A 57,671-nucleotide genomic window follows, 5' to 3' on the forward strand; every position below is an offset into this window, starting at 1 on the left:
GCAGGGACTGTGCTGTCCAGCGCCTTTGCGCCGGGAGAGGCGTGGGGGTTGTTTGTTTCGCACGCGAAACAGTTTTCTGTAATTGATTGAAGTTAATAAGTTTATTAGCATTTGATGCGGAATTTTACGCGCCTGCCGAGAACCGCCAGGCCGCCGCCCATCCGCCCAGACTCTTGCGGTGGCGCAGCGCATAGGCCAGCCGCACAAGCGGGGCCGCCGCGCCAAAACAGCGGGCAATCACCGCACGGCGCGCGGCCAACAGATGCTTGTCCTGCCAGTTGCCGCCTGTCGATTGGCCCTGATGCGTGCCGGGGGCGATGGGAAAGGCATCGCCGCGCAGCCCCGCGTCCAGCATGTCACAGACAAAGATGTAATCCTCACCCACCGGATGTTTCGCACCGATGCCAAAACCTGTGTCAAACGTCACCCCCGCGCGGCGTACTGCATCTGCCCGCACCATCAACTCGGGCGCACAGACACGCCCGGCGGTAAGCTTGCGCAGGGCATAGCGGCCCGCCCGGCGGCCTGACGCGGGCTTGCGTCCGGTCCGCCAACCTGCGGCAAACCCCAAATCCGGCGCGCGTGCGATTTCGGCGGCCAGCGCCAGCAAGCCGCCGGTGTCCAGATCCATGTCATCATCTGCAAACACCAGCAGGGGGGTGCCGCATCGCGCCAGCGCGCTGTTACGGCTGTCGGACAGCCCCGCCGTGGCAAGGGGGATATAGCACAGATCGGGCCGCGTACTCTGTGGCATCGGAGAGGGGGGGCATTTGGATCAGCACCTCATAGCGCAGCCCTTGCGCAGGGGGCGGCAGCCTGATGCGGTTCACGCGCGCGCCGATTGTTGCGATGGCAACGGTAACGTCAAGCGGGGGCGGGGGGGCTGTGGTCATATGCGGCAGGACCCAGGAAGCGATGATCCGGCAAAGGGCACCGGCGGGCGGCAAGATGTAAGGGCAAGGCGGGATTGCGACTTTTCCTTAGGTTGAGCAATAAGCATACTTGCACGGCATGGCGGTGCAACCTAAATGCCCGCGCTGAAACAGCTTGGGGGCAGGAGCGATCAAGATCATGGAAAAATCGGTGAGTTTTCCCATATCAGTCTCTGTTTTGACGGCGGCATATAACGCGGCCGCCGTGCTTGAGCGGGCGGTGCAAAGCGTGCAGGCGCAAACGCTCGGGGATTGGGAGATGAGCATCGTCGATGACCATTCCTCCGATGGCACTGCGGCACTGGTCGAAAACCTTGCCCGACACGATCCGCGTCTGCGTGTGATCCGCCATGCGCTGCGGCAGGGGGCCGGGCTGTGCTATGTCCGGATTTTTGCGGGTGTCCGGCCGCAGCGAACGCCATGTGCGGGTGCCAAAGCGTGTCACGCGGGCGCAATTGCTGCTGGAGAATTGTATCTGCTGCTCCTCTGCTATCTATGATCGTGCCTTGTTAGGGTCTTTTTTCATGCCATCTTTGCCGCTGCGGCAGGATTATGCGCTATGGCTCGCCCTGCTGGAGGTCCTGCTCTGTGCGGTGGGCATAGAAGCGCCATTGGTCCGCCTGCATGTGACGCGCGGATCGCTGTCGTCGAATGAGTGGCGTGCAATGCGCGCGACATGGGCGATGCATCACTGACATCTTGGAACGGGGGCGCTGCGGTTGGGGGGTATGTGTTGCCCCATACCCTGCGCCGGGTGTTGCGCGGGTTAGGGTCTTTCAATGCCTGCGGGGCCTCAAAAGAGGCGAATGTGTTGCGCTGCGGACTCGCATGCGGGGAAAATCATCGCGCATGCGCAATCGTGTAACGGTTTCATGACATAATTTTGCCCCAATCGTGCTTAGCTTTGGTCTTAAATCAGTAATATGTTTACAGGGGCGAGTTGAAGTCATACCGTCAACTTAAGGTTGAATACTCAGGGAGGAGCGTCACATGATCGTTGGACTTATCCTTGTCGGCGGTGTCATTGGCACCCTGTCTGCCTTGACGGTTCTGATTCTGGGACATTCAATCTGGATGGCTTTTCTGATCTATTGCGCCGTGGGCGCTCTGAGCATGCTGGCGGGGGGCGCAATCCTGGCCCTGCGCGCAGGGCAGCAAGACTGGGCCGCAGATGCCACGCCTCGCCCGCAGGGCAGCTAACAGGCATTATCGCCTGTAAAATCGAATCATCCGCAAGCTGACACCAACCGCTAGCTATGCCAAAAATGGCAGCTATTGTTTCGCTCGGCGCAACAAACTCAGCGTTTGCGTGCATTAAGGTTAACCCACCCCCCTGAAACTCTTGCTAGAGTTGCGCCCGCTTTGAATCACTTTGACAAAAAGGGGAAATAAGGCGAGAATATGGCAATTCTGGGAGGGTTGTCCGGATGCGGCGGCGTACATGATGTCGACCCGCATTCTCTGAACGGTTTAGCCTTTCACGTAATTATAGCGAGGTACCAAGAATGTTTGGACTGAAAAGAATTATGATGGTCACCGGTGCTGCGGCCTTGATGGCCGTGGGCAGTGGTTTCGCGGATGATGCCCGGGCTGCAACTGTGTCGTTCCAAAACGGCGCGGATGGGGGCGGCGATACCCGTTTCGAGGTCGAGTGTAGCGTTGCCTGTGAAGGGTGGCTGTTCGATGCTGAAACGCTCGGCGGTGATGTTGGTGGTCTGATCGATTTCCTCGACAACGCTTACGCGGATGGGACTGGGGCGACCTGGGAAGAAAACCTCTTGGCATCAATTGCAGGTGTGACTGGACTGACCTTCTCCAAAGATGAGAGTCCAGATACAAACTATGTCTCCAATGCGTTCTACCAGCTGTTCAAGATCGGGACCACGCCGAATGTGGGCGTGCTCGTGAACACGGCTGGCGTTGCCCAGGAGTATTGGTTCGAGCAACTCGCAGATGGTTCGGGGCTGAGCCATATCTCTGATTATGGCGAAGTGGCGCCGATCCCTGTCCCTGCTGCCGGTATCTTGCTGATCACGGCCCTCGGCGGGCTTGGGGTTGCAGCACGGCGCCGTCGCAAGGCCAGCTAAAGCTGCGAAAAAGCTAAACAATTTCTGAAACAGCCCCGATAGGGGCTGTTTTGCATTTTGAGCCCTTCCATCGACGTTTACGCGAAAATCAGCCCAAGATCGACGTGACGCCATAAATTCGCCACGCTCCCATGGGAAACCTGTAAACAATCATGACACAAATGCAGGATTGTAACCTGCAGAGATACGAAGCCGGCAGGCAAAACAGGCAATTGCGGGGCAGTATGCGAAAGACGAAGGCTGAGGCTGAGGCCAGGAATTCCTATCTCGGGGCCCTGCGGGGGCTGCGTGGCACCTTTGTGATGGTGGGGCTGTTCAGCGCGATTATCAACCTGCTGATGCTGACCGGGCCGGTCTATATGCTGCAGGTCTATGACCGGGTGCTCTCGTCCGGGTCGGTCTCGACGCTTCTGGGGCTCTTTGGCATCGTGATCCTGCTCTACGGGTTTCTCGGCCTCTATGATTTCCTGCGCGCGCGGCTCTTGTCGCGGGCGGCCCTGCGGCTTGATGCGCAAGTCGGCGAAGAGGCCTTCCGCTTTGTCTTGCGTGCAGGCGCGATCGGGGCGAAATCCCGTATCGATCCGAGGGCACAGCCGGTGCGCGATCTTGAACTGGTGCGCGGTTTCATGAGCAGCCCGGCCATCACCGGGCTTTTCGATCTGCCCTGGATGCCGCTCTTTCTTGGGCTGGTGTTTTTTGTCCATCCCTGGTTGGGATTCTTGACGCTGGCCGGGGCAGGGGTGGTGACGGTTGCGGCTCTGCTCAATCAATTCCTGGCGCAAAAATCCATCAGCCAGGCAATGTCGATGGAAGGCGCCGAGCGCAACCTCGCAGGGCTGGCGCGCAGCGATGCCGAGACCATCAGCGCGCTTGGCATGCGCGAACGGCTGGTCACGCGCTGGCGGGCGCAGCATGATGCGTCCCTGGCGGCGGGGCAGGTGGGCAGCGATCGCTCCGAGGGGTTTGCCTCTTTCTCGAAATCCTTCCGGCTTTTGCTGCAATCGGCGCTTTTGACCATGGGGGCCTTTCTTACCCTGCAGCAGGAGATCACGCCGGGCATGATCATCGCCACCTCGATCATCGCGGGGCGGGCGCTGGCGCCGGTCGATCAGGTGATTGGCCAGTGGCGTGCGATCGGCCGTGCGCGGGAAGCGCATAAACGCCTGCGTGACATTTTTGGCCAACTGCCGGCCGGCAAGCCACGGATTGACCTGCCCGCTCCCGTGGGTGAGCTTCGTGTCACGTCCCTGACCAAGCTGGCCCCGGTGGATCCCGAGATGGGCGCCGATCGCCCCCGCATCCTTGACCGGGTCAGTTTCGCTCTTTCGGCGGGGGACGGTCTGGGCGTGGTCGGCAACAGTGCTGCGGGCAAATCGACGCTGGCGCGGCTTCTGGTCGGGGCCTGGGTGCCCGAGGCCGGCGAGGTCCGGCTTGACGGCGCCACGCTTGATCAATGGACGCCAGAGTCGCTTGGGCGTCATATCGGCTATCTGCCGCAAACCCTTCAGATGCTGCCGGGCAGCGTTGGTCAGAACATAGCGCGCTTCGATCCCGAGGCGAAGGATGCCGATGTGATCGATGCCGCGCGTATCGCCGGTGTGCATGAGATGATCCTGAGGCTGCCCGACGGCTATGCCACCCATATGGACCAGATGACCCGCCCCTTGTCAGGCGGGCAGATTCAGCGTTTGGGGCTGGCGCGTGCCATCTTCGGGGCCCCCCGCCTGATCGTGCTGGACGAACCCAATTCCAATCTTGACGCCGATGGCGATGATGCCCTGTCCCAGGCGATCCACACCATGCGTCAGCGCGGCAGCGTCGTGGTGGTCATGGCGCATCGGCCAAGTGCCATTGCTGCGGTCAACAAGGTCCTGTTGCTGCATCAGGGGCGCGCGGCAAAGTTCGGCGACAAGGATGAGGTGCTGCGCGGCGCAGCCCGTCCGGTCTCGGTCGTGGCGCAGTGAAGGGGCCCGGAATGTCAGCAGAAGCCTTTTCCACCCCCGTCCTGAAAACCGACATCTCCCGGGCGGGCCGTATCGGCATGCTGGCGGGGCTGGTCCTGATGGTGGCGGTCTTTGCCTGGGCCTATCTTACGCCGATCAGCGGGGCGGTTATCGCCTCGGGCGCTGCGGTGGTGCGGGGAAAACCCAAGATCGTCCAGAGTCTCGATGGCGGCATCATCGACGAAATCCGGGTGTCGGATGGGGATCGGGTCAATGCGGGCGACATGCTCTTGCGTCTGGATCCGACGCTGTTGCGGATCAATCTGGAAATGTATCGCAACCGCCTGGCAGAGACCCGTGCCAAGATCAGCCGCCTGCGGGCAGAGCAGCTTAACAGCAAGGCCCTGGTTTTTGACTATGACACCAGGTTCCTGGAGGATCTGCCGCTGGGAATTATCAATGTCGGACAACGGGAGATATTCGAGGCCCGTCTCGAGGTGATGAAAGGGCGCAAGGAGCAACTGCGCGAAAAGATCGAGCAGTTCTACAACCAGATTTCGGGCGTGGAGGGCCTTATCCAGGCCAAGCGCGATCAGCTGGCCTTTGTGGAACAGGAACTGGTCGATGTCAGCGCGCTGCACGCGGAAGGGCTGGCCCGTGAGGGTCAGGTGCTCGAATTGCAGCGGTCCCGATCCGGGCTTCTGGGCGAGATTTCCGAGCATCAGTCCGAAATGGCGCGAATCCGCAATTCAGTTCGCGACACCGAGCTCGAAATTCTCCAGTCCGACCGCCAGTTCAAGGAACAGGTCGTCACCGATCTGGGAGAGGCGGTCACGCAGGGCGAAGAGCTGCTGTTGCAGATCGTGACGGCCCGCAAACAGCTGGAACGGATCGACATCCTGTCGCCGGTGGATGGCATCGTGCATGAAATGCAGGTTTTCAACGCAGGCGGCGTGGTGCCGCCGGGCGAAACGATCCTGCAGGTCATCCCGGTCTCGGAAGGGGTGGATTTCGAAGTCAGGGTCGCCCCCGATGCGATTGACCAGGTGATCCAGGGACAGCGCGCAAAGGTGGTCTTTTCCGCCTTCAGCACGCGCACCGCGCCCGAAATCTTCGGCAGGGTCTCGGGGATATCCCCCAGCAGTGTCACCGATCCGTCGACGGGGCAGAGTTTCTACCGGGTGACTCTGGCAATCCCGCCCGAACAGCTGGCGCTTCTTGAAGGGCATGAGATATTGCCGGGGATGCCGATCGAGGCCTTTTTGCAAACCGGCGAGCGGACGGTCCTGAGCTATCTTGTCAGGCCGCTGACCGATCAGTTGCGTCGCGCTTTCCGCGACGATTAGGGCGGGGGCGTGTGATGCAGTGATGGCACAGCGGGCCATCATTATGAAGGATGTCTTGTTTTAAAACGATTTTCAGGCGATGCTGTGGCAGAGCAGCCGCATGACGACAACCGGATATCAAAAACCGGGCGCATGGGGCGATGAGGCAGGATGTTTTTATGATCGGAAAGAGCTGGTGCCACGCGCCACGCGCATTCGTTGTTCTGGCTGGGCTGTCGGCTCTGGCGGGCTGTTCGGATGATCCGTACAAGCCCCCGGTCTTTTCCTTTCTGTCGTCCTACAAGGCCAGCGCGGACAGCGCGCCGGTTCTGCTGAGCAACACCGACTGGTGGAAGACATTCAACGATCCCACCCTGAACGCTCTGGTCGAGATCGGGCTTGCCGACAATCTCAATCTGGAACTGGCCAAGGAACGGGTGATCGAGGCGCAGGCGATCCAGCGCAGCGTGCCGCAATCGGCGTTCCTGTCACCCCGGGCCGGCGTGCGACGTGAGCGCACGGACAGCGGCAGAAATCAGACCCGCGCCGAGGCCGGGCTCGGGTTCGACTGGATCCTGGACATCTATGGCGGCCGCCGGGCGCAGATCGACGCTGCCGGGGGGCGCATCGAGGTGGCCGATGCAGAGGTGGATGCGGCCCAATTGCTATTGCTGCTCAATATAGCCAATGCCTATATCGACCTGCGCTATCAGCAGACAGCCCTTCAACTGCGGCACTCGGAATTGCGATCACGCCGCCAGACGCTGGATCTGATCGAGCGCCTGCAACAAGGCAATGCCGCCACCCAGGTCGATGTGGTCAAGGCGCGCGCGCTTGTATCCGAGACCCGCGCGGATATCCCCGAAATCAAGGCTGCGATCGACACGGCCAAGAACGAACTCGCAGTGCTTCTGGGCAAGGTGCCCGGCACATTGCAGATTGATCTTGACGGCTCCGCGCGCCAGCCGCGCGTGTCGCTTTCGCCCGAGGTGGGCATACCGGCCGATCTTTTGCGCAACCGCCCTGATATCCGGGTGGCCGAGCGCAGCTATTACGCCGCCTTCCGCGATGTCGCGGGCGCGCGCGCCGACCTCTATCCACAGCTTTCCCTGAGCGGGACGATTACGCGCACCTCGCTTTCAGGATCCCGTGGCACCGAGTATTTCTTCGGGCCTTCGCTGCAGTTTCCGATCCTGCCCAACAGTGCCCGCCGCGCCACGGTCGAACAGCGCCAGTCGCTGGTCCGCCAGGGCCATACCCAATGGAAGCTGACGGTGCTCGAGGCGATCCGGGATGTCGAAAGTTCTCTGGTCGATTACTCTGCGAGCCTCTCGGCACAGCGCGCCGCCGAAGAAACCGTGCGGCTCTATAAAGAGGTCGTGACGCTGACCCGTCAGATCGTCACCGGCGACGGCGCCACAATCCGCGACCTCATCGAGGCCGAACAGAACGTCGCCACCGCCAACACCACCCTTGCCGCCACCCTCAACCGCGTCGGCCGCAGCTTTGTGGCCCTGAACGTGAACCTCGGGTCGGGTCATGCGGTTGGAAGGGATCGCACAGCCTCGGAGTGAGCGGGGGCTACACAGAGATGTGATTTTTGGACCGCTTGGGAGCGTAGCTTTTCCACGAGTCAGCCACAATCCGCCATGCTTTGGTCTTAGCTAGGCCATTTCTTGCTGCTTTTTATACGTGGAGAAAAAGTACTCCAATAGCGTCGAAACCTGATTTATCGGCGCTGAAAAAAAGGTGGGACTCATGGCAGCTATTTATTCCGTTTCGACAGCAGAAGAACTTATGAATGCCCTGGCCTCAGCCTCGGGCAGCGACACGATTGAATTGGCTGGCGGAGATTATGGGGATTTAACGCTCATTGATGGCAAGACGGGCTTTGATGTCACCTTCGATACAGAAGTGACAATCCGCTCTGCAGATGCCACCCAGCCCGCAAGCTTTTCCGGGTTGGATTTGCGCGGGGTTTCGAACCTGACGTTTGATGGTCTGGTCTTTGATTATGTATTCAGCGCCGACGATCCAAGTCATATCAGCCCGTTCCAAGTCGGATATGGGAGCAGCTATGTCACCATCAAGAATTCGGTTTTTGATGGTGATGTTGCGAGCGGCATATCGGAAATAGATGATGGATATGGGTATGGTGTCGGTCTGAACGTAAGAGGCGCTTCGAATATCTCTGTGGAAAACAATGAGTTTTTCAATTGGACCCGCGGCGCCGTTTACGCGCAGACCGAGAATCTTTTGGTAACTGGTAACGAAGTATATGCGATCCGGTCAGATGGGTTCGATTTCGTAGAGGTGAATTCTGTCCTGATCGAGGGCAACTATATCCATGATTTTGCCGCTTCGCCAAATTCGGCCGATCATCGCGATATGATCCAGTTCTGGACAAGTGGCACGACGTCACCAACAACCGATGTCATTATCAGGGATAACATTCTCGATATAGGTGAAGGGTCATACACGCAATCGATCTTCATGGGGAATGAAGAGGTTGTTTCGGGTCGCGCCGGGCCTGAGATGTATTATCAGAATATTCTCATAGAGAATAACACGATTTACAATGCTCATACACATGGCATCACGGTTGGCGAAACCAATGGCTTGATTATCCGGAACAACTCGATCCTTCAAGTCGAAGGTGAGATGCATGGCCTCTCCGGGAGCGTCACGATCCCCAAGATCAATGTGAAATCGGATTCAGTTTCGGTCATCATCGAAGGCAACATTACAAGTGGGATCAACGGATTTGATCAACAAACCGACTGGACCATTTTAGACAATGCGTTCATCCAGCCTTCTGAGTATCTGGAGCATTTTGTAACGTCGACAATCGATACCGAGAACGGAGCAAATCAGTATATTATTCTTCCCGATAGTGCGATCGAACAGCTTGGTGCCGGATCGAGTCATATTCAGTTTCCCTATACGTCGGAAACACTTGCCCCTCAGTTCCAGGTTCACTCGGATGCGTCTTCCGGGCAGATTCTGGTCTTTGACGCCTCGCTGAGTGTGGGGGCTCTGGGGTTGTTGTCGGAAAATGATGCAACTTTCACCTGGACCTTTGGGGATGGCAGCACTGCTACAGGTCAGATCGTGAAGCATGAATTTGCATCTGCTGGTTATCATGATGTGACACTCACGGTCACGACCCAGGATGGCACATCCGCCGAGACACATTTCACCACGGGCATTGCAGGTGACGATCTTGTTCAGTTTGACGCTCAGTCAGGACTGTTCGAAGCCTTGGCCTTTGGCGAGGAAACGGCGCTGGACAGCGGAGCCATGCCCTTGCTGACAACCGCAGATGGCTTTGCCCTGCGCTTGGGCGGAGAAGGCACTCAAGCCAGTGTTGCGGCATCAGAACTGTCTCGCTTCTTCGGGACGGATGAATTTGAAATGTCCATGACCCTGAAGGCTGGCAGTGCGGCTGGCTGGGGAGAAATTGCCCGCATTCATACGAGCTTTACCGCCAGTGTCGATCAAGACGGGAATTTTTCCCTGGATCTGTTTTTCGATGACGGGTCCCGCATGAACATGAAAAGCCAAGGCATTTCGCTGCTTGATGGTGCCCTTCATGACGTGACCGTGCGCTTTGATGGCGAAGCCGGTTTTGCCGAAATCCTGATCGACGGTCAGGTGGTTGCGTCGGAAAATGTGTCCGGATCTCTTGGGGGCGGGCCTCGGTCTCTCGATTTTGGCAATCCCTGGGGGTCGCAGAATTTCGAAGGAGAATTGTCAGCGTTTGCACTTAGTGCGGAATCTCTTGATTTTCCGATCTATGATGGTGCGGCAGACTTGCCTTCCGACACGCCAACCGAGGGCACAACCACCGACACGCCGCCCGCGGATACAACCACCGACGCACCAACCGAGGATACAACTACGGATACGCCGACTGAGGATACAACCACGGATACAACTGTGCCCACAGACCCTGAGCCTCTGCCTGAAGAGGATTCCGGAGCACTCGAACCTTTGCTACATGGGGGCTACGAGCTGGATTTTGCTTCGGCGGTAACCTCTGGCAGTATCACGTTGTATGATGATGCCCATATAATCGAGACACTGAGCGGAGCTGCTCTAAGTTTCGACGGCAAGAAGGATTCTGCATCGCTAGGCCGTCTTACGGAATTCGAAGAATCCCAGAAAATCGCGTTCTCGATCGACTTCACCAGCACTTCCACCCGTGGTGGTGCTGAAAAGCTGGTTTGGAACGATCAGAAAATAGGCCTGACGCTGGAAGGAGATGGGGTTCGTGTGCACGTCGGGAATACCGACTATCAGTTCAGCACAGGCTTTCTGGTGGACGGTCTGGGTCTGAATGATGGTAATACGCACACGGCAACTGTGATGGTCGATGCCGAGACAGACCGGTTACAGGTTGTGGTGGATGATGTTCTGGTTCTCGACGAGCAAGGCACCGATTTTGATTTAGCAGGGGCAGGCGGGCATGACCAGGGCTGGTATTTGGGTACCCCCAGGAATCAATGGTTCGAGGGTGAAGTCTCTGAGTTCCAGGTCAGTGATGATTTCACGTTTATCGATCCCGTCACAGAGGATGGGGCTATTTTGGTCTGATGTAATTGGGTGAGGCCATTTTCCGTCAAGCGGCATGCCCTTTCAGAAGGGGGATGCTACGACCTTTAGGAAATGTGAACTTGAGTTTCGACCCATGTTTGGATCATCTGGCTGGTTATATTAGACCTCTTTTTTCCAAATGAACTTGGAGCCTATGGAGACCAGCGCATGATTGCTGTGATTATTGTCACTTATAATTCCGAAGATATTATACGGAATTGCCTCGACAGCTTGGCGCGTTCGGAAGGTGAAGCACTTCGAGTTGTGATCTGCGATAATGCTTCGACCGACGCAACGGTCCAGGTTGTACGAGACTGGAGCGCAGAGCGCCGCGTTGACTTTGATGAAATCTACGCCCCGGCGACAGGTCAGCCGACTGCGGATTTCACGCTCCTCCGGTCGCCCAGGAACCTGGGCTTTGCGGGGGGCGTCAACCGGGGTCTCGAATTTTTGTTGCGGGACGCGCAATGCGATCTTTTCTGGTTGCTTAATCCCGACTGCGAGATTGAGACGACTACGGCGTCCGCGTTTCGACGCCGTGCCCACACATCCGGCGCGTTCTCCCTGATGGGATCACGCATCCTGTATTGCGATGCACCGGGTCTCATTCAATCCGATGGGGGCCGCGTCGGGCGTTGGACGGGGATCTGCCGGAATCTCAACCAAGGCGGTGACCCAAGGTTTGCCATTCGGCCGGACGCGCGGGATATCGATTTCATTTCCGGGGCGAGCGTGGTCGCCTCGCGGGATTTCATCGAAGCTGTGGGGCTGATGCGCGAGGATTACTTTCTCTACTATGAAGAGGTGGAGTGGGCCGCGCGGCGTGGTGATCTTCCCCTGCTTCTTTGTAACGAGGCGCTTGTTCACCATCAGGGCGGTACTGCTATTGGAAGCGGATCGATTACTCGTCGGGCGTCTCCCCTGGCGCTCTATTTCAACTACCGCAATCGGATGCGCTATCTCGCGCAGGTTAATCCCATAGCATTGCCAGTTTCTTGTCTGGCATCACTGGCTCGCATTCTGAAACTGGCAGTACATCGCGCCTGGCCGGAGGCCTGGGCCGCACTCCTCGGCATGTTTCAATTGCCACCGCCCAGCTGGGTGCGCGCGGTCCTCTCCGAGGATGCCGCTGAATATGCGTTTGGTCGCCGCCTGAGCTCTACGACTGCACCCCGTTAGAAATGGGGGGATGACCCCGGCCGATTTTGTTAAACCTTGTATATGGGACTGAACGGACAGCTTTCTGTTCAGTCTGATCCCCTGTGTCGTTTTCAGCTTGAGGCACTGCGGTGATAAACCACGCACCGGCGCCAAATAAGAAAAAGGTGAACGAGTACATCGTACCCCAAACATGCACAGTGGCCAGCGTGACGCTTAACCCAACAAAGGAAATCATCCAGGCCCGCCGGTATAGCCAAAGACGGCGATCATTATCAAAGCGGCGCCGTCCGACTTGAACGAGCGTGATCACATATCCGAGTGCGAGCAACGCGAAGCCGGGAATGCCATAGCGCATGGCGATCACGAGCCAGAAATTGTCTACAGTCGCAGACATCCACCAGATACGTGTCCAGTCGTTAAGCCCAAGGCCAAAAATTGGATTGGCCCAGACATTCATCATGCCTTGTTCGAATATTATGGCACGACCATAGGCCGTAGCGGGGTTGAACGCCAAATAGGATACAAGGACGATCAGCGGCGGCCGATTGGACAGGATGTCCACCGTCACGTAACCGGCAAGGAATAGCCCTGCAAGGATCACCCAACGTTTGGCAACACGGTCAAAGACCCATGCCCAGAAAACCAGGCCGAGTTGGAGAACCACTGCCACCAGAGCCCCGCTGGACAATGAAAAGAAAACGCAGGCTCCGACAAGGCCGATTGAAATATATCGGACTGTATTTCCGTATAGGTTCTTGAAGGCGATCCATGCGAGCGGGAAGGCGCTGGCGCAGAAAAAACCATAGAGAATAGGATGGGCCGCAAACACCTGTGTTCGGTAGAGACCGAAGCGTTTGCGATTGTACCAATCGTCCGTCATTGGATCTACACTTGTAAGACCCGGCAAACCTCGGATCGCATCAAGAATGACCGTTTTCCCGGTCAAGGCCTCATGAATGGCAAAGGGAAGGGTACAGCAGGCGATCAGAACCAATAACCGGCATAATCCCCCAAAGCTCTTAATGTCACGAATATAAGCGCGACCAAGCATGTAGCCGCCAATGAATTCAATTCCGATAGACCCGACTTGCTGTGTGAACTCGGCAGGATTGTTGATCGCAAGGGCCACACAAATCCAGAAAAAGTGAAGGAAGAACAAATAATCGACCCAGAGAATCCTGCCGTATTTGCCTTTGAGAAGATTGATGACCATCGGAATGATCAAGAGCAATAGCAGGACTCGGACTCCGGTTAATCTCAGTGAGCCCAGATAGAAATGTACGGGAACGGCTACTGCAATAAGATAAAGGAGGACAGGGATTGGTAGGTGTGTCCTGACGCCCATATCTGGCGCGCTACCACGTGCAGCCGGTAGAAGTTTGTTAGTCATTTGGAAGAGGCCATTATTCTAAATTTAGTCTCTTTTATGAGTGAGTACATTATTGGTGTGATCTAACATCCATCTGATCTGACTGCCGCTCCGAGATTTCACCGAGCCCGCTTTCGGAGTGAATAAGTACAAAAGTCCCTCATCATGAACAGGGTGAACACTAACAAGGAAAGCATAGCTGCTAAAGCGGCTGATGAGGCCTCTATTTTATTTGCGCAGATTGCAGCCACGCATAAAGCAAGACTTCCGAAAATTGATCCAACAAGCGGACGAATACTAACTTTAGATCGCCACCAAATAAGGAACAATGAAACGACAAACCCACTTAATTCCCCGAGAATGGCCAAAGCAATAATATAATCTATTCTACCTGTACGAACTGCTACGATGTACCCAATCGGCAATAGTAGAACGCGAATAGTGTTTGCAATCATGGGGCTTTCAGTCCGCCCATCTGCAAGGGCAACGGATGACGGCCCTCCCTTGAAAACTCGAAGGCATTGCAGAACGGCAAGTAGCGTGAAAATTGATAGAAGGTCGTCGAATTTAGGACCCAGAAGGATATTCACTATCAGCTGGCCAAAAATCACGATGAAACAGACAAAGCTCACTCCAAACAGCATATGTCCTTCGGTCGCTACCATGGCTATATGTTGAAATCGTGCCTCTTCCTTCTCTGTATTGCGATCAAGCTTGGAAAGCAGTGGTAGAAAAAAATTCTGCGCCGACTTTGCCACAACGAGCGTTGGCGCCAGGGTCAGTGTCATCCCCATGGCGAAGATGGCCAGGGCTTCCATCCCGAGCACGCGGCCGACGATAAACTTGTCGCCCTGAAAAACACAGAACATCAAAATTGAATTCACAAGGATCGGCCAACCGAACCGCAGCGAGTTTTTCATGATGCTACGATCAAAGACAAGCCGGTAGGGGCGCTCGGCTACGATATGGGAGGTCAGCGTCATGACGGCGATCTGCGCCAGGATTGCCCAGAGCATCACGCGCCAGTCCCCCAGCCAGACCGCCAGCGGCCAGATGATCAAGAGCGACATTAGCGCGGGCACGCCACCGGTCAGGATGAGCGGCCAGAACCGCATTTGCCGGTTGAGGCGGTGGATGTCGAAATGCTCGAACGCCTTGATGACGGGGACTATTGCAAGAACCTGATAGGCCCAGACGACCTCGGGAATACCGAGAAATCGGGCAATCGGATCGGCGATCAGGAACAGCATCACGCCGGACACAATCCCGCGCAGCACCTGAAACCCTTGCAGTGCGGACTGAAACCGGGGGTCGTCACCATCTTTCGACTGCACGATCTGCTGTTGCAGTCCGAAGGCGGATGTAAGTTCCACCATGCCCATCACCACCGCGAAGGTGGCGGCAATGCCATAGTCCTCGACCGGAATAAGCCGGGCAACGATCAGATTGCGCGCCAGCAGAAGCAGAGAGGCGGCGGCATTTCCGGACAGGATCAGGAGAGCGGTGCGAAACACGTTGAAATTCAAGACCTTTCCGACAATGCCGATCGATGCGAGAGGTATTTCCCGTTTGCTGGCATGGGGTCAAGCCGTTATTAGAGGCTCTGGAAATTCACGCGACGAACTGGGCTCCACATGCCACGTTAAAACCTGAAGATGATAGGTATTTCACTGAAAGGACAGGACGAATGCATGAGCCCCGACCGAGCAAGAACCTGGCCGATATAGCAAAGGGTGACCTATGCGCCGGGTGCGGCGCCTGTGCCGGGATGTTTCCCGACAAACTTGCGATGGAAATGTCCCCACCCGGTTTTCTGCGACCTAGGCAGATCGCCCCGCTGACCGGGGCCGAGGATGACTGTCTGGCCGGTTTCTGTCCTGCACTTGGGCAGGTGGTCGAGACGCAGGGGCGCACGGATGATACCCTCTGGGGGCCTTACCTGGAGATGCAGACTGGCTGGTCCACCGCGCCTGACCTGCGATTTGCCGGGGCGTCTGGCGGGGCCCTGTCTGGCCTGCTGCTCCATCTGCTGGAAAGCGGTGACGTGGATGCCGTGGTACAGATCGCCGCCTCTGCGGACACCCCCATTGCCAACCAGACCGTGATTAGCACGGACCGCGCCGGAATCCTGGCAGGCGCCGGATCTCGCTATGCCCCTTCGGCCCCCCTGGCCCAACTGGGGCAGCTTTTGGCCTCGGGGCAGCGTTATGCCTTTGTGGGCAAGCCCTGCGATATTGTCGCGCTGCGCACCCTGGCCAATAATAGGCCAGAGGTGGCGGCAGCCTTTCCGATCATGCTGTCCTTCTTCTGTGCCGGTGTGCCCTCCGAGACCGGTGGCCGTGAAGTTCTGGCGGCTATTGGGGTTGATCCGGAAATGGTGGCGCGTTTTCGCTATCGGGGGCAGGGATGGCCCGGACGCGCAACGGCAGTACTGAAAGACGGCAGCGAGCGCTCGATGAGCTATCATGACAGTTGGGGCAGTGTCCTCTCGAAACATGTCCAGCACCGCTGCAAGATCTGCGCGGACGGCACCGGAAAGGCGGCCGATATCGTCTGCGCCGATGCCTGGGAAAGCGATGCCGCCGGGTATCCGGTCTTTGACGAGGCCGAAGGCATCAGTCTGATCGTCAGCCGCACGGCATTGGGGGAGCGGCTTCTGAAAGAGGCGGCAGCCGCCGGCCGGATCGAAACCGCAGCCTTCGATGTCGCGCACCTGGCGGCGATTCAGCCAGGACAGAGAGAGCGGCGGCGCGCCCTGCTTGCGCGGCTGCTGGCACTGCGCCTCGCAGGGCAGCCCATACCGCGGTATCGTGGCCTCAATCTCTGGGGTGCGGCCCGGCAGAACCCGGCCCTGCGCAACCTGAAGAACTTTCTGGGCATGCTGCGCCGGGTTCTCCGGCATCGTCTTTCTGACAAGGGGTAAAGGTGGCAAATATCCCCATCTCTGCCTTATCAGTATCACAAGTTTATGCTAACGGCTTGTGAACTGTGTTTTTTCGGTCTTTTCAGGATATATTAATGCTCAAGATTGGCCTTATTTTCCATTCCGCCAGCAATGACAACATGGGGGTCGGGGCGCTGAGTGTATCCGAGGTGGCGATCATCCGGCGAATTGCCGAGCGGCGCAATCTTCCTGTCACGATCAAGGTCATCGACAGCATCGCAGAACGCCCGGCTTACGTAACTGGCGAGGATATCGAGATCCGGCCAACCCGGCCATTGCGCAAACCGCTGGATTTTTTCAGGGCTATCCGGGGCTGCGACATGGTCATCGACATCGGCGGGGGGGACAGCTTTGCCGATATCTACGGCCCTCGTCGCCTGACCCAGATGTTGATGATGAAGTACCTGACGCATCTGGCCCGCAAGCCTCTGGTCCTGGCCCCGCAGACATTCGGGCCGTTCCGGCATCGCCTCTCGACCTTCCTTGCACGCCAGAGCATCCGGCTCAGCGCAATCACCACGACGCGCGACAGCCTGTCTACCGCCTGCCTGCGTGAGATGGGGATCAGGGGGGATATCATCGAGGCCTCGGACGTGGCGCTGCGCTTGCCGTATGACCCCCCGGCAAAGCGCCCAGAGGGTGGGCCGGTCAGGATCGGGATCAATGTCTCGGGCCTGTTGATGGGCGGCGGCTATACCCGCGACAACATGTTCGGGCTGAAGATGGATTACCCCAAGTTGATGCGTGACATCCTTCAGGGTTTTGCCGATCATCCGGATGCGTGCGAGATCCACCTCGTGCCGCATGTGGTCTCATGGACCCGCAGTACGACCGAGGATAAATACCGCGAGGATGACTATACTGCCAGCGTCAAACTGAGTGAGGCCTTTCCTTTCGTGAAGGTCGCCCCGGCCTTTACCTCGCCGCCAGAGGCCAAGAGCTATATTGCGGGGATGGATTTTTTCATGGGCGCGCGCATGCATGCCTGTATCGCGGCCTTCTCGTCCGGGGTGCCGGTGGTGCCCATGGCCTATAGCCGCAAGTTTGCAGGCCTGTTCGGGTCGCTGGGGTATGAGGAGACGGTCGATTGCACCACCCAGAGCGCCGAGGATATCCTGGCACGGATTTTCGATGCCTATGGGCGCCGGGCCGAGCTGAAGCATGCGCAGGAAGCCGCCCTTGAAACCGGGCTGGATAAACTGGGGCTTTATGAAACAGCCCTTGGAGATATGATGGAACGGCTGGCGCGATGGCACTGACGTATCGAGTTTCTTGTAAGTTTCAGGCGGCTATGGGCTTTTGTACTGATTTCCATTTTCCATCCAGGGCGACGCGCCAATGAATTCCATACTGTTTCTGACAATTGCCGTTTTTGCTTTCTTTGGGCTCTGGCTCGGCATTCCGGCGGCCTTTCGCTGGAGGGCGACCAGGGATCTGGCAATGCGCGCCCGGGCTCAAAGGGCCATTGTCCTGACCTATGATGACGGTCCGAGCGATGTCCTGACACTTCGTCTTGCGGATATACTGAATAGACGGAAGGTCAGGGCGACATTTTTCGTGATTGGGCGCAATGCAACGCGGCATCCTGAAACCATACGCCGTATGCACGACGATGGGCACGAAATTGGCAACCATACATACAGCCATCTCAATGCCTGGAAAACGGGACCTTTCCGTTCAATCCGGGACATTCGCAAAGGACGGTGTCAGCTCAGGGATTTAAGTGTCGAGAGTGCGGTTTTCCGTCCACCGTTTGGAAAATCCACTCTTCTGACACTGATCTATAGTCTCGTCAGCAAGACAAGACTGGCCTTTTGGACCCATGACAGCCGTGACAGTTGGAATCGCCTGCCTGTCGAGCATATTATTGAAGAGTTGCATGCCGCAGGGGGTGGCGTCGTTCTGATGCATGATTTCGATCGTCCTCGACGCGGACCATCGCCAGAAGAGCATCAAGAGTACGTATTGAACCTGACAGAGAAGATAATCGATTTTGCGGAAACGAATAATTTTAGGATTATATCCTTTCGTGACCTTTTTGACAGGTCTAGCCTTAAGGTGATCGAGAGGGGGGCATGAAAAGAAAACAACATGTTATGGCGGTCGCTTCAGCGGGCGGACACTGGGTTCAGCTGATGAGGTTGCGCCCCGCATGGAAGGGGCTCCGGGTGACTTATGTCACAACGGACCCGGACTTTTACCAAACAGTATGCCAATATGCAGAGAACGACGGAGAGCCGCTTCCAGGCTTTCACACTGTGGTCGAGGCAAACCGCTGGCAAAAGTGGCGCCTGGTCAAACAGCTTTTCGGCATTATTTTCATCATGGCGCGAAAGCGTCCCGATGTCGTTCTGTCAACCGGTGCGGCACCGGGATATTTTGCCTTGAGAGTCGGACGCCTGTTTGGCGCCAAGACCGTCTGGATAGACAGCATGGCCAATGCTGAAGAACTTTCCATGTCCGGGCAACGCATCGGCAAGCATGCGGACCTTTGGCTCACACAATGGGAGCATCTTGCCAAGCCGGAAGGACCAAAATATCTGGGGTCGGTATTGTGATCTTCCTGACAATAGGCACACATGAGCCGTTTGACCGGCTTGTCAGGGCGTTGGATGTCTGGGCCGATCAGACAGCGCGGAAGCATGAGATATTTGCACAGATTGTCTCACCGGCCTCCGGTGCCTACCGGCCAAAAAACTTCGAAACGGTAACGCACCTGACGCCTGCGGACTATGAGGCGCGGATCCTTCAGGCGGATTTGATTGTCTCGCATGCCGGGATGGGATCAATCCTGACGGCCTTTACCCATGGAAAACCGATTGTCATTATGCCGCGGCGCGGTCATCTGCGTGAAACGCGAAATGACCATCAATATACAACTGTCAAAAACCTAGCGAAACGTCCGATGCTGTTTGTGGCAGAGGATGAAACCGAATTTTTCACCGTGATGGACCATGCGCTTGAAAATATCGCCAGCGGCACGCCGCAGCGCTTGTCTGCTGTTGCCGATACAGATTTTACGGATGCCTTACACCGCTTCCTGCTCTCTTCCACAAAATGCTGATTAAGGATAGCAGCAAGGAAAGAAGCAGTTCAAAATTTTGGAGATGAATTTACCGTGTCAGAAAATTCCTTTGATGAGTTGCTCTCTAAGATAGAGACCTTGACCGCCAGGATCGCGATCCTCGGCCTCGGATATGTTGGGCTGCCTCTGGCGGTAACGACAGCGCGCAGCGGGCTGCATGTCACCGGCTTTGATGTCGATCCTGCGAAGATTGAAAAGCTTTATGCCGGAAACAGCTATATCGGGGCCATTTCCGATCAAGAGCTGGTCGATCTGCGAGATGCAGGGCGGGTTGCCTGGACGACGGATTTCAGTCAGCTGGCGGATATGGACGTCTTCGTCATATGTGTCCCCACACCTCTCACGGCACATCGCGAACCAGATCTTTCTTATGTCATCTCGACAACCGAAGAGATTGCACGCCACATAACGCAGGGCACGCTCGTGGCCCTGGAATCCACGACCTATCCGGGCACGACCGATGAAGTTCTGACCCCGATACTGGTCCGGTCGGGATTGAAACCGGGACATGACATTTTCATCGGCTTTTCTCCCGAGCGCGAAGATCCCGGAAATGCCGTTTACAACACCAACACGATCCCGAAGATCGTCGCCGGGGATGGGCCCGAGGCTAGCCAGCTTATGGAAGCCTTCTATCGCAAGGTCGTGCGGGATGTTGTTCCCGTCTCCAAGACCCGCACCGCCGAAGCCATCAAGATCACAGAGAATATCTTTCGCGCAGTGAACATCGCCCTCGTCAATGAGCTGAAGGTCATTTTTGATGCCATGGATATTGATGTCTGGGAGGTGATCGACGGCGCCGCCACCAAGCCGTTCGGCTTCATGCCCTTCTATCCCGGCCCCGGACTTGGCGGGCACTGCATTCCGATCGACCCGTTCTATCTGACCTGGAAGGCCCGGGAATACCAGCTGTCCACGCGCTTCATCGAGCTGGCGGGCGAGATCAACTCCAATATGCCCGACTATGTGGTCGCAAAGCTGCGTGAGGTTCTTGACCGCCGCCTCGGGCTTGGGTTGACGCGGTCGCGCATCCTGATCACCGGGATTGCCTACAAGAAGAACATCCCCGACATGCGCGAAAGCCCTTCGGTCAAGCTGCTGTCACTGTTGCGCGAAGCCGGGGCGGATGTCGCCTTTCACGACCCGCATGTGCCCGAAATCCCGCGCATGCGCGAATATCCGGAGATTCTTGGGTATAAGTCCACAGCGTTCGGAGATATCGATCCGGCCAATTTCGATGCCATCCTGATTGCAACCGATCATGACGATATCGATTATGCGGCCCTTGTCGCGATGGATCTGCCGATCGTCGATACGCGCAATGCCATAGAAAAGCGGGGCCTGCCGATGGCCAATGTGACGAAGGCCTGATCGTCAGGGCTGATCCTTGTCGCTCACCCACCACCCTGCGGCCCATCCTGCCAGGAAGCCGCCCAGGTGGGTCTCCCAGGCAAGGCTGCCGTCCATCGCCCAGTACATGACGACATTGAGCAGGGTAAGAAGCCCGATCACCCGCAGCACCGGCCCGATCCCTTCACGCGCCAGGCGGCGGGCGGTGTAGTCCCATCCGGTGATGACCCCCGCGAGGCCAAAGAGCGCGCCGGAGGCCCCCACCATGGGCTGCACAGCCGTGGACAGAAGCGCAAAGCCCAAGGCCCCGCCCAGAAGCGAGAGCACATAGATCACGGCAAAGCGCAGCTGGCCCACGCGGTCGATCACCAGCCGCCCAAGCGACATCAGCGTGATCATGTTGATCAGAAGATGCATCGCCCCGCCATGCAGGAACCCGTAGCTGGCGAACATGGTGACGGGCTGGGTGGCATAGTTCGGCTGCCAATTGTCCAGCAATCCCCGCCAGAACCCGCCATTCTGATAGGCCAGCCCGCGCCAGCGCGGCGAGCCCCAGAACCCGTGATCGGCCCCCTGCAAGGCCGCCTCGATGACCACGCAGATCACGAGGATGGCAATCAGGACACTGTATGGGACAAGCCGCTCCAGAAGAGATGCCTTGGGCGGCAGGGTGGGCAGGTTTTTCATTCCTCTAGACAAGCCGCACTTGGCGGGCATCTAAAAAAAGGGGGCTGTCGATTGGCGCCGCGCGAGCGGTCGAGCAATAACGCGCCCATGTCAAGATCGCTGCCATAGGCTAAATCGATTCCACTCCGAGCGCCACGAACTACCGTGGTACTATCATCCTGAGCGGTCAGAATAATATCGATGAATTTCATGAAACAGATTGAAGTACCTTTCTTGTGCCTTTTTTAGCGAAGGCCTGTCTGAAACGCCAAACCTTGCTCTTTTATTCACCTGTTTTAGGTGAAAATATGCAAGGTAATGCAAAATTTTTCCTTTACGGGCCATAGAGGGGCAGCAAGGGACTGTTTTGCCCTTCGTAACGTTGCTCGGTACAGGTTTGCTCGTTCTTTCTCCAATTCGATCAAGAACCGCCTGCACCCCTCGCAACAAGGGAAAAAACTTATATATCTTAAGTTCTTTCATTTTGAGGCTCTCAGACCAATCGAACCATTTGAACCGGTTAAAGGATTTATTGATCTGGACGGCTGTCCAAGGCGTTCCAAATGCATCAGAAATGATTGCTGCATGCATACTTTCTGCGATAACTGCGTGCGCAGAAGCCAACCGCTTTATGACAACCTCTGGGGGGGCGGAAGGTGACTGATAACTCAGCCCCAAGCGCCCACAAATCGTGTCCCAATCAAAGGATTGGTCGCTTCCGACATGGGGGACAAATAAAATTTCGTCTGTTTTCTCGATGTCATGAAACATTTCAAGGCACGGCAATACTATTGCTGGGTCAGAAAACGATTTAGCTTTTCCCAAACCCAGCACTCTTGTGGTCCTTGGACCTCGGACAGCGCGAATATCCCAATCGTTGCTATTTGAGACATCTGGTATGCGCCCGTAGCCTACGCCAGAGCCAATAACGAGCAGTTTGCCTGTAGGTAGCAGGCCCGCGTTGAGTATAGTCCCAATGCCAACAAGAGTAACTGAATCTTCCCAGTCGCGCCAACCTGGGAGTACTTCGTCCCAGAACCAGGCGTTTAAGTCATCTCCAAAATTACCATAAGGGCTCACGTGGTATACTTGCTGCATGATTACTTTTATCCAGTGTGCTGGCGATATTTCGGAAGCGTGAGACCCGCAAGAAGTTTGACACGTGAGGCCCAGGCCTCCCAATTCAAGCGGGTCTCGTAATCATCCCGCGCGTTCCTGCGGAGTGTTGAAAGATGATCTTTGTCTGACATAACCTCAGAAATCCGCTCTGCATACTCACGACCGCCACATTCGGGAGCGAGCACAAATCCTGTGGTGCCGTGCTTTACAACGTCGGGTACACCGCCCGTCGCTGTTGCAATGCTGATAACTCCGTGGGCGGCGGCCTCACAGAAAACAATTCCGAAGCATTCATTTCGTGTCGGAAGAATCAAGAAGTCAGATTCTAAATAAAGATCAGACAATTTATTGGCCTGTGCAGGATCGTTTTTATCTAGAAACGGAATAACTGTAATTCGATCTCGCGCCACATCTGCTGGAGGGACGCACCCTACAATAGTTAACTCTGCGTCGAAACCTTTGGCGATGAGTTCACGAAGGGCCTCAACCGCAATAGCACCACCTTTCCCCTTCCAGTTAACGCCAACAAATATAAGTCTGAGTTTAGAGCCAATTCTTGGAGCCAGTGCTTTTTCTCTTTCGGGAACTTTTGATAAATTTGCTCCAAAAGGAGCCACATGCACTTTATCTGGGTCTGCATTGTAGTGGTCAATCGCTGATTGAGCAGCCCACTCTGTCGGATATAAAAGGATATCAGCCCGCGTGATTGCCTTTTGTTCAAGCTCATCGGCTTGTTTCCTTGCCTCGTCGGTAAGTTTTGCAAATTCAGGATTATAATTAAACATTAAGCGGGCAGTGGCATCTGAAAAATACAGAATGGGCAACTCGCTGTTCAAAAACCCAATGAGGGCCGAGCCAGCGGGCGCACACAAGATGTCAGGCTTTGCGCTTTTGATTTTTCTTTCAATAAGACGGGCGTTATCGCGCGCGACTCTAAAAGATTGCTTCGGCAAAATACGGCCAAAATGCATGGTATTCCGTATCCGGCTTTCAGCACGTTTAAACCAGAGGGAGCTTGGTTGAATCGGTCCAATATTTACAACTGTGCCGGCATATTCCGACAAAGCCTGTGCAGAGAAATAATTCGTTCCAGACCATGACTTGGGGTCTGAGGCATCCAATGCACTAACAAATCCAATTCTCATTTAATTATTATCCCTTGAAATAGAATGGAGACGGTTTCTATCATCGCACTTAACCACTCTCCGAGGGTTATGATAAAATCCGCGCAACGCATTTTACGTCTTAGATGCCTTATTTGAGGTTGCATCAAACATCACCCGGGCACAAACCGCGGCAGTCTTGGCAGGCTCTCTCGCATCAGTTCTTGCAGGCGCGCGTCGGCGGCGCCTTCGGGTTCGCCGTCGAGGATCGGGGTGATGTAGCGCACGATGGCCCCGTCGGTGCGGTCGATCATGAGGCTGTCATAGACCACGCTCATCTTGGCCTTGAAGTCGTTGGTCATGCGCTTGCCGCGCTGCTCGAACCAATAATAGACAAGTTGCTGCGCCAGCCCTTTCTGGATCACCGCGCGGTTGACTTGAAACGTGCCATAGCCTGTGCCGCCCATGTCCACGGGCACCGTCTCGAAGCTGTAGATTTCCCAGCCGCCGGCCGGCAGGCAAACCTCGGGCGAGTGGATGCCGCTGCCTTCGGTCTGCTTGTCATAGAAGGCCATGAAGAGCGCCACCGGCGCGGGCTCGGACACGGCGTTGAAGGAGGATGCAAGATAATCGGTGGCCCCCAGTACCCGCTCAATATCCGGATCAAGCATCGAGAAGGTTCCTGACCACTCTCCCATCTGCCGCGGATAAAGTGCGAAGGGGTCGCGGTCCACCGCCACGGGCTCTTTGCCCTGTTGCAAGGCCCATCCCCCCGAAACCGCGAGTGTCAGGATCGCCCCCGCCATCAGGGCGCGCGAGGCGCGGATGCCGGTGATACGGATCAGGATCGCCCCAAAACCGGTGGTGTCGAGATCAATCGCCTCCGAGAGGGGCTTGGGGTTCGGCGTCAGCCGCTGGAGCGCCACGGCCATGATGAAGAGGATCGCGATACAGGCGCCGAAGATGATCCAGCCCTCGAAGAAATGCAGAAAGCCTTCGGCCTGCCCGATCCCATAGCTGTTGACCAGCACGCCGATCATTCCGATGCGGAAGGAATTCATCAGCACCGTCAGGGGCACCGCCGCCAGGAGAAGCACCGCCTTGTGCCAGACCGGCCCGCGATAGAGGATCGCGAAAAGATAGGAAAAGCTGAGGATCGGAAAAAGATAGCGCAGCCCCGAACAGGCTTCGGCCACCTGAAGCTTGTAGACGCCAAGGTCGATCACATTGCCTTCGAGAAAGACCGGCACTCCCATCAGCGCCACGAACCACACGCCGATCTCCGACGAGATCGTCTGGAGTATGATGGTCAGCTTGAGATAGATGAAATGCGGCAGCGGCAGCATGAAGATCAGATGCACCACCCCGAGCTGATGCAGCTTGCCGCGCTCCCAGCCAAAGATCGTCAGAACCGCGCCGCCGACCCAGATGATGAAGGCATAGCTGACGATATCCGGGATCCGCGTCATGTTGCCCGCGAGCGCCACCAGAAGCGCAAGCGTGATGACGACAAGACCCGCGCTGCGGTCATGCACAACCGGTTTTGGCGGCGGCATGCGGCGCATTTCCCGCAGGAAAAGATAGAGTGAGATGATCGGAATAATCGGTCCGTGGCTGTATTCGGCGGTGGACCAGGCCTCGGCCAGCGAGACAAACCCGATCCAGAAGATCGGCACCGAGCCCGCCAGCAGGAGCGCAAACCAGAACAGGCCGGCTGGGTTGAGCGGGCGGGCAAGGGCCCCCGGGCCGGAATAGTCTGTCACGGACATTTCACGTTCTCCTGTAACCGCTCAGGCACTGTTTGCCATGCCTGAAACACTCTTATCGGCTGCCATGCACCCCTTTGATGTTCTAACGAAAAACCGGGTAAAAAGCGATTCAAAAGCCGGGCAAACGGCGTGTAGGGGCGGCTTTGAACGATCTGTTTTCTTTGCAGCGACAATGCCTGAAGATCAGGGGCGGATAACGACCTCGCGCTCCAGCGTCAGAAAGATCCGGTTCGATGTGGCGCTGCCCACTCCGCTTTCATCGCGCAGGCGGTATTCATAGCCTGAAGAGAGCCGCCAGTCGCGGGTCAGATCGCGGGAATAGGTGGCGCGCAGATCGGTGCGGGTGGTGTCGTTCACTGCGGGGCCGCCTGCCTGGGACAAATCGGCAAAATTCGCCGAAAATGCCAGATCGGACAGAGAGTTTATCTCGTAAGTATATCCCAGAGAGGCACTTGTGGTGCGCAATTCGTTCGACCGCGAGCTGGTGGCGACCTGCCGGTCGAACGTTGCCGTCAGGGTGCTGCGCGGCATCTCGTGGCTGAACTCGATGCTGCCCACCGGGCGGATCGTGTCGGAGACATCGCTGGTCGCCCCAAGGCTGATTTCAAGCGCGCCGCGCGGCAAGGGCATTGCGCGGCTGACCAGCCAGGTGGCGGTCGTGCCGTTCACGCTGTCGCTAACGTCGAATTCTGTGCCGACCGTGCCCCGCGTCAATTCCCGGGTCAGGGCAATATTGCCAACCGGCGAGGTTCGCTTGTCCGAACGTCGGGTGCCCAGAATGGTTTCATGGGTATTGATCTGCTGAAGGCCGAGCGAGACATCAAGCGTGTCGGTCTCGGAGAGAGCCTGCCTCAGCCCCAGATTCAATTTGGTGGTCTGCCGGTCGGTCCGGGCCGTGTCCTCGGCGCTATAATCGGCAAAGCGCAGCACCACCCGTGCCTCGGTGGTCTGGCTGAGGGTGAACCGCGTCGCGCCCGTCAGGTTGAGAAGCGTGCTGTCGAACAGATCCGGATCGGTGGTGCCGGTATAATCCTGCTCGCGGTAACGCCCATCGAGGGTGAAGCCCACCAGATTGTTGAGACCGGTGTCGAAGGTGAACCGGGTCAATATCTGCTCGCGGTCCCCCCGATCCTCGGCGAGATCGGTTTCGTCAAGCGGATCATCATCGAAAAAGGCGTTGTCATCGAACGGATCAAGTGAATTGACCGAGGCGAGGCTATAGTCAGCCCCGAAGCTGAAGGTGCTGTTCACGCCTTCACGATCATAGCCAAGCCGGGCGTTCCGATCATCAAAGGTGTGGCTGCCTCCGGGGGGCTCATTGGCCCGCAGCACCCCGCTCAGATCCAGGCGGAGTATGTCATTGGCGCGCTGGTTCTCATAGCCGAAGGACAGCTTGTTGTCGAACAGCTCGGCGCTGTCGCTGCCATTCGGGCGCAGGTTGTAGTTATCCGTTGCGCTGAGTGTGGAGCTGAGGCCGAAGGTCAGCACAGGGCCGCCGTCTTCGGGGCTGCTGCCCTGTTGCGCAAAGGTCAGACCCGTACCCAGACAGAGCAGGGTCAGACATCCGGAGCCAACCAGAATATGGGAGCGTATCACGATCCGGCCTTATTCGAACAGACGACGCTCCGGCACAACGATCACGTCGCCCGGGGCCAGTACCGTTGCACCGCTGATGCTGTCGCTGCCACCCATGGTGCGATAGTTGAACAGATAGACGGTTTCCTTCTTGGTAGCCGGATCGACGCGCCGCAGCTGGATGCGTTTCGCGGCGGCAAAGCGGGACAGCCCGCCCGCCTCGGCCAGAAGCTGGAGCAGGGTGGTGCCGTGCAGGACCTCTTTGCGGCCGGGCTCATTGGCCTCACCCAGAATATAGATATTCATCAGATCGGGTTGAGCGGCGGCGCGCGACGGCGCTTTGGGCGCCAGGGCAGAGACCGACACCAGAACGGTCGGCGAGACAGCAAAGTTCGAGGCCATTTCCTTTGACAGGGTGCTGGCCACGGTATCGACACTACGCCCGCCCGCCTTGACCGTGCCGGCCATCGGGAAACTGATCGACCCATCGGGCAAAACAAGAACATTGCGGTTGAGGCCCGGATCTTCGAGAACCTCGACCTGCAGGGTATCGCCCGGCTTGATGCGGTAGATGTCTTGCGCCATGGAAACGCTGGCTGATCCAATCAGGAAAAGGATCGCTGTTAAAAATCTGATCATCCTGTGCCTCTGTCCCATTTTCATTTTGTGTGGAATTTATGCTATTTGGCGGGTTGGCAAAATACGTAAAGTCAAGAAAATCCACCGCTGCGGCAGATTTGTAGCGCTTTGAAGGTATTTTCTCGTCGGTATTTCACATCGGTTCATTCGGCAGCCGCGGACAATCGGTCAATTTCGCCTTTGACCTCTTCCATGTACGCGAGATTCAAATTGTTTTCCGCAAGCCCGACCACCTTGCGGAACTGCGCCAGGGCCTCGGCATCGCGCTTGAGCGCGACATAGATGCGCGCCAGATGGTACTGCACTGTCGGGTCCTCAGGCAAACCGGTCGCCGCCGGTTCCAGAGCCGCAAGCGCGGTGTCCAGATCCCCGCGGCGGAAGGCGATCCAGCCATAGGTATCCTGAAAGGCCGGAACGTCACGGTCGCGCAGCCGCCGCGCGATCTCATGCGCGCGGGTAAGGGCGTCGGCATCCTCGCTCCCGGTCGCCAGCAGGCTTGCCAGGTTGTTGGCGATGATCAGGTTGTTGCTGTCAGCGGCATAGAGCCGCTCATAAATCCCGATCGCGCCCTGGATGTCACCTTCACGCTCGAGAACGCCGGCCAGAGCCCAGTTGAGCCGCAGGTTGTCAGGATTGGCCGCAATCCCGTCCAGAAGGGCCTGCCGGGCCGCCGCCGTGTCTTCCTGGAGCGCGTGGATGTTATAGAGAGCGAGCCAGAGGCGCTGATCCTGCGGGGTATCTGCCGCCAGATCCCGAAAGGTCGCTGCGGCCGTCTCGATTTCGCCGCCCACCACCTGCACCGAGGCCAGAAGGAAACGCGCGTCGTGGTCTCCGGGGTTTGCGTCCAGTATCTCACGCGCATATTTGCGTGCCGCGTCGACATCGCCCTGAAGCAAGTGGTTCCGTATGATCAGCACGGCGGGGCCTATGCCGGAGTTTCCCTCGCTGGCAAGCGTGTCGAGAAAGCCCAGCAACTCATCTTCGCGGTCCTGCGCCGCCAGCTGGCGTGCCGTCAGCTCATTGACAGCACGCTGTGCGGTGGCGCCATCCTGGCGCTTCAGGGTATCGATGACCTGCGTCAGGCGGGGCCAGTCCCGGTCACGCATGTAGATATCGCCAAGCCCGCCCAGCAGGGCGATATGGTTCGGGGACAGGCGCAGGGCGTTGATCAAAACGGTCTCTGCGGTGCGCAGATTGTCCTGCGAGATCAGGTGGCGCGCATAGCGCAGGGATTCGTCCGGCGCCTTTCTGGAGGCCTCGACCGCACGGCTCAACATGTCCGCCATCAGGTCACGATTGCCCGCTCGTTCATGGGCCCGTGCCATGATGGTCATTGCTTCGGCATCGTTCGGGGCCTGCCCCAGTGCCGTGCGCAAGGCGACGATGGCCTCGTCGGCACGATCACTCTCGATCAGCCAGGTGGCCCGCATTTTCATTGCGTCGATCTGGGTTTTGTCCTCTTCCAGAACCTGTTCGACCAGGGCCCTGGCTCCGACCCGGTTGTCGGTTGCCTCCAGCATCCGGGCCAGCATGACCATGATGCTGCGGCGCTCGTCGGAGGGCTCCATCGGGTCGATCAGCTCTTCCATCTCGGCAATGGCCGCGTCGCGCTCGCCGAGGTCAAAGCGGAACCCGGCCCGCAGTGCGATCAACCGTTCCCGTTCGGGTGGATTATCTGCAATGATCCTGTCCAGCTCGTGCTTGGCGGCCTCACGGCTGCGCACCTCCGAGAGGAAACGGATATAGGTGATGATGTTTTCGGAAACGCGCGGCTCCTGATCCGCGCGTTCCTTGAGGAATGCCTCGGCCGTATCGGCCTCTCCCTGCGAGACGTACCAGCGCACCAGGGTTGCCGGGATGCTCGGATCTTCGGGAAAGCGGGTGATCATCTCTTCGAGCTGCGCCCGGATTTCGCGTGTTTCGCCCAGCTGATTGAGAACGCCGAGGCGGATTGTATAAAGTTCCTGATTGTCGGGCGTCTCGGCCAGGGCGGCATCAATCGCAGAGAGGGCCGCAGTCCAGTTCCTGGCACGCATCAGATCGGTGATGATGACCTGCCGGGCGATCATCAGATCGGGATCTTCGGCAACAAGCGCCTGCGCTTTCGTCACTGCCGCGCGCTCTGCCGCGGCATCCTTGGCGACAACTGCATCGCGATAGCTGACCGTGGCGTTGATTGCCTGTACCAGACGGTCATCGGGGTCGAGCTCCGCCGCAGCCTGGCCATGGCGGCGCGCCTCTTCCCAGTTGTTGCCCTGCAGCGCCAGTTCGGCAAGGGCGCGCTGGCCGGCCAGACTGTCGGGGTATTGTTCCACCAGCCGCAGGTATTGCCCATAGGCCTCGCGGATATTTCCCCTTGCGCGCTCGGCATCTGCATATAGCAGCCGGGCTTCGCGATGCTGGCCGTTCAGCTGGAAAACATTGCGGAATTCGACCAGGGCACGATCCACGTCCCCTTTTTCCAGCAGTTCAACCCCGGATTGATAATGCTTGTCCGCACGCTGTTCCGCATTGTCGCAGAAGGACAGCATGCCCGCAGTGGCAAATGCCAGAAAGGTAAGTTTGATCATGGTGCCATTATCACATTTCGGGACAGGTTCGACAATCCACCTGTCAATATCCGGTACCGCGCAGCACCACCGAGACGGTCTTGAGCAGGATCGACAGGTCCTGCGAAAAAGACAATGACATCAGATATCTGCGATCAAAGGCGGCACGTTCGGCAAAGCTCGATTCATTGCGGTCGGAAACCTGCCAGGGTCCGGTGATCCCCGGCCGCAGTTCGAAATAGGCCGTGCCGGGATAAATCGAGCGCTGATCCACCATCATCGGACGCGGCCCGACAAGCGACATGTCGCCCTTGAGCACATTCAAAAGCTGCGGCAGTTCATCCAGAGAGGACTTGCGCAGAAAACAGCCAAGCGACGTGATGCGTGGATCGCATTTCAGTTTCTGGCGTTCATTCCATTCGCGGCGGGCTTCGCGGTTCTTGCAAAGATGGTCTTCCAGCAGGGCGTCGGCCCCCGGAACCATCGTGCGGATCTTGTACATGTTAAAGACCCGCCCGCCACGCCCGAGGCGTTTCTGACGGTAAATGGGGTTGCCCCCGGAAAACGACACGAGAACCATCATGCCCAATATGAGCGGCAGGGCAATCGGCAGGGACATCACGACAAGCGCGATGTCGAGGCAACGCTTCGCACCATTGCGATAGGCTGCGCCGCGGTTCTTTGGTTCAGAAACGCGTTTTGTAATAGGCGTTTCCGAAAATTCTCTAATAATCATAATTAATAGCCTTTACCCACATCCATAAGCGAACATGTCGACACCATCCAGCGCGGGAAATCCCAACGCGGTAAATCCGCTCGATGAATTCTCTGAATGAGCAGCACACACTCACTTTTACGCCCCTTTGTCAGTGAACTACTCCGGGCCGCCTAAAACAAGACATAATTTGGTCAAAATTCAAAAATATGCGTCCAAGCCACTGAAAAGATTTAAACTTCGAATTTTCCAGATAAGGACGTCACAGATGGCCACCCCCCTACATCTGGTGATTGTTGTCGGGCCGTCAACAAATCTCCGTGAGCAGGGGGAATAATTCCTTGATGGCCCTGATCGATTCGCGAAGAACCCGCGCCGAAAAGCGCGCGCGGGTGATGCGCCCCGCCTTTCAAATATCTTACTCCCGCCATCAAAGCGCAGAATTTGTCTGTTGAATGATTGGCCTGTAAAGGACAGGTACAATTTAGACAAACGGAGTTTTACGTTCTGCTGTGGTGGCACTTTTAACTGTGCAGTATGACACCAGCCTGCGGAACCAGTTTTGAAAGATGCATATGAAACCGGAGACCCTTTACGCAGATTTTTTCGGCCTGTCCGAGCGGCCCTTCACGCTGCTGCCCGATCCTGCCTTTCTGTTCTGGTCCAAGGCGCATCGCAATGCCTATACGATTCTGGATTACGGGATCTTGTCGCGTGCGCCGATAACCGTGGTGACCGGGGAAATCGGATCCGGCAAGACGACGCTGGTGCATCACCTGCTCAAGAGCACCGAAGAGGCCATTACGATCGGCCTCATTTCCAATGCTCAGGGCGGGCGCGGAGAACTGCTGCAATGGGTGCTTAACGCATTGTCGCTCGAGGTGTCCGAAGGGGCAAGCTATGTTCAGAAGTTCCAGAAACTGCAGGATTTCCTGATCTCGGAATATGCCGCAGAGCGGCGCGTCGTGCTGATCTTCGACGAGGCGCAGAACCTGTCGATGGAAGGGCTGGAAGAACTGCGCATGCTGACCAACATCAACGCCAACAAGGATGAGCTGATCCAACTCATCCTTGTCGGGCAGCCCGAGTTGCGCGACATGATCCGCAGCCCCAAGCTGAAACAGCTGGCGCAGCGCGTATCGGCAAGTTTCCACATCCCGGCAATGGATGAAGAGACGGTGACGGAATACATCCAGCACCGGTTACGCACCGCTGGCGGGGGGGGCAACGAATTTACCATCGGCGCCTGTAAAATGGTCCATGAGCAGACCGGCGGAGTGCCGCGACTTGTCAATCAACTGTGTGATATCGCAATGGTTTACACATGGAGCAAGGAAGAGAAAAAAGTGACCAAAGACATCCTTCAGAGCGTTCTTGATGACGGATTGTTCTTTACAGTCTCCCTGGCAGCGGAAGAGAGTGACAAGACATGAACGACCTGAAATACTATTTCTCGATCTTCCTGCGGCGCCTGCATTATTTCCTTGTGCTCTCGGTGGTCATTTCGGCAGTGGCAGGCATCGCGGCCTTCACCTTGCCCCCAGCCTATGAATCGCAGACCCGGCTTTTGCTGGAAGGCCCGCAGATCCCTACGGAACTGGCCTCGTCCACGGTCATGGTGGGTCTGGCCGAGCAACTCGAGATCATCGAACAGCGGCTGATGACGCGTGCCAATATGCTTGATACCGCCCGCAGCCAGCAGGTGTTCGAGGACATCCAGACAATGAGTGCCGACGAGATCGTGGAGGCGATGCAGGCGCGGACCGGGATCAAGAGGGGCGGAACGTCACGCAACCCGACACCGATCCTGACACTTACCTTCGAGGCCCGCAGCCCGGCAATTGCCGCCGGTGTGCTCAACGAATACCTGACCCTGATCGAGCGGCAGAACGCGGAGTTCCGCACCTCGCGGGCGGGCAACACGCTGGCATTCTTCGAGCAGGAGGTTCAGCGCCTGGGCCAGAATCTCGACGTACAAAGCGCCCGCATCCTCGAATTCAAGACCGCGAATTCGGGGGCTTTGCCGGACAGTCTCGAATACCGCCTCGATCAGCAGGCCACATTGCAGGAGCAGGTCCGCCAGATCGACCGGGATATCAGCTCGCTCAACAATCAGAGTGAGCGAATTGTACAGATATTCGAGGCCACCGGACAGCTCGGGGCCAACGAGGGCGTGCGTCTGTCGCCCGACGAACAGCGCCTGCAGGAGATGCGGACCCAGCTTGATGAAACGCTCTCTGTATATTCGGCGGAAAACCCCAGGGTGAAGATTCTGGAGGGGCGGATCGAACAGCTTGAGCAGCGGCTTGCGGCTCGGGCCAAGACAGAAGAACCGGCGCCTGAGAGCGAGAGCCGCAACCGCGGTTCGACCACGCTCGATCTTCAGTTGAGCGAGATCGAGACGCGCATCTCGATGCTGGGGGAGCAACGCGAAGAGATCTCCGCAAGGCTGGCGGATCTGGAAGCGTCGCTGGCCCGCACCCCGGCCAATACGGCGACCCTCGAAGAGCTGAACCGGACCTATGCCAATATCGAGGCCCAGTATAATACGGCCGTTGACCGCCTGGCCCAGGCCAGTACCGGCGAGCGAATTGAATCGCTTTCACGCGGTCAGAGGATTTCGATCATCGAGCCGCCCGCCACCCCCAACCTGCCCACCAAGCCGAACCGGCTGCTGATTGCCGGGGGCGGGACGATATTCGGCATCCTGGCGGGGATCGGTCTTGTTGTACTGATCGAATTGCTCAACCGGACGGCCCGGCGCCCCGAGGATATCATTGCCCGCATCGGTGTGCGCCCGCTGGCAACCATCCCCTATATGCGCAGCCGGTCCGAAATCCTCAGGAAGCGCCTGGTCAAGCTGATGGTCTATCTGGTGATCCTCGTGGGGTTTCCCGCTGCGGTCTATGCGGTGCACCTTTATTATCTTCCGCTCGACCTTCTGGCCGACCGGGCCATGAACAAGATCGGCGTCCGCTGGTGACCGGTTGCAATTATATCAGGAGCGCTTGAGATGGAACGTATTCAGCAAGCCCTAGCCAAGGCCCGCGCGCAGCGCCAAACGGGCAGTGCCACACAAACAGAACGCCCCTCCATGCCTGAAGTCAGCCAATCGGTTGAAGAGGCCTGGGCGGCGCTTGCACCTTTCAAGGTCAATCGCGCCCTGCTCAAGCACCGTCTGGTGGTTGCCGCAGAACGTGGGCGCGATGCCGCCCCGTATGATCTCTTGCGTACCAAGATCATCCATCAGGCGCAGAGCAACAACTGGCGCCGGGTGGCGATCGTCTCTCCCGATATCGGGGCTGGCAAATCGACCACCCTGGCCAATCTGTCCTTCAGCTTTGAGCGGCAGCGCGACATGCGCGTGCTTTGCATTGATCTCGACCTGCGCCGCCCGGCCCTTCACAAGGTGCTGTCACAGACGACCGATCATTCGATGGCCGATGTGCTGGAGGGTCATGTGCGCTTTGCCGACCACGGCGTCCGCCTCGGAGAGCGGGTCGGTTTCGGGTTCAACAACAGTCCCGCATCCAACCCGTCGGAAATCCTGCTGAGCAGAGGGGCGCGTGAGGTTCTCGACGGGGTCGAGCGGGACTATGCGCCGGATCTGACCTTCTTTGACATCTCGCCGCTCAATGCCAGCGACGACAACATCGCCTTTTTGCAGAATGTCGATTGCGCGGTAATCGTTGTCGCCGCCGAAGCCACCCCGATGAAACGTATCGACGAGGCCGAACGTCAGGTGGCGGAACTGACCAATGTAATGGGCATCGTACTCAACAAGTGCCGCTATATCAGTGACGCCGAGGAGTATGATTACTATTGACGGCCAACACCCGAACAGGGGCGGCAGTGCCCGAGATCGCGATCATCATCCCACATTATAATGATGTGGTGCGGCTGGAGCGTTGCCTTGCCGCGTTGATGGAAAACGATCTGTCGGGGTGTGAAATCCTGGTGGTGGATAACGGCTCGCCACAGCCCCTGACGCAAACACAATCAAGGTTTCCTTCCTTCCGCTTTGTTGTCGAGACGGAAAAAGGCGCCGCCGCCGCCCGCAACAGGGGCGTGCGTGAAACCACCGCGCCCTGTCTGATGTTCATTGATGCCGATTGCCTGCCCGCGTCCGATTGGGTGGCGACCGGCCGCCGGGTGGCGGATAATGCCGATCTCATCGGCGGGCGGGTCGGGGTGTTTGACGAAACCCCGCCGCCGCGCAGCGGGGCCGAGGCCTTCGAGACGGTCTTCGCCTTCGATTTCCGTCAGTATATCGAGGTACAGGGGTTTTCCGGCACTGGCAACCTGATCACCCGGCGCGATGTGTTCGAAGATGTCGGCCCGTTTCGCGGCGGGGTGTCCGAGGATCGCGACTGGTCCTTTCGCGCGACGGCCAAAGGCTATCGGCTTGTTTACGAAGACGGGCTGCGCGTGGGGCACCCGTCACGGCAGGACTGGGCGGCCCTCAGGGGAAAATGGCGGCGCATCACGCAAGAGATGTTCGGCCAGACCGGCGGCACTGCCGTCGCGCGGCTCAAATGGGCGCTCAAGGGCATGGCGATGCCGCTTAGCGTCGTTGCGCATCTGCCGAAGATCGTGACTAGTCCCGCACTATCGGGGCCCGGCGACCGTCTGCGCGCCGCATGGACGCTTCTGCGACTCCGGCTTCTGCGCATGGTCTGGATGCTGCGTCAGGCCATCGGGCTGGATATCTGAGGCACAAAAAGAAAAGGGCCGCATGACGCGGCCCTTTGCAAAACATGATACGCAATTTGCGTTACGCGGCCTTGCGACGACGACGCACTGCAGCCATACCACCAAGCGCGGTCAGCAGCAGAAGCCCACCGGCAGGCAGCGGGACGGCAGAAACTTCTACGTCAAAGCTTGCACCCGCCAAAGAGTCGGACCACGAAATCAGAAGATACTGTGGGTTGTCATCCCCACCGAACACGCCATTTTCTGTGAAGTTCGTGCTGATGCTGGGGTTAAGGTTGTTCTCGTCAATAATTGCCGTGGCCAGAACAAAGTCATCCGAAGACGCGATCCATTGCATCATCAGATCGCTGAACGTACCTGCGACAAGATTCGTAAGGGACGCGGTTGCGGTCGCAAGGAGAGGGTCTGTAAGAGCGGTAAATGTCACCGTCCACGAACCAGCCCCACCGGTAGCATCAACATCACCAATAAACTCTGAATTGGAATTGATGATCACGTTGTCACCGTCATCGATTACAGTAACGGCTCCCGCATCGGTTGCCCCGACCATAAGGCCAACGGCGGCTACTGCGCCTACAAGCCATTCTTTTGCATTGCGAAATTGAATCATTCTTAATTTCCCTTTTCTACTTTTCCGAGACCCATAGAAAATGTCGGGCATCGACCTAGTTCGAAACTACCTAAAATGAGGGGTGCTGCATACGAAAAACTTCCAAATGTGACCATATTTTTGCCTTATTTGAGGGGCTTCCGTCATCAACGCACAACCTTAAGGAGAAGTTTGCAGGCTATATTTCATATCATGGATCAAATCCGCAAGTTTGGCTTTATTGTCGCCTGAATGGAAACTGTTGGCGGGGTTGCACGGATCACCGACATTCCACTTGAACGAATCATCGTTACCCAGCCACAGACCAAAACGACCGCCTGAAGTGATCGATCCTGATAACCTCTGCGTCCCTCAGGCAAGATGGGTGTACTCGTTTAACGAATGTCACGATGCCGCTTTTCCGGGTGTATTCAAAAGAGCGGAACGGGCTGCCGGGGTTCGTGCCATGACGGCTCGGTGTCCGGGAAAATTTACGGCAAACAGGCCTGCATTCTATTTCGCTTCTGCGACGGAGGGGTCGTGCAAGACGATCCGGTGGGGCGCGTCCGCCGGGCGCTCGATCATATGGCGGACCGGCACCGGGCCGGTCGCGGTGATCCTTCGGCCGGTTGCATCAAACCGCATGTCCCCCTCCGGTCCCTGGCGCATCCAGCCCTGCAACGCGCCTGCTGAATCATAGTGATAGAGATCGCGCCAATCGCCCTGCGGAAAGAGAACCGGATCAGCATAACCGCCTTGTGGCGGCCGCAGATCGCGGCTTTCAATGCGCAGCGCGCCATCGGGGCCGGGGCCATATCGGCGCGTCTCGTGCCGGGGCAGCAGGATTGAGATCAGGGCAGGGGCGCTGTCCTGCGCACCGCTTTGGGCAAAGACGCCGATATCCACCCGGTTCGAGCGGATATCGGGATGACCCGGCACCGGGCGTGGCAATTGCCAGTCCAGTGTGATCCGGGCATGCAGGCCCCGGTTGTCCAGCGGTTCGATCCGGGTGCGCGCCGGATCACCCCGCAGGACACGCCAGATGAATGTCGGCGCATGACCGTTCGGATCGCGTGTGGCCTCGGCCGAAACGATCATGCTGCGGCGATAGGCATGGCTGCGCCAGATCCGGGCGATGGCGGCGGGCGTATCAAAAAGCCGCTCGCTCAGCCCCTCGCCAAAATAGTCGATGCCCTCGGTGGCGTCCTCTTCGGACAGCACCGCCAGCCGCACCATCGGCGGCACCGTCGCGGGCGTCAGTGCATTGGCCAGCTGCACCATGCGCATCAGGTTGATCTGATCTCGGGGAATCACCGACGGGTGCGCCAGTCCCGACAGGTAAGCGGCGCGGCTGCGCACCGCCGCGAGACTGCGGCGCAGGACCATCTGCACCGTCGGGGCCAAAAGCTGGTTTTGGTGCAGGAAGGCCTTGGTCTCGGGGCGGAACGCCGCGAGGATCATGGCAAGCGCTTCCAGATGGGGCTGATCCGAGCCTGACGAGCCCTGCGAAATCACGAAATAAGGCGTATTGGCCGGGATCAGGTCACCATGTTCCGGGTCATGGTCGCGGTGCTCGGGATAGACGTGAATCTGCCCGGCCAGATAGTTCTGATAGAGATGCTGGGCGCCACCGGGCTGGCCGAGGGCCAGGCGCGGCAAAGAGCGCCAGAGCGCCCCGTACTTGACCGCGGTAGAGGAGTTGCCGATAAGCGGCGCCTCAAAAAGGACCGGCCCGGCCAAGCCGTAATCAATCCCGGCTTTGCGCGCCTCTGCGTCATAGGCCACATGGGTAAGTTGCGGATGCGCCTCGGGCGGCAAAAGCGAATGACCGCGATCGCGGTTTTCATAAAGATCGCCGTGATTGCCCGCTGCCCGCCCTTCAAAGGCCAGCTTCCAGAGCAGGCGATGCCCCGCCTCACGCGCCTTGGGGCCCAGCACCGGCGCGCTGCTTTCCGGGAATGCAATCCGCGCCGAGAGCCGCCCGCCCGACCTGCCGCGCACCAGCGCCGACAGCCGCACAAGGACCGTGCCAGCCTGCGCCAGCATCTGATCCGCCCCACCTTTGACCTGAGACAAGGCGGCGCCGGGCACGAGCCCCAGCCCGGCCAGGCACCGGAGCAGCTTGCGTCGAGAAAAGCCAGGGACCATCAGCCAGATCAAACCCCGAAAACCAGGAGCACCGCTTGCGGTGGCGCATATTACATCCTGACGGAAAAGCATCTTTAGATGCAAGTTCAGAGATCACATCACAGCAGACCGGTCCACGCCACGGGCCTGTGCCATCCGGCACCGCCCGGCAGACGCCCCGTTTGAATTGTGGCAAAATTATGGAACGAAAATTTGACTCAGGGGGGAGCGATCCCGTAAAGGTTTAATGACCGCAATAAATTTTCGGATAAGGCCCGCTTGCGGTTTTTGGTTTTGGAGCACGTCATGTTTAAGAAAATGATAACACTCTCCGCTTTTGTCGCCCTCTTTGCCGGGGCCTCGAATGCGGCTGTGGTTTTCGAAGACGATTTTTCAAGTTACGGCGCCACCACGGAACTGAATGCAGACAGCGCGTTCTTCGGGGGGAATTGGGCCGTCAGCGGCGGAACGGTCGACTATCTTGTCGAGGGAAGTGATTTCGGAAATCTGTGTGTCGGGGGCGGCAGCTGCATCGACTTGGATGGCTCAACCAATGACGCCGGGCTGTTTTCCAGCATCTCATTTGCCGCAGGCAGCTATGTCCTTGACCTGAGCCTTTTCGGCAGCGGTCGCGGCTCGACCGAATCCGTGACGATTTCGCTTGGCAACTGGAGCACAACCATCGGTTCGATCGGTTCGACGGATGACGCGTCCGGCTCCTGGGCCTTCTCTACGGATGGCGGGGCCCTGACGTTCCAGAACGCGGGCGGCGACAATATTGGCGCGATCCTTTCGGACGTGACACTTTCGGCGGTGCCCCTGCCTGCAGGTTTGCCGCTTCTTGCAACGGGCCTCGGCCTGATCGGCCTGATTGGCCGCCGACGCAAGGCAACTAAAGCCTGAGCTGAAATTCAGAACTGATCAGGTCGTTCGATCGTCGCGCGGGCGCAGGGCCCGCTTGTCACAAGAGCGCCTTTTGCAGGCCCGCCGGAACGGGCCTGCGCTGACCTTGCGGAAAATCTGACGGTTCGAGCGGACGCGGGTCGGCCCCGTGCCCGGACAGGCCTCAAAGGTCATAATACCCGCGATACCATTCCACGAAGCGCTTTACGCCGGTCTCGACATCCGTGGTCATCTCAACCCCGGTGAGGTCGCGCAAAAGCCGGGTTTCGGCCCAGGTGGCGGGCACATCGCCGGGCTGCATGCCCATCATGTTTTTCCGGGCCTCGCGTCCGATCGCCTTTTCGATGGCTTGGATGAAATCCATCAGGGCCACCGGCTGGCTGGCGCCGATATTGACGCTGCGGAATGGCGCCACCGGGCTCAGGCTGTCGTGATCCCCGACGGGAACGTGCCCGGGGGGGCACTCGGCCAATCCGAGGATCGCAGTGACGAGATCGTCGATATAGGTAAAGTCGCGCCGCATCTCGCCGTTGTTATAGACGTCGATGGGGTCGTCCTTCAAAATCGCGCGGGTAAATTTGAAATAGGCCATATCCGGGCGGCCCCAAGGGCCATAGACGGTAAAGAACCGGAACATGGTGATCGGCAACCCGTAGAGATGCGCATAGGAATGCGCCATCGCCTCATTGGCCTTTTTGGTGGCCGCATAAAACGACATCTGGGTGTCGACCTTATCCGTTTCGCGATAGGGCATTTGCGGGTTCGCGCCATAAACCGAGCTTGTCGAGGCCATCAGCATATGCGCCGGCGGACAGGCGCGGGCGGCTTCAATCAGCTCGTAGGTGCCGATCAGGTTGGCCTCAAGGTAATCGCGCGGGGCCTCGATCGAATGGCGCACACCGGCCTGGGCGGCAAGATGGATCACCCGGTCGGGGCGGTGTTCCCCAAAGACCTCCATCAAAAGGCCGGGCTGTTCCAGCTTGCCACGCACCGGCACAAAGGCCGCATGCGCCAGCAATTGATCAAGCCGGTGCTGTTTCAGCACCGGATCGTAATAGGCGTTGAGGGAATCAAGGCCAACCACCTGCCATCCCGCGTCCAGCAGGCGCAGGCTCAGGTGATATCCGATAAAGCCGGCCGCGCCGGTAACAAGAGCAGTTTTCATAGGTACGCTGGTAGTCATCACATGCCGCCGGTGTCAAACGCTTCCCCGCCCCGGCAGGGTGCTTCGCTGTTTTCCAAGGTGCATATCTGTGCGAGCATTACGCAGGCGAAATCCATGTCTCGACCGGGATGTCCACCGGTGGCGATATAGTAGAACTGGTCAGGTTCTACGCCGAGCGCGGTCGCGCGAAGGATCTGGTGGTCTAGGGCTGTACCTCCGGCTATCCGGTGGCTTTCGAGGATGTCTGCCTGTTTGAAATCCGCAACCCGATGGAAAAGTTCGGCGCCACCGTCAAAGGCATCTGGTTCTCCGGTCACCATCTGGGCATTGCCGCAGATGTGGCGGCCCTAGCCGTGGAACAGGTGCGGCGCGACAAGCGGAAATGGGTCAGGCAAGCCTGAGGACAGGCTGCTGAGCGGCGTGTTAGACAAGCTGTACCAGAGGCTGATGCGGTATGACCCGCTGCGGCGCGCGCAGTGGTTCTATAAATCCGAGCCCACCGGGTTTGCGCCCCTCACAGGAGAGACGCAAACCTGTCCGGCGTGAGCCGCTCTTTGCGCAGGCGCCCGTGCTCTATTGCAGCACGTGCGGCCTGGGCTTTGTGCCCCGGATGGGCAGGGCTCTGTCCGGGATCGCTCGCAGCGCCGCGAGGCGCGGGCGATGAGCGTGATGGCGATGGAGGCCGGGCGCGTGCAGCCCGAGCCGGAGATGCTCGAGCGGGAAGCGGCTGTGCCGAAAGAATGGGAGGAGGCGCTCGATCGGCAGGAGGATTTTATCGAGGAGTTGTTAGGACCATTGGCATGACATAACCGCGCATACTCTTTTCTAAAGCGGTGGGTATCACAATGAACCTCAAGCAAACCGAGCCGGCGCCGCAATATGTTGCCCATTCCGGCCCAAGGAAAAGTTAAAGTTCAGCTGTCAGGAACTGTGCACGACCCATGCCAAAGGACCAGTCACTCTCCGAGACCGTTATTATGTTAACCACCAGGTCCTGGGGGGCGATGCTACAGTTAGCTACAGACGCTCGGCAGCCAAGGCGTAGAATTTCTTGCGCGCGGCCAGCGATCGGGGTGTTGAGGTTATTTGGACGACGACATCGTTGCTGCGGTCGAAACCCAAGCCGACGTCCTGAATTATCATCAAGTGCGGCTCGTGCTCGGTGATGATCTGAAATCGATCGCGCACCGATAGGGAAAAGGCTTCTACCGCGCAATTGTGTAAGACGTCGGCAATCAAACGCAGCTCCTTACGACCACGCCCTTTGATCACGTCGATTCTAACCAGGGGCCTCAAACGCGATCCTTCAGCCCGCGCTTGAGTGCCGCCATGTCTACATCCCGCGCAATGAAGGTCGCGCCGGCCTTCGCCACAGCGTCGCAGAAGCTGAGGTCGAGCGAGAGAAACCCGGCCGGTTTGCCAGCCTTCACGATCCGCGCCACGGCTTCGAGCGTGGCGGATATAACCTCTGGATGTGAGGCCTCTCCCGGATGGCCGAGGGCGGCGGCGAGGTCGGCAGGGCCGACAAAGACCGCATCCACACCCGGAACGGCACAAATTTCTTCGATGTTGTCCAGAGCCTGAAGGGTCTCGACCTGAACGATCAGCGCGATTTCTCTCCGAGCGGCCTTGTGATAGCCGGGGATGGAGGCGAAGCGTGTGGCTCGCGTCAGGCCTGATACACCCCGGATGCCTTCGGGAGGGTAAGTCACGGCGGATACAGCCGCCCGTGCCTCTTCCGCAGTGTTGACCATCGGGATCAGGACCGACTGGGCGCCGAGGTCGAGTAGCTTTTTGATCTCGGCCGGGTTGTTCGACCCGGGGCGCACGACCGGCGAGACGGGGTAGGGCGCCACGGCCTGAAGCAGTGGCAGGACCGTCAGCGGATCAAGCGCCGAATGTTCCGTGTCGAAGAGCATCCAGTCGAATCCCTGCGCGGCGCAAAGCTCGGCCACCAACGTGTCGTTGACCGTGGCCCATAGCCCATGCTGAAGCCGCTTTTCTGCCAGACCCGCCTTGAAGGCGTTGCGTGTCAGATCCGTCATATTCGTGCCCTTCCTGCGCCGTGCGTGCCTATTCGAAGCTCACCCCAATGGACCCGAGCGAACCGTAATCGGCGAAGACCACGTCGCCCGACGCTATATCGATCGGCCGAGTGAAGGACCCGCCCAGGACGATGTCGCCCTTCTTCAGTCCGTCGCCCTGATCGGCGAGCTTGTTGACCAGCCAGGCGACGCCTGCCGCCGGGTGGCCCATGATAGCGGCAGAGACGCCGCTTTCCTCGATCACGCCGTTCTTCGACAGTGTGGCGGCCTGCCAGCGCAGGTCGATATCGAGGGGGCGCACGATCCGCCCGCCCAGGACAATCGCCCCATAGGCGGCATTGTCGGAAATGGTGTCGACGATAGCGCGGGGTACTTCGGTGCGATAGTCGATGATCTCGAGTGCCGGGCTGACATAGTCGGTGGCGGCCAGAATGTCATGCATCTGGCAGCCGCAGCCTGCGAGATCCCGCCCCATCACGAAGGCCAGTTCCGTTTCCAGCCTGGGCTTGATGAAGGTACCCGCAGCGATGCGAGCACCGTCGTGATACAGGCTGTCGTCGAGTATGACGCCGTAGTCCGGTTCGGTCATATTCGAGGCCATTTGCATCGCACGAGAGGTCAAGCCGATCTTGCGGCCGATCACCCTAGCCCCCCGCTCGGAGCGGCCCCTGGTCCAGCGGCGCTGCACATCATAGGCGTCCTCGAGCGTCATGTCTGGCCATTGCTTCGACAGCTGAACGCAGGGCACGCGGGTTCTTTCGGCGTCGAGGATCGCGTCGGCTGCGGCCTGTCTTTGTTCGTCGCTGAGCATGTGGGGTCCTCTCTGATGTCAGGTTCTTTTGGGCAGTGTCAGGCCGAAGCCGAGACTGCGTGACAATTCGTTGGCCGCACCTTTGAGTGCGCTAACGAGTTTCTCGCCGGGCTTGGACGGCAGGGCGGAGTTCAGCCCAACGACGGCAAGCGCGCCTGCCAGCATCTCGTCATGGCCGAAGACCGGGACGGCGACGGCGTTGATGCCGACGAACAGCTGACTGGGGGCGGCGGCCCAGCCCTGCGTACGGACGTCGTCAAGTTCGGCCGAAAGCGTGGCAGGATCAGTGATCGTCGCCTTGGTCACTGCGGGCAGGTCGCGGTCGAGAAAACCCTTGCGCCATTCCGCCGGACCGAACGCGAGCCCGACTTTACCCTGTGCGCCGGAGTTGAGCGGAAAGCGCGATCCCGCGCGCAGGCCCATTTCGAGCGGCGCGGGGGGAACTACGAAGTCCAGCACGACAAAATCTTCTGACGTGAAGGTCGACAGCACGACGGTCAGCTGCACCGCTTCGCTGAGCCGGGTCATGATCGGCCGAGCGCGCCGCGTGAGACTAAAATGTGCCTGCGTGTCATGGGCCAGAAGATACAGCCCCCAGCCCGCACGATAGCTATCGTTGGCGGGATCCTGTTCGAGGTAGCCTAGGTCGCGCAGGGTGGTGAGATAGCGATGAACCTTGGCCTTGGGCATCCCGATCTCCCGCGCCAACTGGCTAACCCCGATGCCCTCGTCGCGCCGCGACAGCGTTTCCAGGATCATGATACCCGTGGCGAGTGTCTGAAGTCCGTTCTGGGGCGGGTTCCGGCCGTCTTCTGTCAATAAACTATCCTCCGTAGCCTGCCAGTCTAGGCAGGAAGGTCACAAGATCCGGCACGAAGGTTATCAGAAGCAGGACCAGAATACAGACGGCAAGTTGCGGGAGCGCGGCGGCACTGACCCGGCCGAGCGGCTCTTTTGAGATGGCGCAGACGATGAAGAGACACAGGCCCACCGGCGGTGTCGACAGGCCGATGACAAGGTTGAGCACGATGACCACACCGAAGTGGATCGGGTCCAATCCCAGTTCCGCGCCAAGTGGCATGAGGATCGGCACCGTTAGGATCAGCGCTCCGATTGGTTCGAGAAAGGCGCCGAGAACAAGTAGCGCCATAGTGACGGCGAGCAGGATCAAAGTCGGGTTGTCGGTGATCGACAGAATCCATCCCAGCACCTGGTCGGGAATGCGACCGATGGAGAAGACGAAGGACACGATGGAAGCCATGGCCACCACCAGCAGCACAGCCGAGGTGGTCAGCGCTGAATCGTACATCGCCCGCGTGAAGTTCTGCCAGGTCAGCGTTCGGTAGACGAAGGCCGCAATCACCAGCGCATAGGCGGAGGCGACGGCCGCGGCTTCGGTTGGCGTGAAGACACCGCCGAGGATACCGCCGAGGATGATAAGCGGCAGCATCAGGACGGGCAGCGCGCCACCGGTCGCCCGGACCCCTTCACGAAGGGTCACGGGGTCGGCGCGCGGATATCCCCGGCGGTGCGCGATCACCAGCGCATAGGCCATCAGGCCGAGCGCCATCAGGATGCCGGGCACGATTGATGCGAGGAACAGCGCGGCGACGGAATTGCCCGACAGGACTGCGTAGACGATCATGGCAATTGAGGGCGGGATGATCGGGCCGATGACGGAACTGACGGCGGTGATTGCGGCCGAGAAGGTGAGTGAATACCCCGCCCTGTGCATGCCAGGTATCAGCACGGTGCCCAGGGCGGCGCTGTCGGCGGCGGCCGAACCTGACACCCCAGCGAAGAGCGTCGAAGCCAGCACGTTCACCAGCGCCAATCCGCCGCGCAGGCGTCCGACGATGATCTCGCAGAAGCTGATGATGCGGTCTGTGATAGCCCCTGCATTCATCAAGTTGCCCGCAAGGATGAAGAGGGGCACGGTCAGCAGAACGAACTGGTCGACGCCGGCGATGATCCGTTGCGGGAAGGCCACCAGCAAATGCATTTGTCCAGTCACCAGGATGTATCCAAGCGAAGCCAACGCCAGCACCATTGTGATCGGCACGCCTATCACTAGGAATACAAGGAAAGACAAGCTGAATACGTTCATGTCGTCACATTCCCGGAGCGGGTTGGGCACACCAGCTGCATCAGCGTATCGATGCTGCGCAGCGCGAAATGGGCCAGAAAGACCCCCAACCCGACGGGCAAAGAGACGTAGACCCAGAATTGCTGCACCTGGAGCGCGGGCATTATCTGACGCCCGCCGATCTTGGCATAGGTCCATCCAGCCTTGATCAGCAGCACCAGCAGGACGATCACCGCGATATTGCCAAGGAGGAGGAGGCCAAGCGCCAGTTTCCGCGGAATGATCTCGCGCAGCACCTCAAGAGCGATGATTTCGCCCTTGTCGTATGCGAGACCGGCAAAGAGGAAGGTTATCCAGAGCATGATCCCGCGGCTCAGTTCCTCGGACCAGATCAGTGAGAAACCCAGAACGTAGCGACAGAAGACCTGTGCAACCGAGATCGCCATGAGCGCAGCCATCGCAAAAATGGCCGCCGACCACATGACCTTTATGTAGGCCTGCCTGATTTGTCTGAGGACGGTCATGCTGTCTTCAGTCCTGACTGAGAGGGCCAGGGAGTTCGACGACCGCATCGCAGAACCGGTAGTACTTCTGCAACTTCGGCTTTTCGTTGTCGGCGGGGTCGATGTAGCGGATCGTATTTCGGCCGCGCCATTCCATCGGCAACACGAGGCAGCGGATGAAAGCAGTCGGTTCTGTTTCGGTTGTCGGGGCAAAGACGGGTTTCGGGCCGAGTTCGAACCACGGTTCGCCTGGTTCCATCCAGATGATGTCGGCCTCGCCCTGCTGAATGCCGATCTTGCCGTTTAAAACGACCCTCAGACCGGGTCCGGGATGGACGTGGGTATGCGCCGCCGCCCCTGGAGGGAAGTCGACGCGGTCGAGTCGCATGACGACCTGACCGCCATCGAAACCTTCGATCAGGGGCAGGGGGCGGGACATGAGCTCGCGGCCACCTTCGATGGCCGGAGCCTCGCCCGCGCTGATCGTCCAGATCCAGAGCCGCGTGCCCTCGGCCTCGGCCGTCAGGACGGATCCGCCGATGGCATGAATCCCGGTGTGACGTTCGTTGCGGCGGATGTGCGTGTCGTCGGTCGTGGTGAGGCTGCCTTCGGCCACGAAGACCATCCGGTCTTCGGCACCGTCGAGGGTGAGCGGCGCGTTGGGTTCGATCCCGACTTCGACAAGGGATAGGGTGCTGGTGTCAGACATTTTCGGAACTCCGGAGTGGTCGGTGCCGCATGCCGGTGTACGACGCGCGGCGGGCGTGTCAGCGCTGAGCGTCGGCGAAGGCCTTGATCCGCGGGTCGAGTGCTTCATAGCTGGCCGAGACGTCCTTTACCTTAGCGCGCATCGTGTCGAGCTCTGCAAAGTCCGCGATTTCGACGCCTTGTTCTTTGAGGATTGTGAGTGCGGCCTCGTCCTGCTCCGAGGCGGCTTGGACCTGGGGAGCAATCGTCTCTTCGGCAGCCTTGATCAGGATGTAGCGCTGCCCTTCTGTGATCCGGTCGAGGAAACCGGGGTTTGCCGCCAACACACCGGGCCAGAAATAATGTCCGGTCAGGGTGAGCTTGTCGGCGACCTCATAGAGCTTCTCGCCCTCGACGGAAGTAATGTTGATTTCGGTCGCGTCCAAGACGCCGGTCTGGAGCGAGGAATAGATTTCTCCGTAGGCGACTGGGGTTGGTGAGACGCCGATAGCCTGCCAGATGTCGAGGTGCAATTTTGCAGGAACGACGCGAGTTTTGAGACCGCTGAAATCGTCAATCATTGTCACAGTGTCGGCCTTGGACAGGAAGTGGCGTTGTCCGCCCTCGTAGTAGCCCAGCCCCGCGACACCGATATCGGACAGCCCGTCTAGCAGCGCCTTGCCCTCGTCAGAGGTGAAGGCCTCGGCCAGCTGCGCGTAGTCCGTGATCAGGAACGGCAGTTGGAGCGAGTCCATCAGTGGGGTCGCGCCACCGAAGATGGCCGAAGAGATCACCGCCATGTCGACGGTGCCGAGCTGAATTCCTTCCAGCAACTGACGGTCATCGCCCAGCTGGCGGGCGGGATAGAGCTCGATTTTGATCGATCCTTGCGAGAGCTCCGAGACCTTATCCGCATACATCTGGGCGCCGATGTGGAACGGATGGCTTGTCTGTGTGACGTGGCCTAGGCGGACGGTCAGATCTTGTGCGGACAGGCTAGATGCCACGAGCGAAGCGCCCACGACGAAAGTAGCTTTGGCAAAAAAGGACATAAACACCTCCTCTTGTCATGTCGCGAGTAGGAATACGGGGTAGCAGCGCTGCGTCAACTAAAAAAATACATGTGTATCGCTATCCGAGACATTGTGATCCGAATGTTGGTACAAAAAAGTAACTTTGCATCAACAAGTGCGAGTTTGCTCTGTGTTAGGAGAATTCCGTTGAATGGCTCTCGCAATGAAAGGACAGGCTTTAGAAAAGCAAAGATGTTTCGCAGGTTCGATTGGTGCCGCAGAGCTCTTATTGAGGTTCTTCGACCTAAAGGGCCTGTTCTGCTTTTGCCTTGAAAGCTCGTAGAAAGCTTTCCTACTCTAAAGGGAGATAAACGGATCCCATGGCACAATCTCCTCATTAGATAACTCATTGTTTTCTAATAGGAGTATCACTTGAAGGTAGCGCGCACCCAGCTACAGCCATCTGGCGTGTAATGGTTATTATGTTAATGAATGGCTGATTTTTCGCCCCAGGCGCGCCTATCCCTTGCCCAGCCGGACGCCGACGCCGGCGCGGTTTTGTAGCGCCTGCCACCAGTCGGCATTGTTCAGATACCACTCCACGGTCTTTTCAAGCCCTTCTTCGATGGTCACCGAAGGTCGCCAGCCCAGCTCATCGCGCATGCGGGTCGGGTCGATCGCATAGCGTGCATCATGGCCGGGCCGGTCGGTCACGAAGGTGATCTTGTCGGCATAGGCCGTATCCCTGGGGCGCTTGGCATCCAGCAGCGCGCAGATGTGGCGCACCAGTGCGATGTTGGTGCGCTCGTTCTCGCCGCCGATGTTATAGCTGCGCCCGGTCTTCCCCGCCTCCAGCACGCGCAACAGCGCATCGGCGTGATCTTCGACATACAGCCAGTCGCGCACGTTGAACCCGTCGCCGTAGACCGGGATCGGCTTGCCCGCCAATGCGTTCAGGATCACCACGGGAATCAGCTTTTCGGGGAAATGGTAGGGGCCGTAATTGTTCGAGCAGTTGCTCAGCACCACAGGCAAGCCGTAGGTCTCGCCCCAGGCGCGCACCAGATGATCGGAGGCCGCCTTGGACGCCGCATAGGGCGAGCGGGGATCATAGGGGGTGGTTTCGGTGAACTGCCCTGTCGCCCCCAGCGTGCCGAACACCTCGTCGGTCGAAACATGGTGAAAGCGCTCAACGCCTGCGGCGCGGGCGGCCTGCAACAGATGAAAGGTGCCGATGATATTGGTCTGCATGAAGGCATCCGGCCCGTCGATGGAGCGGTCGACATGGCTCTCGGCGGCAAGGTGCATCACATGGCTCGGCGCGTGGCGGGCAAATATCGCGGCCAGGGCCTCGGGGTCGCAGATATCGGCATGCTCGAAGTGATAAAGCGGGCTGTCGGCTACCGGCGCCAGATTGTCCAGACAGGCTGCATAGGTGAGTTTATCGAGGTTGATCACCTCGATCCCGCGCGTCACGGCGGTGCGCACCACGGCGGAACCGATGAAACCGGCGCCGCCGGTGACCAGGAGTTTCATGGGCGGGCCTCATAGGTAAAGGGGCTGTCAAGCGCCGAGAGCGGCGCGGCGGCACGGTCCTTGTCCGACAGGATTGCGGCATCGGCCTGCGGCCAGATGATGCCGATGTCGGGGTCATCCCAGGCCACGGCGCCTTCGGTCTGTGGCGCGTAGATGTCAGTGCACTTGTAGATGATCTCGCAATCAGGTGTCAGCGTCATGAAGCCGTGGGCAAAACCGGCCGGCACCAACAGTTGCAGCCCGTTCTCAAAGCTCAGCTCGACACCCGTCCATTGCCCGTAGGTGGCAGATCCGCGACGGATATCCACCGCCACATCGTAAAGCGCGCCGCGTCCGCAGCGCACCAGCTTGTCCTGTGCACGGGGCGGGGCCTGGAAATGCAATCCGCGCACGGTGCCTTTCCGGGTCGAGAACGAGTGGTTGTCCTGTACAAAGTCGAAATGCAGCCCGGCGGCGGCCATATGCGCAGCACTCCAGCTTTCCGAGAAAAAGCCGCGGGCATCGCCATGGCGGGCGGGTGCAAGGATGACCACATCGGGCAGGTTGGTGGGGGTTACTGTCAGCAAGTGAAAGCCTTTTGGTAGGGTGCGTGGCAGGGGTTTTACGTAAAACCTTGTTAATTTGAGGGCCCTCTCATGGCACGTCGCATGCGGCGCAATACCTTGAGAGCCGCAATCGGGTAAAGCCCCGCGCGCGGCGACCAGTCGACGGGCGGATTGGTCGGCGTGATATCAGGGCCGGGCCGGTTCTCCGCCATATCCATATTCGTGTCCAGTTTCTATCCGCTGGCCGTACGCCCTGCCCCGCACCTTTCTATCTACGGCCAGCGCAGCGGCTGAAACAAGGCGTCAAAGCGCCACCAACCGGCACGGATCACAACAGGATTTGGCTCGGCCACGCGCCCAGATCATAGATGTCGAGGCAGAAAAACCTGTCACTCACTCGACAGCGCAGGCAATGACCTTCTGCTCGGCGGAGCCCTAGGCGACATGTTCATTTTCGAGGTTGGCTATGACAGTGACACGATCTCGGGTCTGGACTGGCCAGCCGAGCTGATCGCTGCGATCTATACTTTCTGACTGTCCTTGCGGGACGCGCACAGGCATAGTCTGGCCTGTCAGCATCCAGATATACGCGGGGCTTCATGATTTTGGTTTTTGGAAAATCCGGACAGGTGGCAACAGAGCTTGCCTTGCAAGGGGCCGGGCTATGCCTGTCCCGCGCAGAGGCGGATTTTGAACGGCCCGGCGCGCTTGCGGCGGTCCTGGCCGCACGGCGACCCGATGCGGTGATCAACGCGGTCGCCTATACCGCCGTGGACCGCGCCGAAGAAGACCCCGAGCGCGCCTTCCGGATCAATGCCCATGCGGTGGACGAGCTGGCACAGGCCTGTGCGACGGGCGGTATACCGCTGGTGCATCTGTCCACCGATTATGTTTTCGACGGATCGGGGGATGCGCCGTGGCAGACCACCGACCCCACTGCCCCGCTCAATGTCTATGGCCGGTCCAAGCTGGCAGGCGAAGAGGCGGTGCGGGCGGCAGGCGGAACACATGTCATCTTGCGCACCTCATGGGTGGTCTCGGCCCATGGCGTGAACTTTGTCAAAACCATGTGCAGGCTGGGCACCGAACGCGATACGCTAAGCGTGGTGGCCGATCAGATCGGGGCACCCACCGCCGCGCATGACATCGCCGTCGCCTGCCTGTCGATTGCGCGGCAACTGCGCGCCGATCCCTCGAAAACGGGAACCTACCATTATCAGGCTCAACCCTTTTGCGCATGGGCGGATGTGGCGCGTGCCGTGTTTCGCCACGCAGGGCTGACGTGCCGCGTGACCGGCATCCCCTCCGCTGACTATCCCACACCGGCGCGCCGACCGCTCAATTCCCGGCTGGATTGCGGAACGACCCAGCACGTCTTCCGGCTGGAGAGGCCGGATTGGGACACCGGCATACAGGCGATCCTCAAGCAGCTGGCACAGCCGGCACATCAGGGATCCGCATGACACAACCGATCATTCTGGGGGCGACAGGACAGGTGGGACAAGCGCTTGCCCGTGTCTGGCCCGCTGCGGCCCCCCGTGGCATCTGGCAATACCGCCCCGGCGCGGACAGACGCACGGTCGCAGGGTTTCCCGGCACGGCCTTCAGCTGGGACATATTGGCGGAGCCTGCCCCCGATCTGCCACCAGGGGCCTCGGGCATGATCGTGCTGGCCGGCGTGACGGGCCATGATGCGAAGGCCCTGGCGCGCAATACCGACATCGCAGTTGCGGCGGTCAGGGCCGCGCGCGCGGCGGGCATTTCGCGTGTGCTGGTCGCCTCGACGCAGGCGGTCTATGGCACCGGGGCGGCACGGGTCAGTGAGGCCGATCCCTGCGTTCCGACCGCGCCTTATGGCCGCGCCAAGCTTGAGATGGAGGTGGCACTGGCCGCCTGTCCCGAGGTGACCTGTCTGCGTCTGGGAAATGTCGCGGGCACGGATACACTGTTCCGGACCGCCGCGCGGCATCCCGTGACGCTGGACCGGTTTGCGGACGGCACCAGCCCGCGCCGCAGCTATATCGGGCCCGTGACGCTCGCGGATGTACTGCTGGGGCTGCTTGATCCGGGGCTGGGCTTGCCGCGCGTGCTCAATGTGGCAAACCCCGGCGTCCTCGCGATGGATGACGTGCTGAAGGCGGCCAGCCTGGAGTTCACCTATCGCGCCGCCCCTCCCGATGCGCTGGCGCTTCTGGAACTGGACGTCACGCGGCTGAGCGGGCTTGTCGCCCTGCCAAGCGCGGATCCGGATCGTCTGATTGCTGAGGCCCGCAAGGGAGGCTGGCAACCCGGCGGTAAGCGAGAGCGAGGCATCACCCCATTTTGATTGAAGGTCCAATTGAACCATTGTCAATTTGGACGACTAGAAACCTCCGACTGAAACAAATATATCCGTTACATGAAGTATGAACGTCATACACAAGGACAATGGCCGCGCTAAATAATAACCAGTGGGCATAAGAAGTAGCTTATATTACGTCAAATCCTGTCTAGGAAATGGGAAGCCGCTCAATGCTTATGCTGACTTCAACCTACTGTAGTGCGAAGGCAATCTGAGCCTCGCAAACCCACTCTTCTTCATTGAATCATCTTTCTCCCGCTCGCGGGATCATAGTTGGAAAACGCCCGTTCGCGATAACCTGTTTTTCAGACAGAAGATCATGTTTTCGGGAGAAACAAAGCACGGCTAAGGGGCACATTCCGGGGAGCCGGAAATCGACGAAGACGATCTTTTGGGCTGACGAGTCGTGGTCTGCAAGTTTCAACATCGAAGTGAAACCCGTTCTTGCGGGAGCGGGTTTTTCACATCTAGGGGGAATAATCCCGTCCGCCGTGCGAACTCACCGGTTTTTTCGACCTGTTTTACCCTCCGGCTGGAACACCGGAACGGGTGGAACACCTAAAATCCTTATGACTCCCCGCGTGGGTGGGGTCGTGCGTTTTAATATCGTTTTTTATTCTGAATCTCATTTAGATAACTCTAAAGGGAAATACCTGTTCCAGTGTTCCAGTAAACCCGGAAAGCCCTTATTTTTATAACGGAAAGTGCTGGAACACACCCCCCGAAAGACGTGTTCCAGCCCGTTCCACCCGTTCCACCCCGGAAAACGGCGGTTTGACCTCGGATTCTGCCCGAAAAATTTTATGTCGGTTTCCCCCGTGAACCGGATGCCCGAAACCCGGCGGCTGGGCCGAGGCGGCCTGATACTCAACCCAGGGACCGGACACGGGTGACAGGAGGACCGGACACAGGTGGCCGGAGCTTCTCGTGTGCAAATACGCACGGATTTAGGGCGATATAGACCCACTAATGTTACTCAGATTCATGTTAAGCCCGTATTATATTAGAGTTATTCACAAAATGAACGGATGACCCATAGGTTCTGTGCAAAATTGTCGAATAACGCGCTCTGCGCTCCCCCCGTCAACCGTGATTCGCGGGCAAGGACCCAAAGCGGCCTCACGTCAACAGGGAAACATCACAGAAAGGGTGATTGATCGCATTAACTGTGTTTCACATCCGTTGACAGTGTCGCCGGGTATCGCGGCCCATTGGCGGCCCATTGCCCCCGTCAATCCGGCATTGAATCCACCCCGCGCGCGCCAGATCACCCGGCGGCCAGGTCAGACCGTCGCGGATTCGCATATGGGATTCAGGATATGGGCGCGGCCTCCATCAGATCGGCGGCGCGACCCAGGCTATAAGAAATCCAATGCGGTCTAGATATTCAATCGCCTCTTCGTCGTCTTCGCGTGGCTGCGAACACAGGGCATTGCCAACTTGTTTGCCCTCCGGCTTTCACATAGGCAGCGAGGATGAAGATACCTTGCACGATGCCTCACCTCAAAGGCTACCGTTTTCCCCGCGCGGTCATCGCCTATGCGGTCTGGGCGTATCATCGGTTTGCGCCCTGGCGGCGGATGTCGAGGATCTGCTTGCCGAACGTGGCGTTATGGTTAGCCGGGAGACCGTCGGGAACTGGGTGAACCGGTTTGACCGTCATTTCGCCGATTGTATCAAGCGCGACAGACTAGGCACCCGTGACAAATGGCACTTGGATGAAGTCGTAGTTCCAATCAATGGCGAGAAGTTCTGGCTCTGGCGGGCCCTCCCCGCAGCTATCGCCTCACCGCCAAATCCTATCGCCACGCCAGAGCTGACGCCTTCGATCTCTGGGGCGCCTATTCACTCGAGATGACCGCCTGACGGGTTTGGGTCAGGCCGAATTCGGCAGGGTGCAAATAACGTGGCAATGTCACCCCCGCCATTCGGCCAGGAACGCCATTTGTCACACCCACTGACTTACTCCACGCCGGTGTTTCCGAAACCGACCTCTGGTCGGGCTCAAAATAAGTCAGACCGGGTGCATACGCTGGCACTACTGCTTTGAGGATACGACAGGGGCGCTGACATCTGCCAATATGCCCGCCTCGACCTTCTATCACATTGATCTGGCGATCGACGCCTGCCCGACCAACCCTTGCCGGGTTAACCCTTGTCGCGGGAGACAAGGGTTTTTGCAAACCCCACAAAGGCCGCATCCGCCGCGCGCAACTGTGGCCGCCCCGAGCGGATCCAATAGGCCTGCCACTCCGCCACCACCGCATAAACGTCACAGCCCGGCCAGAGCGCACGCACGGCCTCGAGGGCGCGCGGTGATACCTGCGGCAGCGTCATCTCATCCACCACCACGGATCGGCGGCTAAAGCGAACCTTGTCGCCTTCTTCCTCGACCATCTCGTAATCAGGCAGATGGTCGGCGACGATCATATCCCGCAGCATCTTGCGAAATACCCTGCGCGGCGAATTGGAACCTGATTTTTTCAGCAGGGTATCCACCGACACAACCCAGCCCGGCTGTCGACCGCAATGCTTGCGCGCAATCTCGTAGATGCGTCGCTCCAGCGGTTTGCGCAGGCGGAAATAATCGCGCGACAGCGTCAGAACAGATTTGTTCATGACCGCGCGAAACAGCCATTCCGAAATCGTCACCGACACAGAGATCATCCGCCCGCCGCGCGCGCGCCGCACGATCTCCCAGCTCTCGATCAGGCCAAACCCGCGGGTTGTCTCGATCTCGCCAGTAGTGATGTTGGTGGTGATTCGCGTACCTGCCAGCCGCTCGAAGGCCTCACGCAGCCGCCGATAGGCATCGCCCGAAGTTTCGCGGTTGGTGGCAACCAAAAGATCATGCGCCCTTAGCGTAAGTGTCCGCGAAATCGTACCCCCCGCATTCAGCGCGGCCATCAACTGGCTGATGCAATAGATCAGGATGTCCTTGTCATGGATCGTGGCCAAACCGCGCACGGAGGGCGTTACCGTGATCTCGGTCCCCTTGTGCGCGTATTCCAGTATCCGCCTGTCAGGCCGTGTCGCCAGCGAGAACACCGGATGCTCCATCGTGGCCATGTCATCCTTGGGCACGGCATCGAATATATCGCAGACGAAAAAATCATCGGTCGGGTGGCGATCCGGCAAAAGCCCACCGGACGCTGTCATGCCGGTTCTGCTCACGGCGTATCCTCTGCTCACGGAGGTACTCACTGACGTGACACACCCCTTCCTCACGCCCTTTTGGCAGGGCTTTTAGAGTCTCTGAAACAACGTGGTTTCAGTCACACCACCCTAGAAGTTATCCACAACCCTGTCCAGCGCCCCAACGGGGGATCGGAATCGCTGCATCGGGGGATCAGAGTCACCTTATCGGGGTTTTAGAGTCATCTGGTCCCGTTGAAGATCAAAATTCAGCTTAGATTCAAAAGGTTTGCGAAAATTGCCCTGACACGTAACTATAAATATAACATATAAATAACTCGGATCATTTTGCTCTTTCCATTCAACAAGCCCCGAAAAAGCCGGAAATCGGGTTGAATTTGCTTAGAAAAGACAGGAAAATCATCTAAAAGCTTCCATGTGCCGCCTTTTGTGGTATTCAGGTGAAAACACAGCATATCGAGCTTTCATGACACGCCCTCCCTATTTCAACATCGCCCCCGATGCAGCCCTTGCAGAACTGGGACCGCCCACCCAGGCAGGCGACTTTCAGACCATCTCGCAGGCCTGCGCGCGGGGCATGGCCGATCTGTCCGCACGCGGGCTCAGCGAGGAGGGGCGCAAATCGCTCCGGCTGTTTTCCACGTGGGAAATCACCAAATACCTGATCCCCGTCGCCACCGCCCATTTCCGGCGCGTGCTCAAGGCCAATCCCGATCTGCCTCAGGGCCGCTCGGAAACCGAAGGCGGCGCCAAATGGTTTGCCCTCGACGAGGTCATGCGGCTGCGCGCGCATTTCGGGGCCGAGGGATCGAAGGCCAAGGAATACCTGCCCTTCCGTCCCGAAGGCCTGCCAGCGAAAATGGTTGCCGTGGCCAACTTCAAGGGCGGTGTGGGCAAGACCTCAACCGCGGCCCATCTGGCCATGTCGGCCGCTCTGGACGGCTACAAGGTGCTGGTGATCGACCTCGATTCCCAAGGCTCCATGACCTCGATCTTCGGCGGGAAGGTCAAGGATGAATGGTCCACCGTATTTCCGCTGCTTGCACGCCACTATGGCGAACACCTGCAATCCGAAAACCGCGCCCGTGTAGCACGCGGCGATGCCCCCCTGCCGCTTGACGAAACATTGGGCGAGGCCCGAAAAGTCACCGCACAGGACCTGATCCAGAAAACCCACTGGCCAAACATAGATATCATTGGCGCCCAGCTTGATCTGTACTGGGCCGAGTTTCAGATCCCGGTCTGGCGCATGTCCGCACGCGGCTGGCGGCTGTGGGATGCTCTGACCGACCGGCTTGAAGCGGACGGGGTGCTTGACGAGTACGACATCATCTTCTTCGATACGCCCCCTGCCCTAGGCTATCTCACGATCAACGGGCTTGCCGCCGCCGATATCCTGCTGGTGCCGCTTGGGGCGTCTTACCTCGAGTTCGATTCCACGGGTCGTTTCTTTGACATGCTGCACGCAACCTTCTCCAGCATCGAGGACAGCGAGAACATCGCCGCCCGCGCATTGGGACTGGATGAGCTGGCATTCGAATGGGATGCCGTGCGCGCCGTGGTCACACGGTTCGACAGCACCCAGCAGGCGGAAATGGCGGCGCTGATGCAGGCCTATCTGGGCACCACGCTTTCGCCGCACCGGCAGGATTTCACCGCGCTCATCGGGCAGGCCGGCGAAAGCGTCAACGGCATCTACGAGGCCGACTATCGCGATTTCAACCGTGAAACCTATGCCCGCGGGCGTGAGACATTTGATGCGACCTACGCAGCCTTCAAGAAGTTGCTGATCGGGGCATGGATGCGTCAGGCAAAAGGAGGCTGATCCCCTGCCCTGAGGTCCGCTGTGGCAGGCAAACTTTAACCGGCGTCTGCTCTGTTTCTGGATGATAGCGCCTTGATTAGACTTTAACAGGAGCTTTGCCATGGCCAAACGCAAACGCCTGATCGCCCCCGCACCGGGCACCGTCAGCCCCGCTGCGGATACACCCGCCACCCCGTCTCGTGATAGCGCCGCCGGTATCATGCCCGGCCGCCGCGCCCCGATTGCCGATGTGGCAGGCCAGGCCAGCGCCGTGGCCGCGCTGGAAAAAGTCGCCGCCGAGATGATGGCCGCGCGCGCCGAGGGGCGTATGGCGCAGAAAATCCCGCTTGATGCGGTGGCCTGTGACTATCTTTCCCGTGACCGCGTGGCACTTGATCCCAGTGAAATGGATACGCTCAAGTCCTCTCTGCGCACACGCGGCCAGCAAACCCCGATCGAGGTCGTGGAGATCGGATCCGGACGCTATGGGCTGATCTCGGGGTTTCGCCGCGTACAGGCCCTGCGCGACCTCGCCGAGACGACAGGGGCGGCGTCAGAGGTGCTTGCCTTTGTGCGCCAGCCCTCGGACGCCGCACAGGCCTATACCGCCATGGTCGAGGAAAACGAGATCCGTGTGGGGCTGTCTTATTTCGAGCGCGCCCATATCGTGCGCAGTGCGGTCGCGGCCGGTGTCTTTCCCTCTGAATCCGAGGCCCTCAA

Annotated in this window: 50 protein-coding genes and 2 pseudogenes (1 of these 52 running past the window's edge); 27 read left to right on the forward strand and 25 right to left on the reverse strand. The window is 58.6% G+C overall.

What is annotated here, in order from left to right; all coding sequences use genetic code 11:
- Nucleotides 1-124 precede the first annotated feature (124 nt).
- Entirely contained in the window at nt 125-754 is a 630-nt protein-coding gene (locus QZ522_RS00730) for a glycosyltransferase family A protein (protein ID WP_294606452.1), read from the reverse strand.
- 317 nt (nt 755-1,071) lie between these two features.
- Here QZ522_RS00730 and QZ522_RS00735 point away from each other — a divergent pair, with 317 nt between their 5' ends.
- The 9 genes from QZ522_RS00735 to QZ522_RS00775 all read left to right on the forward strand — a co-directional run bounded on the left by QZ522_RS00735 (nt 1,072) and on the right by QZ522_RS00775 (nt 12,062).
- Nucleotides 1,072-1,431: a glycosyltransferase family 2 protein gene (locus QZ522_RS00735; protein ID WP_294606454.1), complete on the forward strand. Its 360-nt coding sequence runs from the start codon at nt 1,072-1,074 to the stop codon at nt 1,429-1,431.
- 25 nt (nt 1,432-1,456) lie between these two features.
- Complete coding sequence (locus tag QZ522_RS00740) at nt 1,457-1,627, forward strand: hypothetical protein (RefSeq protein WP_294606456.1); 171 nt, start codon at nt 1,457-1,459, stop codon at nt 1,625-1,627.
- A 295-nt stretch (nt 1,628-1,922) separates the two neighbouring features.
- Nucleotides 1,923-2,132, forward strand: coding sequence for a hypothetical protein (locus QZ522_RS00745; protein WP_294606458.1), 210 nt, complete (start codon nt 1,923-1,925; stop codon nt 2,130-2,132).
- Nucleotides 2,133-2,437: 305 nt separating this feature from the next.
- Entirely contained in the window at nt 2,438-3,019 is a 582-nt protein-coding gene (locus tag QZ522_RS00750; RefSeq protein WP_294606460.1) for a VPLPA-CTERM sorting domain-containing protein, read from the forward strand.
- Between the two features lie 224 nt (nt 3,020-3,243).
- Nucleotides 3,244-4,983 carry a type I secretion system permease/ATPase gene (locus tag QZ522_RS00755; protein ID WP_294606462.1) on the forward strand — a complete coding sequence of 580 codons (1,740 nt, stop codon included), beginning with the start codon at nt 3,244-3,246 and terminating at the stop codon, nt 4,981-4,983.
- A gap of 11 nt (nt 4,984-4,994) precedes the next feature.
- On the forward strand, nt 4,995-6,308 hold the full coding sequence (locus QZ522_RS00760) for an HlyD family type I secretion periplasmic adaptor subunit (RefSeq protein ID WP_294606463.1): 1,314 nt from the start codon (nt 4,995-4,997) through the stop codon (nt 6,306-6,308).
- 158 nt (nt 6,309-6,466) lie between these two features.
- Nucleotides 6,467-7,861, forward strand: a complete 1,395-nt coding sequence (locus tag QZ522_RS00765; protein ID WP_294606464.1) for an efflux transporter outer membrane subunit — start codon at nt 6,467-6,469, stop codon at nt 7,859-7,861.
- 184 nt (nt 7,862-8,045) lie between these two features.
- Entirely contained in the window at nt 8,046-10,883 is a 2,838-nt protein-coding gene (locus QZ522_RS00770; protein WP_294606466.1) for a right-handed parallel beta-helix repeat-containing protein, read from the forward strand.
- 168 nt (nt 10,884-11,051) lie between these two features.
- Nucleotides 11,052-12,062 (forward strand): glycosyltransferase family 2 protein, encoded by a 1,011-nt coding sequence (locus tag QZ522_RS00775; protein WP_294606468.1) that lies wholly within the window; start codon nt 11,052-11,054, stop codon nt 12,060-12,062.
- On the opposite strand, the gene QZ522_RS00780 is transcribed toward QZ522_RS00775, so the two are convergent.
- Nucleotides 12,043-13,257 (reverse strand): O-antigen ligase family protein, encoded by a 1,215-nt coding sequence (locus QZ522_RS00780; RefSeq protein ID WP_294606470.1) that lies wholly within the window; start codon nt 13,255-13,257, stop codon nt 12,043-12,045. The genes QZ522_RS00775 and QZ522_RS00780 overlap by 20 nt on opposite strands.
- Nucleotides 13,258-13,532: 275 nt before the next feature.
- The gene (locus QZ522_RS00785) at nt 13,533-14,939 is read right to left on the reverse strand and encodes an oligosaccharide flippase family protein (RefSeq protein ID WP_294606472.1); all 1,407 of its coding nucleotides are present in this window, start codon (nt 14,937-14,939) and stop codon (nt 13,533-13,535) included.
- Nucleotides 14,940-15,100: 161 nt separating this feature from the next.
- Here QZ522_RS00785 and QZ522_RS00790 point away from each other — a divergent pair, with 161 nt between their 5' ends.
- From QZ522_RS00790 to QZ522_RS00815, 6 genes are all read left to right on the forward strand, one after another.
- Nucleotides 15,101-16,336, forward strand: coding sequence for a Coenzyme F420 hydrogenase/dehydrogenase, beta subunit C-terminal domain (locus QZ522_RS00790; protein WP_294606474.1), 1,236 nt, complete (start codon nt 15,101-15,103; stop codon nt 16,334-16,336).
- Between the two features lie 95 nt (nt 16,337-16,431).
- Nucleotides 16,432-17,616, forward strand: a complete 1,185-nt coding sequence (locus tag QZ522_RS00795) for a polysaccharide pyruvyl transferase family protein (RefSeq protein WP_294606476.1) — start codon at nt 16,432-16,434, stop codon at nt 17,614-17,616.
- A gap of 79 nt (nt 17,617-17,695) precedes the next feature.
- Complete coding sequence (locus QZ522_RS00800) at nt 17,696-18,436, forward strand: polysaccharide deacetylase family protein (RefSeq protein ID WP_294606478.1); 741 nt, start codon at nt 17,696-17,698, stop codon at nt 18,434-18,436.
- Nucleotides 18,433-18,915 (forward strand): UDP-N-acetylglucosamine--LPS N-acetylglucosamine transferase, encoded by a 483-nt coding sequence (locus tag QZ522_RS00805; RefSeq protein WP_294606480.1) that lies wholly within the window; start codon nt 18,433-18,435, stop codon nt 18,913-18,915. The genes QZ522_RS00800 and QZ522_RS00805 overlap by 4 nt, the downstream gene beginning before the upstream one ends.
- The gene (locus QZ522_RS00810; RefSeq protein WP_294606482.1) at nt 18,912-19,421 is read left to right on the forward strand and encodes a glycosyltransferase; all 510 of its coding nucleotides are present in this window, start codon (nt 18,912-18,914) and stop codon (nt 19,419-19,421) included. The genes QZ522_RS00805 and QZ522_RS00810 overlap by 4 nt, the downstream gene beginning before the upstream one ends.
- A 99-nt stretch (nt 19,422-19,520) precedes the next feature.
- Nucleotides 19,521-20,813: a nucleotide sugar dehydrogenase gene (locus tag QZ522_RS00815; RefSeq protein ID WP_294606484.1), complete on the forward strand. Its 1,293-nt coding sequence runs from the start codon at nt 19,521-19,523 to the stop codon at nt 20,811-20,813.
- 3 nt (nt 20,814-20,816) lie between these two features.
- Here the strand turns inward: QZ522_RS00815 and QZ522_RS00820 are convergent, their stop codons facing one another.
- The 8 genes from QZ522_RS00820 to QZ522_RS00855 form a co-directional block, all read right to left on the reverse strand.
- Nucleotides 20,817-21,479, reverse strand: a complete 663-nt coding sequence (locus tag QZ522_RS00820; RefSeq protein WP_294606486.1) for a rhomboid family intramembrane serine protease — start codon at nt 21,477-21,479, stop codon at nt 20,817-20,819.
- Between the two features lie 153 nt (nt 21,480-21,632).
- Nucleotides 21,633-22,556 (reverse strand): polysaccharide pyruvyl transferase family protein, encoded by a 924-nt coding sequence (locus QZ522_RS00825; RefSeq protein ID WP_294606488.1) that lies wholly within the window; start codon nt 22,554-22,556, stop codon nt 21,633-21,635.
- Nucleotides 22,557-22,564: 8 nt separating this feature from the next.
- Nucleotides 22,565-23,722: a glycosyltransferase gene (locus tag QZ522_RS00830; protein ID WP_294606490.1), complete on the reverse strand. Its 1,158-nt coding sequence runs from the start codon at nt 23,720-23,722 to the stop codon at nt 22,565-22,567.
- A 131-nt stretch (nt 23,723-23,853) separates the two neighbouring features.
- The gene (gene xrtD / locus QZ522_RS00835; RefSeq protein WP_294606492.1) at nt 23,854-25,449 is read right to left on the reverse strand and encodes a VPLPA-CTERM-specific exosortase XrtD; all 1,596 of its coding nucleotides are present in this window, start codon (nt 25,447-25,449) and stop codon (nt 23,854-23,856) included.
- Between the two features lie 183 nt (nt 25,450-25,632).
- Nucleotides 25,633-27,045 carry a hypothetical protein gene (locus QZ522_RS00840; protein ID WP_294606493.1) on the reverse strand — a complete coding sequence of 471 codons (1,413 nt, stop codon included), beginning with the start codon at nt 27,043-27,045 and terminating at the stop codon, nt 25,633-25,635.
- Nucleotides 27,046-27,054: 9 nt separating this feature from the next.
- On the reverse strand, nt 27,055-27,663 hold the full coding sequence (locus QZ522_RS00845) for a polysaccharide biosynthesis/export family protein (RefSeq protein WP_294606495.1): 609 nt from the start codon (nt 27,661-27,663) through the stop codon (nt 27,055-27,057).
- A gap of 143 nt (nt 27,664-27,806) precedes the next feature.
- Complete coding sequence (locus QZ522_RS00850; protein ID WP_294606497.1) at nt 27,807-30,233, reverse strand: tetratricopeptide repeat protein; 2,427 nt, start codon at nt 30,231-30,233, stop codon at nt 27,807-27,809.
- A 43-nt stretch (nt 30,234-30,276) separates the two neighbouring features.
- Nucleotides 30,277-30,948, reverse strand: coding sequence for a sugar transferase (locus QZ522_RS00855; RefSeq protein WP_294606500.1), 672 nt, complete (start codon nt 30,946-30,948; stop codon nt 30,277-30,279).
- Between the two features lie 554 nt (nt 30,949-31,502).
- On the opposite strand from QZ522_RS00855, the gene QZ522_RS00860 reads away from it, so the two are divergent.
- From QZ522_RS00860 to QZ522_RS00875, 4 genes are all read left to right on the forward strand, one after another.
- Nucleotides 31,503-32,360 (forward strand): AAA family ATPase, encoded by an 858-nt coding sequence (locus QZ522_RS00860; protein WP_294606502.1) that lies wholly within the window; start codon nt 31,503-31,505, stop codon nt 32,358-32,360.
- Nucleotides 32,357-33,910 (forward strand): lipopolysaccharide biosynthesis, encoded by a 1,554-nt coding sequence (locus QZ522_RS00865; protein ID WP_294606504.1) that lies wholly within the window; start codon nt 32,357-32,359, stop codon nt 33,908-33,910. Before QZ522_RS00860 ends, QZ522_RS00865 begins: the two co-directional genes overlap by 4 nt.
- A gap of 111 nt (nt 33,911-34,021) precedes the next feature.
- On the forward strand, nt 34,022-34,753 hold the full coding sequence (locus tag QZ522_RS00870) for a CpsD/CapB family tyrosine-protein kinase (protein WP_294606506.1): 732 nt from the start codon (nt 34,022-34,024) through the stop codon (nt 34,751-34,753).
- Between the two features lie 26 nt (nt 34,754-34,779).
- Nucleotides 34,780-35,640, forward strand: coding sequence for a glycosyltransferase (locus tag QZ522_RS00875; RefSeq protein WP_294606508.1), 861 nt, complete (start codon nt 34,780-34,782; stop codon nt 35,638-35,640).
- A gap of 61 nt (nt 35,641-35,701) precedes the next feature.
- Here the strand turns inward: QZ522_RS00875 and QZ522_RS00880 are convergent, their stop codons facing one another.
- Both QZ522_RS00880 and QZ522_RS00885 read right to left on the reverse strand, forming a co-directional pair.
- Nucleotides 35,702-36,250 (reverse strand): VPLPA-CTERM sorting domain-containing protein, encoded by a 549-nt coding sequence (locus QZ522_RS00880; RefSeq protein ID WP_294606510.1) that lies wholly within the window; start codon nt 36,248-36,250, stop codon nt 35,702-35,704.
- A gap of 492 nt (nt 36,251-36,742) precedes the next feature.
- Nucleotides 36,743-38,320 (reverse strand): hypothetical protein, encoded by a 1,578-nt coding sequence (locus QZ522_RS00885; protein ID WP_294606512.1) that lies wholly within the window; start codon nt 38,318-38,320, stop codon nt 36,743-36,745.
- Between the two features lie 342 nt (nt 38,321-38,662).
- Here QZ522_RS00885 and QZ522_RS00890 point away from each other — a divergent pair, with 342 nt between their 5' ends.
- Complete coding sequence (locus tag QZ522_RS00890) at nt 38,663-39,259, forward strand: VPLPA-CTERM sorting domain-containing protein (protein ID WP_294606513.1); 597 nt, start codon at nt 38,663-38,665, stop codon at nt 39,257-39,259.
- Nucleotides 39,260-39,422: 163 nt separating this feature from the next.
- On the opposite strand, the gene QZ522_RS00895 is transcribed toward QZ522_RS00890, so the two are convergent.
- Nucleotides 39,423-40,424, reverse strand: coding sequence for an NAD-dependent epimerase/dehydratase family protein (locus tag QZ522_RS00895; RefSeq protein WP_294606516.1), 1,002 nt, complete (start codon nt 40,422-40,424; stop codon nt 39,423-39,425).
- Nucleotides 40,425-40,645: 221 nt separating this feature from the next.
- Here QZ522_RS00895 and QZ522_RS00900 point away from each other — a divergent pair.
- Nucleotides 40,646-40,825: pseudogene (locus QZ522_RS00900) on the forward strand (N-acetylneuraminate synthase family protein); the annotation flags it as partial.
- A gap of 259 nt (nt 40,826-41,084) precedes the next feature.
- Complete coding sequence (locus tag QZ522_RS00905) at nt 41,085-41,228, forward strand: hypothetical protein (RefSeq protein WP_294606518.1); 144 nt, start codon at nt 41,085-41,087, stop codon at nt 41,226-41,228.
- A 213-nt stretch (nt 41,229-41,441) separates the two neighbouring features.
- On the opposite strand, the gene QZ522_RS00910 is transcribed toward QZ522_RS00905, so the two are convergent.
- The 10 genes from QZ522_RS00910 to rfbC form a co-directional block, all read right to left on the reverse strand.
- Nucleotides 41,442-41,720 (reverse strand): tautomerase family protein, encoded by a 279-nt coding sequence (locus QZ522_RS00910; RefSeq protein WP_294606520.1) that lies wholly within the window; start codon nt 41,718-41,720, stop codon nt 41,442-41,444.
- A complete protein-coding gene (locus QZ522_RS00915) occupies nt 41,717-42,469 on the reverse strand; it encodes an aldolase/citrate lyase family protein (RefSeq protein ID WP_294606522.1) in 753 nt (250 codons plus the stop codon). Before QZ522_RS00915 ends, QZ522_RS00910 begins: the two co-directional genes overlap by 4 nt.
- A gap of 28 nt (nt 42,470-42,497) precedes the next feature.
- A complete protein-coding gene (locus tag QZ522_RS00920; RefSeq protein WP_294606524.1) occupies nt 42,498-43,280 on the reverse strand; it encodes a fumarylacetoacetate hydrolase family protein in 783 nt (260 codons plus the stop codon).
- An 18-nt stretch (nt 43,281-43,298) separates the two neighbouring features.
- Entirely contained in the window at nt 43,299-44,039 is a 741-nt protein-coding gene (locus QZ522_RS00925; RefSeq protein WP_294606526.1) for an IclR family transcriptional regulator, read from the reverse strand.
- A gap of 64 nt (nt 44,040-44,103) precedes the next feature.
- Nucleotides 44,104-45,387 (reverse strand): TRAP transporter large permease, encoded by a 1,284-nt coding sequence (locus QZ522_RS00930; RefSeq protein ID WP_294606528.1) that lies wholly within the window; start codon nt 45,385-45,387, stop codon nt 44,104-44,106.
- Nucleotides 45,384-45,890 (reverse strand): TRAP transporter small permease, encoded by a 507-nt coding sequence (locus QZ522_RS00935; protein WP_294606531.1) that lies wholly within the window; start codon nt 45,888-45,890, stop codon nt 45,384-45,386. Before QZ522_RS00935 ends, QZ522_RS00930 begins: the two co-directional genes overlap by 4 nt.
- Nucleotides 45,891-45,897: 7 nt before the next feature.
- Nucleotides 45,898-46,578, reverse strand: coding sequence for a hypothetical protein (locus QZ522_RS00940; protein WP_294606533.1), 681 nt, complete (start codon nt 46,576-46,578; stop codon nt 45,898-45,900).
- 58 nt (nt 46,579-46,636) lie between these two features.
- Nucleotides 46,637-47,608, reverse strand: coding sequence for a TRAP transporter substrate-binding protein (locus tag QZ522_RS00945; protein ID WP_294606534.1), 972 nt, complete (start codon nt 47,606-47,608; stop codon nt 46,637-46,639).
- A gap of 480 nt (nt 47,609-48,088) precedes the next feature.
- Entirely contained in the window at nt 48,089-49,105 is a 1,017-nt protein-coding gene (gene rfbB / locus QZ522_RS00950; RefSeq protein ID WP_294606535.1) for a dTDP-glucose 4,6-dehydratase, read from the reverse strand.
- Nucleotides 49,102-49,668 carry a dTDP-4-dehydrorhamnose 3,5-epimerase gene (gene rfbC, locus QZ522_RS00955; protein ID WP_294606541.1) on the reverse strand — a complete coding sequence of 189 codons (567 nt, stop codon included), beginning with the start codon at nt 49,666-49,668 and terminating at the stop codon, nt 49,102-49,104. The genes rfbB and rfbC overlap by 4 nt, the downstream gene beginning before the upstream one ends.
- Nucleotides 49,669-50,249: 581 nt before the next feature.
- Here rfbC and rfbD point away from each other — a divergent pair.
- The 3 genes and pseudogenes from rfbD (at nt 50,250) to QZ522_RS00970 (ending at nt 53,857) form a co-directional block, all read left to right on the forward strand.
- Nucleotides 50,250-51,113, forward strand: a complete 864-nt coding sequence (rfbD, locus tag QZ522_RS00960) for a dTDP-4-dehydrorhamnose reductase (protein WP_294606536.1) — start codon at nt 50,250-50,252, stop codon at nt 51,111-51,113.
- A complete protein-coding gene (locus QZ522_RS00965; protein ID WP_294606537.1) occupies nt 51,110-51,976 on the forward strand; it encodes an NAD-dependent epimerase/dehydratase family protein in 867 nt (288 codons plus the stop codon). Before rfbD ends, QZ522_RS00965 begins: the two co-directional genes overlap by 4 nt.
- A 1,490-nt stretch (nt 51,977-53,466) precedes the next feature.
- Nucleotides 53,467-53,857: pseudogene (locus QZ522_RS00970) on the forward strand (hypothetical protein).
- A gap of 282 nt (nt 53,858-54,139) precedes the next feature.
- On the opposite strand, the gene QZ522_RS00975 reads toward QZ522_RS00970, so the two are convergent.
- On the reverse strand, nt 54,140-55,150 hold the full coding sequence (locus QZ522_RS00975; protein ID WP_294606542.1) for a replication initiator protein A: 1,011 nt from the start codon (nt 55,148-55,150) through the stop codon (nt 54,140-54,142).
- Between the two features lie 463 nt (nt 55,151-55,613).
- Here QZ522_RS00975 and QZ522_RS00980 point away from each other — a divergent pair, with 463 nt between their 5' ends.
- Together QZ522_RS00980 and QZ522_RS00985 are read left to right on the forward strand one after the other, a co-directional pair.
- On the forward strand, nt 55,614-56,972 hold the full coding sequence (locus tag QZ522_RS00980; protein WP_294606538.1) for an AAA family ATPase: 1,359 nt from the start codon (nt 55,614-55,616) through the stop codon (nt 56,970-56,972).
- 100 nt (nt 56,973-57,072) lie between these two features.
- Nucleotides 57,073-57,671, forward strand: the 5' portion of a protein-coding gene (locus QZ522_RS00985; RefSeq protein WP_294606539.1) for a ParB N-terminal domain-containing protein. 409 nt of this gene lie beyond the right edge of the window; 599 of the gene's 1,008 nt are visible here — the first part of the coding sequence; its start codon is at nt 57,073-57,075; its stop codon lies off the right edge, out of view.

This window comes from uncultured Roseovarius sp. (genome assembly GCF_913054395.1).
Lineage (GTDB): Bacteria > Pseudomonadota > Alphaproteobacteria > Rhodobacterales > Rhodobacteraceae > Roseovarius.

What these genes read in the sequence shown, in the direction of transcription:
- QZ522_RS00800 (WP_294606478.1), top strand. Translation starts at nt 17,696, where the DNA reads ATGAATTCCATACTGTTTCTGACAATTGCCGTTTTTGCTTTCTTTGGG.
- QZ522_RS00870 (WP_294606506.1), top strand. Translation starts at nt 34,022, where the DNA reads ATGCCTGAAGTCAGCCAATCGGTTGAAGAGGCCTGGGCGGCGCTTGCA.
- QZ522_RS00890 (WP_294606513.1), top strand. Translation starts at nt 38,663, where the DNA reads ATGTTTAAGAAAATGATAACACTCTCCGCTTTTGTCGCCCTCTTTGCC.
- rfbB (WP_294606535.1), bottom strand. Translation starts at nt 49,105, where the DNA reads ATGAAACTCCTGGTCACCGGCGGCGCCGGTTTCATCGGTTCCGCCGTG.
- QZ522_RS00830 (WP_294606490.1), bottom strand. Translation starts at nt 23,722, where the DNA reads ATGAGAATTGGATTTGTTAGTGCATTGGATGCCTCAGACCCCAAGTCA.
- QZ522_RS00775 (WP_294606468.1), top strand. Translation starts at nt 11,052, where the DNA reads ATGATTGCTGTGATTATTGTCACTTATAATTCCGAAGATATTATACGG.
- QZ522_RS00750 (WP_294606460.1), top strand. Translation starts at nt 2,438, where the DNA reads ATGTTTGGACTGAAAAGAATTATGATGGTCACCGGTGCTGCGGCCTTG.
- QZ522_RS00895 (WP_294606516.1), bottom strand. Translation starts at nt 40,424, where the DNA reads ATGAAAACTGCTCTTGTTACCGGCGCGGCCGGCTTTATCGGATATCAC.
- rfbD (WP_294606536.1), top strand. Translation starts at nt 50,250, where the DNA reads ATGATTTTGGTTTTTGGAAAATCCGGACAGGTGGCAACAGAGCTTGCC.
- QZ522_RS00975 (WP_294606542.1), bottom strand. Translation starts at nt 55,150, where the DNA reads ATGACAGCGTCCGGTGGGCTTTTGCCGGATCGCCACCCGACCGATGAT.
- QZ522_RS00790 (WP_294606474.1), top strand. Translation starts at nt 15,101, where the DNA reads ATGCATGAGCCCCGACCGAGCAAGAACCTGGCCGATATAGCAAAGGGT.
- QZ522_RS00760 (WP_294606463.1), top strand. Translation starts at nt 4,995, where the DNA reads ATGTCAGCAGAAGCCTTTTCCACCCCCGTCCTGAAAACCGACATCTCC.
- QZ522_RS00805 (WP_294606480.1), top strand. Translation starts at nt 18,433, where the DNA reads ATGAAAAGAAAACAACATGTTATGGCGGTCGCTTCAGCGGGCGGACAC.
- QZ522_RS00860 (WP_294606502.1), top strand. Translation starts at nt 31,503, where the DNA reads ATGAAACCGGAGACCCTTTACGCAGATTTTTTCGGCCTGTCCGAGCGG.
- QZ522_RS00740 (WP_294606456.1), top strand. Translation starts at nt 1,457, where the DNA reads ATGCCATCTTTGCCGCTGCGGCAGGATTATGCGCTATGGCTCGCCCTG.
- QZ522_RS00825 (WP_294606488.1), bottom strand. Translation starts at nt 22,556, where the DNA reads ATGCAGCAAGTATACCACGTGAGCCCTTATGGTAATTTTGGAGATGAC.
- QZ522_RS00945 (WP_294606534.1), bottom strand. Translation starts at nt 47,608, where the DNA reads ATGTCCTTTTTTGCCAAAGCTACTTTCGTCGTGGGCGCTTCGCTCGTG.
- QZ522_RS00730 (WP_294606452.1), bottom strand. Translation starts at nt 754, where the DNA reads ATGCCACAGAGTACGCGGCCCGATCTGTGCTATATCCCCCTTGCCACG.
- QZ522_RS00880 (WP_294606510.1), bottom strand. Translation starts at nt 36,250, where the DNA reads ATGATTCAATTTCGCAATGCAAAAGAATGGCTTGTAGGCGCAGTAGCC.
- QZ522_RS00930 (WP_294606528.1), bottom strand. Translation starts at nt 45,387, where the DNA reads ATGAACGTATTCAGCTTGTCTTTCCTTGTATTCCTAGTGATAGGCGTG.
- QZ522_RS00965 (WP_294606537.1), top strand. Translation starts at nt 51,110, where the DNA reads ATGACACAACCGATCATTCTGGGGGCGACAGGACAGGTGGGACAAGCG.
- QZ522_RS00905 (WP_294606518.1), top strand. Translation starts at nt 41,085, where the DNA reads ATGAGCGTGATGGCGATGGAGGCCGGGCGCGTGCAGCCCGAGCCGGAG.
- QZ522_RS00755 (WP_294606462.1), top strand. Translation starts at nt 3,244, where the DNA reads ATGCGAAAGACGAAGGCTGAGGCTGAGGCCAGGAATTCCTATCTCGGG.
- QZ522_RS00745 (WP_294606458.1), top strand. Translation starts at nt 1,923, where the DNA reads ATGATCGTTGGACTTATCCTTGTCGGCGGTGTCATTGGCACCCTGTCT.
- QZ522_RS00770 (WP_294606466.1), top strand. Translation starts at nt 8,046, where the DNA reads ATGGCAGCTATTTATTCCGTTTCGACAGCAGAAGAACTTATGAATGCC.
- QZ522_RS00940 (WP_294606533.1), bottom strand. Translation starts at nt 46,578, where the DNA reads ATGTCTGACACCAGCACCCTATCCCTTGTCGAAGTCGGGATCGAACCC.
- QZ522_RS00795 (WP_294606476.1), top strand. Translation starts at nt 16,432, where the DNA reads ATGCTCAAGATTGGCCTTATTTTCCATTCCGCCAGCAATGACAACATG.
- QZ522_RS00915 (WP_294606522.1), bottom strand. Translation starts at nt 42,469, where the DNA reads ATGACGGATCTGACACGCAACGCCTTCAAGGCGGGTCTGGCAGAAAAG.
- QZ522_RS00980 (WP_294606538.1), top strand. Translation starts at nt 55,614, where the DNA reads ATGACACGCCCTCCCTATTTCAACATCGCCCCCGATGCAGCCCTTGCA.
- QZ522_RS00735 (WP_294606454.1), top strand. Translation starts at nt 1,072, where the DNA reads ATGGAAAAATCGGTGAGTTTTCCCATATCAGTCTCTGTTTTGACGGCG.
- xrtD (WP_294606492.1), bottom strand. Translation starts at nt 25,449, where the DNA reads ATGTCCGTGACAGACTATTCCGGCCCGGGGGCCCTTGCCCGCCCGCTC.
- QZ522_RS00845 (WP_294606495.1), bottom strand. Translation starts at nt 27,663, where the DNA reads ATGATCAGATTTTTAACAGCGATCCTTTTCCTGATTGGATCAGCCAGC.
- QZ522_RS00855 (WP_294606500.1), bottom strand. Translation starts at nt 30,948, where the DNA reads ATGATTATTAGAGAATTTTCGGAAACGCCTATTACAAAACGCGTTTCT.
- QZ522_RS00850 (WP_294606497.1), bottom strand. Translation starts at nt 30,233, where the DNA reads ATGATCAAACTTACCTTTCTGGCATTTGCCACTGCGGGCATGCTGTCC.
- QZ522_RS00765 (WP_294606464.1), top strand. Translation starts at nt 6,467, where the DNA reads ATGATCGGAAAGAGCTGGTGCCACGCGCCACGCGCATTCGTTGTTCTG.
- QZ522_RS00920 (WP_294606524.1), bottom strand. Translation starts at nt 43,280, where the DNA reads ATGCTCAGCGACGAACAAAGACAGGCCGCAGCCGACGCGATCCTCGAC.
- QZ522_RS00865 (WP_294606504.1), top strand. Translation starts at nt 32,357, where the DNA reads ATGAACGACCTGAAATACTATTTCTCGATCTTCCTGCGGCGCCTGCAT.
- QZ522_RS00935 (WP_294606531.1), bottom strand. Translation starts at nt 45,890, where the DNA reads ATGACCGTCCTCAGACAAATCAGGCAGGCCTACATAAAGGTCATGTGG.
- QZ522_RS00820 (WP_294606486.1), bottom strand. Translation starts at nt 21,479, where the DNA reads ATGAAAAACCTGCCCACCCTGCCGCCCAAGGCATCTCTTCTGGAGCGG.
- QZ522_RS00780 (WP_294606470.1), bottom strand. Translation starts at nt 13,257, where the DNA reads ATGGTCATCAATCTTCTCAAAGGCAAATACGGCAGGATTCTCTGGGTC.
- QZ522_RS00925 (WP_294606526.1), bottom strand. Translation starts at nt 44,039, where the DNA reads ATGATCCTGGAAACGCTGTCGCGGCGCGACGAGGGCATCGGGGTTAGC.